The sequence below is a fragment of the Occallatibacter sp. genome, assembly GCF_036502485.1.
In the GTDB taxonomy this organism is placed as follows: domain Bacteria; phylum Acidobacteriota; class Terriglobia; order Terriglobales; family Acidobacteriaceae; genus Telmatobacter.
Genome location: NZ_DASXYM010000148.1, coordinates 1 through 57671, shown reverse-complemented (window position 1 = coordinate 57671; position 57671 = coordinate 1). Strand labels below are relative to the sequence as shown.

49 protein-coding genes (1 of these 49 running past the window's edge) are annotated in these 57671 nt (G+C 61.8%); 30 read left to right on the top strand and 19 right to left on the bottom strand.

All coding sequences use genetic code 11. From position 1 onward, the window contains the following. The 3 genes from VGL22_RS18850 to VGL22_RS18840 all read left to right on the top strand — a co-directional run. Positions 1-175 carry the end of a hypothetical protein gene (locus VGL22_RS18850; RefSeq protein ID WP_465268499.1) on the top strand. It extends 263 nt beyond the left edge of the window, so only the last 175 of its 438 coding nucleotides appear in the window; its start codon lies off the left edge, out of view; the stop codon is at positions 173-175. 19 nt (positions 176-194) lie between these two features. After that, a complete protein-coding gene (locus VGL22_RS18845; protein WP_465268498.1) occupies positions 195-725 on the top strand; it encodes a hypothetical protein in 531 nt (176 codons plus the stop codon). A 258-nt stretch (positions 726-983) separates the two neighbouring features. Beyond that, positions 984-3185: an alpha-ketoacid dehydrogenase subunit alpha/beta gene (locus tag VGL22_RS18840; RefSeq protein WP_465268497.1), complete on the top strand. Its 2202-nt coding sequence runs from the start codon at positions 984-986 to the stop codon at positions 3183-3185. 126 nt (positions 3186-3311) lie between these two features. On the opposite strand, the gene VGL22_RS18835 is transcribed toward VGL22_RS18840, so the two are convergent. From VGL22_RS18835 to VGL22_RS18825, 3 genes are all read right to left on the bottom strand, one after another. Beyond that, complete coding sequence (locus VGL22_RS18835; RefSeq protein ID WP_465268496.1) at positions 3312-3932, bottom strand: cytochrome P460 family protein; 621 nt, start codon at positions 3930-3932, stop codon at positions 3312-3314. 116 nt (positions 3933-4048) lie between these two features. Continuing rightward, entirely contained in the window at positions 4049-5125 is a 1077-nt protein-coding gene (locus VGL22_RS18830; RefSeq protein ID WP_465268495.1) for an MlaD family protein, read from the bottom strand. Between the two features lie 89 nt (positions 5126-5214). Next, a complete protein-coding gene (locus tag VGL22_RS18825) occupies positions 5215-5598 on the bottom strand; it encodes a holo-ACP synthase (protein WP_465268494.1) in 384 nt (127 codons plus the stop codon). A gap of 197 nt (positions 5599-5795) precedes the next feature. On the opposite strand from VGL22_RS18825, the gene VGL22_RS18820 reads away from it, so the two are divergent. Beyond that, entirely contained in the window at positions 5796-6230 is a 435-nt protein-coding gene (locus tag VGL22_RS18820; protein ID WP_465268493.1) for a hypothetical protein, read from the top strand. Between the two features lie 136 nt (positions 6231-6366). On the opposite strand, the gene recG is transcribed toward VGL22_RS18820, so the two are convergent. Both recG and VGL22_RS18810 read right to left on the bottom strand, forming a co-directional pair. After that, positions 6367-8643: an ATP-dependent DNA helicase RecG gene (gene recG / locus VGL22_RS18815; protein ID WP_465268492.1), complete on the bottom strand. Its 2277-nt coding sequence runs from the start codon at positions 8641-8643 to the stop codon at positions 6367-6369. An 80-nt stretch (positions 8644-8723) separates the two neighbouring features. Continuing rightward, positions 8724-10730: an amidohydrolase family protein gene (locus tag VGL22_RS18810; protein ID WP_465268491.1), complete on the bottom strand. Its 2007-nt coding sequence runs from the start codon at positions 10728-10730 to the stop codon at positions 8724-8726. Positions 10731-11442: 712 nt separating this feature from the next. On the opposite strand from VGL22_RS18810, the gene VGL22_RS18805 reads away from it, so the two are divergent. Further along, positions 11443-12411: a hypothetical protein gene (locus tag VGL22_RS18805; protein ID WP_465268490.1), complete on the top strand. Its 969-nt coding sequence runs from the start codon at positions 11443-11445 to the stop codon at positions 12409-12411. Positions 12412-12663: 252 nt separating this feature from the next. Here VGL22_RS18805 and VGL22_RS18800 read toward each other — a convergent pair whose 3' ends face one another. The 3 genes from VGL22_RS18800 to rpmE all read right to left on the bottom strand — a co-directional run bounded on the left by VGL22_RS18800 (position 12664) and on the right by rpmE (position 14864). Next, entirely contained in the window at positions 12664-13122 is a 459-nt protein-coding gene (locus VGL22_RS18800; protein WP_465268489.1) for a Crp/Fnr family transcriptional regulator, read from the bottom strand. Positions 13123-13218: 96 nt separating this feature from the next. Beyond that, positions 13219-14442, bottom strand: coding sequence for a tRNA dihydrouridine synthase DusB (dusB, locus tag VGL22_RS18795; RefSeq protein WP_465268506.1), 1224 nt, complete (start codon positions 14440-14442; stop codon positions 13219-13221). Positions 14443-14648: 206 nt separating this feature from the next. Then, a complete protein-coding gene (gene rpmE / locus VGL22_RS18790; RefSeq protein WP_465268488.1) occupies positions 14649-14864 on the bottom strand; it encodes a 50S ribosomal protein L31 in 216 nt (71 codons plus the stop codon). Positions 14865-15035: 171 nt separating this feature from the next. On the opposite strand from rpmE, the gene VGL22_RS18785 reads away from it, so the two are divergent. Continuing rightward, positions 15036-15488, top strand: coding sequence for a c-type cytochrome (locus VGL22_RS18785; RefSeq protein WP_465268487.1), 453 nt, complete (start codon positions 15036-15038; stop codon positions 15486-15488). Between the two features lie 68 nt (positions 15489-15556). On the opposite strand, the gene VGL22_RS18780 is transcribed toward VGL22_RS18785, so the two are convergent. Next, positions 15557-16372, bottom strand: coding sequence for an SGNH/GDSL hydrolase family protein (locus VGL22_RS18780; RefSeq protein WP_465268486.1), 816 nt, complete (start codon positions 16370-16372; stop codon positions 15557-15559). A 195-nt stretch (positions 16373-16567) separates the two neighbouring features. Between VGL22_RS18780 and VGL22_RS18775 the strand changes: the two genes are divergently transcribed. The 3 genes from VGL22_RS18775 (at position 16568) to VGL22_RS18765 (ending at position 18738) form a co-directional block, all read left to right on the top strand. Next, positions 16568-17071 carry a hypothetical protein gene (locus tag VGL22_RS18775; protein ID WP_465268485.1) on the top strand — a complete coding sequence of 168 codons (504 nt, stop codon included), beginning with the start codon at positions 16568-16570 and terminating at the stop codon, positions 17069-17071. A 91-nt stretch (positions 17072-17162) separates the two neighbouring features. Then, positions 17163-17918 carry an ATP-binding protein gene (locus tag VGL22_RS18770; RefSeq protein WP_465268484.1) on the top strand — a complete coding sequence of 252 codons (756 nt, stop codon included), beginning with the start codon at positions 17163-17165 and terminating at the stop codon, positions 17916-17918. 85 nt (positions 17919-18003) lie between these two features. Next, positions 18004-18738: a YwaF family protein gene (locus VGL22_RS18765; RefSeq protein ID WP_465268483.1), complete on the top strand. Its 735-nt coding sequence runs from the start codon at positions 18004-18006 to the stop codon at positions 18736-18738. Here the strand turns inward: VGL22_RS18765 and VGL22_RS18760 are convergent. Then, a complete protein-coding gene (locus VGL22_RS18760) occupies positions 18723-19736 on the bottom strand; it encodes a hypothetical protein (protein ID WP_465268482.1) in 1014 nt (337 codons plus the stop codon). The genes VGL22_RS18765 and VGL22_RS18760 overlap by 16 nt on opposite strands. Before the next feature lie 238 nt (positions 19737-19974). Then, the gene (locus tag VGL22_RS18755; protein WP_465268481.1) at positions 19975-22119 is read right to left on the bottom strand and encodes a prolyl oligopeptidase family serine peptidase; all 2145 of its coding nucleotides are present in this window, start codon (positions 22117-22119) and stop codon (positions 19975-19977) included. 159 nt (positions 22120-22278) lie between these two features. On the opposite strand from VGL22_RS18755, the gene VGL22_RS18750 reads away from it, so the two are divergent. From VGL22_RS18750 to VGL22_RS18715, 8 genes are all read left to right on the top strand, one after another. Further along, entirely contained in the window at positions 22279-22776 is a 498-nt protein-coding gene (locus VGL22_RS18750) for a DUF1648 domain-containing protein (protein ID WP_465268480.1), read from the top strand. Positions 22777-23244: 468 nt separating this feature from the next. Next, positions 23245-23766, top strand: a complete 522-nt coding sequence (locus tag VGL22_RS18745; RefSeq protein WP_465268479.1) for a DUF2393 family protein — start codon at positions 23245-23247, stop codon at positions 23764-23766. A 369-nt stretch (positions 23767-24135) separates the two neighbouring features. Beyond that, complete coding sequence (locus tag VGL22_RS18740; protein ID WP_465268478.1) at positions 24136-24750, top strand: hypothetical protein; 615 nt, start codon at positions 24136-24138, stop codon at positions 24748-24750. Continuing rightward, the gene (locus VGL22_RS18735) at positions 24740-25123 is read left to right on the top strand and encodes a transcriptional regulator (RefSeq protein ID WP_465268477.1); all 384 of its coding nucleotides are present in this window, start codon (positions 24740-24742) and stop codon (positions 25121-25123) included. Before VGL22_RS18740 ends, VGL22_RS18735 begins: the two co-directional genes overlap by 11 nt. Before the next feature lie 52 nt (positions 25124-25175). Then, positions 25176-26558 carry a cell envelope integrity protein CreD gene (creD, locus tag VGL22_RS18730; protein WP_465268476.1) on the top strand — a complete coding sequence of 461 codons (1383 nt, stop codon included), beginning with the start codon at positions 25176-25178 and terminating at the stop codon, positions 26556-26558. A gap of 68 nt (positions 26559-26626) precedes the next feature. Continuing rightward, entirely contained in the window at positions 26627-27382 is a 756-nt protein-coding gene (locus tag VGL22_RS18725) for a di-trans,poly-cis-decaprenylcistransferase (protein WP_465268475.1), read from the top strand. Then, the gene (locus VGL22_RS18720) at positions 27379-27540 is read left to right on the top strand and encodes a hypothetical protein (protein ID WP_465268474.1); all 162 of its coding nucleotides are present in this window, start codon (positions 27379-27381) and stop codon (positions 27538-27540) included. Before VGL22_RS18725 ends, VGL22_RS18720 begins: the two co-directional genes overlap by 4 nt. Positions 27541-28102: 562 nt before the next feature. After that, positions 28103-29047 carry an OmpA family protein gene (locus VGL22_RS18715; RefSeq protein WP_465268473.1) on the top strand — a complete coding sequence of 315 codons (945 nt, stop codon included), beginning with the start codon at positions 28103-28105 and terminating at the stop codon, positions 29045-29047. A gap of 157 nt (positions 29048-29204) precedes the next feature. Here the strand turns inward: VGL22_RS18715 and VGL22_RS18710 are convergent, their stop codons facing one another. Further along, complete coding sequence (locus tag VGL22_RS18710) at positions 29205-30035, bottom strand: hypothetical protein (RefSeq protein ID WP_465268472.1); 831 nt, start codon at positions 30033-30035, stop codon at positions 29205-29207. 264 nt (positions 30036-30299) lie between these two features. Between VGL22_RS18710 and VGL22_RS18705 the strand changes: the two genes are divergently transcribed. The 5 genes from VGL22_RS18705 to VGL22_RS18685 all read left to right on the top strand — a co-directional run bounded on the left by VGL22_RS18705 (position 30300) and on the right by VGL22_RS18685 (position 37415). After that, positions 30300-31229: an alkaline phosphatase family protein gene (locus VGL22_RS18705; protein ID WP_465268471.1), complete on the top strand. Its 930-nt coding sequence runs from the start codon at positions 30300-30302 to the stop codon at positions 31227-31229. 167 nt (positions 31230-31396) lie between these two features. Then, the gene (locus VGL22_RS18700; RefSeq protein ID WP_465268470.1) at positions 31397-31774 is read left to right on the top strand and encodes a response regulator; all 378 of its coding nucleotides are present in this window, start codon (positions 31397-31399) and stop codon (positions 31772-31774) included. Between the two features lie 152 nt (positions 31775-31926). After that, positions 31927-34689 (top strand): PAS domain-containing sensor histidine kinase, encoded by a 2763-nt coding sequence (locus VGL22_RS18695; RefSeq protein WP_465268469.1) that lies wholly within the window; start codon positions 31927-31929, stop codon positions 34687-34689. A gap of 228 nt (positions 34690-34917) precedes the next feature. Continuing rightward, positions 34918-36669, top strand: a complete 1752-nt coding sequence (locus VGL22_RS18690) for a hypothetical protein (protein WP_465268468.1) — start codon at positions 34918-34920, stop codon at positions 36667-36669. Continuing rightward, entirely contained in the window at positions 36666-37415 is a 750-nt protein-coding gene (locus tag VGL22_RS18685; RefSeq protein ID WP_465268467.1) for a tetratricopeptide repeat protein, read from the top strand. The genes VGL22_RS18690 and VGL22_RS18685 overlap by 4 nt, the downstream gene beginning before the upstream one ends. Positions 37416-37493: 78 nt before the next feature. On the opposite strand, the gene VGL22_RS18680 is transcribed toward VGL22_RS18685, so the two are convergent. Next, on the bottom strand, positions 37494-37913 hold the full coding sequence (locus VGL22_RS18680; protein WP_465268466.1) for a type 2 periplasmic-binding domain-containing protein: 420 nt from the start codon (positions 37911-37913) through the stop codon (positions 37494-37496). Between the two features lie 26 nt (positions 37914-37939). Then, positions 37940-39079, bottom strand: coding sequence for a hypothetical protein (locus VGL22_RS18675; RefSeq protein WP_465268465.1), 1140 nt, complete (start codon positions 39077-39079; stop codon positions 37940-37942). A gap of 174 nt (positions 39080-39253) precedes the next feature. Between VGL22_RS18675 and hemE the strand changes: the two genes are divergently transcribed. From hemE to VGL22_RS18655, 4 genes are all read left to right on the top strand, one after another. After that, positions 39254-40336, top strand: coding sequence for a uroporphyrinogen decarboxylase (hemE, locus tag VGL22_RS18670; RefSeq protein WP_465268464.1), 1083 nt, complete (start codon positions 39254-39256; stop codon positions 40334-40336). Positions 40337-40469: 133 nt separating this feature from the next. Then, positions 40470-41438 carry a ferrochelatase gene (gene hemH / locus VGL22_RS18665; RefSeq protein ID WP_465268463.1) on the top strand — a complete coding sequence of 323 codons (969 nt, stop codon included), beginning with the start codon at positions 40470-40472 and terminating at the stop codon, positions 41436-41438. 489 nt (positions 41439-41927) lie between these two features. Beyond that, positions 41928-43280, top strand: coding sequence for a Xaa-Pro dipeptidase (locus VGL22_RS18660; protein WP_465268462.1), 1353 nt, complete (start codon positions 41928-41930; stop codon positions 43278-43280). A 102-nt stretch (positions 43281-43382) separates the two neighbouring features. Next, on the top strand, positions 43383-44768 hold the full coding sequence (locus VGL22_RS18655) for a glycoside hydrolase family 27 protein (RefSeq protein ID WP_465268461.1): 1386 nt from the start codon (positions 43383-43385) through the stop codon (positions 44766-44768). A 43-nt stretch (positions 44769-44811) separates the two neighbouring features. Here the strand turns inward: VGL22_RS18655 and VGL22_RS18650 are convergent, their stop codons facing one another. Further along, on the bottom strand, positions 44812-45738 hold the full coding sequence (locus VGL22_RS18650; RefSeq protein WP_465268460.1) for a proline dehydrogenase family protein: 927 nt from the start codon (positions 45736-45738) through the stop codon (positions 44812-44814). Between the two features lie 227 nt (positions 45739-45965). Between VGL22_RS18650 and VGL22_RS18645 the strand changes: the two genes are divergently transcribed. Then, on the top strand, positions 45966-47360 hold the full coding sequence (locus tag VGL22_RS18645) for an MFS transporter (RefSeq protein ID WP_465268459.1): 1395 nt from the start codon (positions 45966-45968) through the stop codon (positions 47358-47360). A gap of 137 nt (positions 47361-47497) precedes the next feature. On the opposite strand, the gene VGL22_RS18640 is transcribed toward VGL22_RS18645, so the two are convergent. The 3 genes from VGL22_RS18640 to VGL22_RS18630 form a co-directional block, all read right to left on the bottom strand. Then, on the bottom strand, positions 47498-49498 hold the full coding sequence (locus tag VGL22_RS18640; RefSeq protein WP_465268458.1) for a M56 family metallopeptidase: 2001 nt from the start codon (positions 49496-49498) through the stop codon (positions 47498-47500). Beyond that, the gene (locus tag VGL22_RS18635) at positions 49495-49905 is read right to left on the bottom strand and encodes a BlaI/MecI/CopY family transcriptional regulator (RefSeq protein ID WP_465268457.1); all 411 of its coding nucleotides are present in this window, start codon (positions 49903-49905) and stop codon (positions 49495-49497) included. Before VGL22_RS18635 ends, VGL22_RS18640 begins: the two co-directional genes overlap by 4 nt. A 91-nt stretch (positions 49906-49996) precedes the next feature. Continuing rightward, positions 49997-51847, bottom strand: a complete 1851-nt coding sequence (locus VGL22_RS18630) for an AI-2E family transporter (RefSeq protein ID WP_465268456.1) — start codon at positions 51845-51847, stop codon at positions 49997-49999. Positions 51848-52086: 239 nt separating this feature from the next. On the opposite strand from VGL22_RS18630, the gene VGL22_RS18625 reads away from it, so the two are divergent. The 3 genes from VGL22_RS18625 (at position 52087) to VGL22_RS18615 (ending at position 57297) form a co-directional block, all read left to right on the top strand. Beyond that, positions 52087-53463, top strand: a complete 1377-nt coding sequence (locus tag VGL22_RS18625) for an alkaline phosphatase family protein (protein ID WP_465268455.1) — start codon at positions 52087-52089, stop codon at positions 53461-53463. Positions 53464-53478: 15 nt separating this feature from the next. After that, positions 53479-54423, top strand: coding sequence for an N-acetylglucosamine kinase (locus VGL22_RS18620; RefSeq protein WP_465268454.1), 945 nt, complete (start codon positions 53479-53481; stop codon positions 54421-54423). Between the two features lie 540 nt (positions 54424-54963). Next, on the top strand, positions 54964-57297 hold the full coding sequence (locus VGL22_RS18615) for a sigma 54-interacting transcriptional regulator (RefSeq protein ID WP_465268453.1): 2334 nt from the start codon (positions 54964-54966) through the stop codon (positions 57295-57297). Positions 57298-57381: 84 nt separating this feature from the next. Here the strand turns inward: VGL22_RS18615 and VGL22_RS18610 are convergent. Beyond that, on the bottom strand, positions 57382-57671 hold a 290-nt coding region (locus VGL22_RS18610), incomplete at its 5' end, for a hypothetical protein (protein WP_465268452.1).

The window sequence follows — 57671 nt, the reverse complement described above, 5'->3', positions numbered from 1 at the left end:
CCAGATTGCGAGCGACTCGGCTAAATTGCTCGAACTTGCCACCGATTTGAAGAAAGAGGTGGACAAGACCGACAAGGACACGCTGTCGATCAATGTGATCCGCAAGGCCGAGATGATTGAGAAGCTGGCGAAGGGTGTGAAGGAAAAGATGAAGCTCACGGCGGCGGCCAGCTAGGCCCCGCTGTGAACAAAGGATGCAGGAGCGCGCCAGGCGCTGCAGCGGGTCGGTGCCAGGTAAAGGTATCGTTATGCCGAACCTATCTATCTTCGAGAGCGATCGGGCAACGGCGGATCCCAATTTAGATCAGGCCGTGCAGGCAAGCCGGCGCGGGGGCGAGCGGCGGCTTGCGTTGTGGTCGGCCGTGCTGCTGGTGTTGCCTCTGGCGGCGCAGACCGCCGCGGTCCCTTTTGGGCATTCCGGCGGGCAACCGGGGAACGTTGAGGATGCCGCGAGCGGCATTGAGACTGCCATGCAGGCAAAGCGGATCACCCAGCTCAACCAGATCCGTCAGAAATCGATAGTCAGCGATGCCGAGAAGCTGGTCCGCCTGGCGCAGGAGCTGAACGACGACGCGAACGCGGACGGCGCCAACCTGTCGCAAGCAGAGCGGATGCGCAAGGCCAGCGAGATTGAAAAACTGGCGAAGTCCGTGAAAGAAAAAATGACCTACGCGATTGGCGAGCCCACCGAAATCAGCCTGCCTTTCAGCACTTCGGCGCGGTGAGCGGAGCAGCCGAGCTTCAGTTGCGGGTTTGTCCCGGGCCGATTCCCGAGAGTGGCCGGACCCTGCCCTTGACCCCCTGCCGGGTTGTACAATCACGGATGGACTTCCGGGTCATCGCACGACCGGAGACACGGCTTCCCGAAGCCACTGAAAGTTGAGCCGAGAGGATCTCAGGAGACTCTCGGGCGTGACGGAGCGCTGGGAAAGTGCGGTACTCCGGGGCAGGGAATTGAATGCCGGAATAGGGAGTTTACGGCGATGAATCTGGCAGTATTCAGCCCGCGGGGCCTTGGGGAGGAAGCATTGAACGGCACCCTGAGCCCGCAGGCAATGATCGATATGTACCGGCTGATGTATCTCTCTCGCCGGATCGACGACCGCGAAATTCTCCTCAAGCGGCAGAACAAGATTTTCTTTCAGGTGTCTGGCGCCGGGCATGAGGCGTTGCAGGTGGGTGCGGCGCTGGCTCTGAGGCCAGGCTACGACTGGTTTCTTCCGTACTACCGCGACCGCGCGCTGTGCCTGGCCTTGGGAATCTCACCGAGCGACATGTTTTTGCAGGCTGTGGGAGCGGGGACCGATCCGCAGAGCGGGGGGCGGCAGATGCCGTGCCACTGGAGCAGCAAGCCGCTGCACGTGGTGAGCACGTCTTCCTCCACGGCCACGCAGATGCTGCACGCCATTGGCTGTGCCGAGGCGGGGCGCTACTACAGTGCGAGGCCCGAGTCTGCGAAGAAAGCGGAAGGCGACTACCGCCAGTTCGAGGATGTGGAGTTTCATGGCGACGAGGTGGTGCTGGCCTGCATTGGCGAAGGCTCCACGTCGGAAGGGGAATTCTGGGAGGCGCTGAACACGGCTTCTAATCAGAAGCTGCCCGTCATCTTCATGATCGAAGACAACGGCTATGCGATCAGCGTGCCGGTGGAGGTGAACACGCCGGGCGGAAACATTTCGCGCCTGGTGGCGAACTTCCCCCATTTTCAGTTCCAGGAGATTGACGGGACCGATGTAGAGACGTGCCTGCGCGCGTTTCAGAAGGCGGCTGCGTGGTGCCGCGCGGGGAACGGGCCGGCGTTTGTGCACGGGCACTGCATCCGGCCGTATTCGCACTCGCTGTCAGATGACGACAAGCTTTATCGCTCGGCTGCGGAGCGCGAAGCCGACGCCATGCGCGATCCGATCCATTGCATGCAGATGCGGCTGCTGCGCGAAAACATTGTCACGACGGAGCAGATCACCGAGCTCGAGCATAAGTGGGACAAGGAAGTGATTGAGGCTGCCGATGCGGCGCTGACGGCACCGCTGCCGCCGGTTGACAGCATTATGAAGCACGTCTACTCCGAGCAACTCGACATTACGAATCCGCCGTTTGCGGATGAGCGGGCGGCCGAGGCGGGATCCGCGCCGGGCAAGTCGAAGAGCTCGCAGGGAAGCGCGCCGCGGACCATGGCCGATCTGATCAACGCCTGCCTGCACGACGAGATGCGACGCGATGAGCGGATCGTGGTGTACGGCGAAGACGTGGCCGATGCCAGCCGCGAAGCGGTTCTGGGAGAGGCGAAGGGCAAAGGCGGCGTGTTCAAGCTGACCGCGGGGCTGCAGGCGGAATTTGGCGGGGAGCGGGTTTTCAATTCGCCTCTGGCGGAAGCCAACATTGTGGGGCGGGCGATTGGGTATGCCGTGCGCGGGATGAAGCCCATTGTGGAGATTCAGTTTTTCGACTACATCTGGCCGGCCATGCACCAGATTCGCAATGAACTGGCGCTGATGCGCTGGCGGTCGAACGGGGTATGGGGTTCGCCTGTCGTCATTCGCGTGCCGATTGGAGGCTATCTCACCGGCGGCGCCATTTATCACTCGCAGTGCGGGGAGAGTATCTTCACGCACATTCCGGGGCTGCGCATTGCCATGCCGTCGAATGCGCTGGATGCGAATGGGCTTCTGCGTACGGCGATCCGCGGCGCTGACCCGGTGATGTTTCTCGAGCACAAGCGGCTCTATCGCGAGACGTACGGCCGTGCACCGTATCCAGGGCCGGACTTTGCGATCCCGTTTGGCAAGGCGCGGACGGTACGCGAAGGAACGGATGTCACGCTGGTGACCTACGGAGCGGTGGTGCCGCGCGCGCTGCAAGCTGCGCAGATGGCGGAGCGGAAGCACAACATCGCGGTGGAGATTATCGATCTGCGGACGCTGAACCCCTATGACTGGGAGGCCATCGCGGAATCAGTGCGGAAGACCAGCCGGGTGGTCATCGCGCACGAGGACATGCTGAGCTGGGGCTACGGCGCGGAGTTGGCGGCGCGCATTGCCGATGAGCTTTTCGAAGATCTGGATGCGCCGGTGAAGCGCGTGGCGGGCATGGACACATTTGTGGCGTATCAGCCGGTGCTGGAGGATGCGATCCTGCCGCAGCCGGAGAAGATACTGCAGGCGATTGTCGATCTGAAGGCCTGGTGAAGCGACAGGGGATCGAGTGACCAGGCGGTCAGGTGATCAAGTGGTCAAGTACCCAGGTGCTCAAGTACCCAGGCGCTCAGGTGGTCGAGTTGTCAGGAAACCATAGACCCGGAACCCCTGCGTGCTTTACTTGGCGCCCGCATCTTCCCTGGCGAACTCCGCACTGAGGGAATGCTTCTCGCGTGCCACCGGCAGGAGCGTGGGATAGAACTGGACGAAGGTCGTGTCTACCGCGGCGTGCTGCGCGTGGCAGGTGTAGCAGGGGGCCTTCTCCGGGATCAGGGTGCCGTTCTTCGTGGGTGAGTCGAAGTCGAAGAAGGCCCATTTGCCGGGGAAGCGCGCCTCGTCTTTCACGTGCACCTCAAAGCCCATGACCCTTTCGCCCTGGAAGTGTCCGCGGGAGTTGATGGAGCCTTTATCGCGGGCCTCGCGCACCTCAAGAATCATGACCGTTTTGTCCGGCCAGGTTCCGGTGGCCAGAAAGCTGCGGTAGGCTTCGGGGTTCACGAAGACGTTGTCGAACATGGAGTGGTCCGCGGCCAGGGCTTTGGGGTTATAGCTCATGTCGATGCCGGTGGTCAGGTAGACGTACTCGCGGTAATTGGCAATGGGGAGCATGTCGCCCTTTGGGGTATAGGCCGGACCAGCCTGCGCCGCGTGGGCGATGTGGGTTGTGCGGGAGAGCAGGAGCAGGGAAGCAGTAGCAGCCAGCAGGCACACGCCGCCGGCGAGAAATTTCAAGCGCACGGAGACCTCCGATGGATGTAGTTACGCGGGGCAGGGGATGGCGGTTCCGGGAGGGCAGTGATTAATGGGCAGTGATCAGGTGGTCAGGTGATCACCTGACCACCTGACCACCTGCCTCAAAACACCTTGAGCTTGATGGAGAGGTACTTCTTCGGGTTTTCGCGGATGCCCTTCAGCAACTGCGCGGCCTGGTCCATTGCCTGATCGGCGTGGTCATAGGCGGCGCGGTTCTGCATGAGCTGGCCGAGAGTGCCCTTGCCTTCGTTCAGGCCTTTGAGGATGTTGTCGAGGTTGCCGACGGTGTCGTCCAGTTTCTGCGCGAAGGCGGGGTCCTGAGTCAGCTTGCCGAGCGCGCCTCTGCCGTTGCTGACGCCTTCCACCAGCTTGTTGGTATTGGCGACGGCAGCGTTCAGGTTGTTATAGAGCGACTCGTCGTGGAGCAGCTTGCCGGCCGACCCATGCCCCGCGGCCAGCGATTCCGAGATCATGTCGAGCCGGTTCACGGTGGCATTGAGCTTGGTGTAGAGAGTGTCATCGGTCAGGAGCTTGCCGAGGGTTCCTTTACCCTGGCTGACCTGTTGAGTGACGTTCTGCAGATTGGCCGCGACGGCAGTGAGCCGCTGGTAGAAGCCGGGATCGTTGAGGAACAGGCCCATGCTGCCGCGCTTCGAATTCATTGTGTCCAGCAGGGCGTTGAGCTTGGTCATCACCTCGCTGGCTTTTTGCAGCGCCTGCTGGCTGGTGTCGACCACCTGCTGGATGCTGGGCACATCGCGCGCCTTCAACTCTGAGTTGTTTGCGGGCTCCGGTCCGTGCGCGCCTTCGGATGTGATGTCGACATAGCTGTCGCCCAGCACGCCGGCCGACTGGATGGAGGTCAGAGAGTCAGCGTGGATTCCGTAAGCCGACGACTCGCCCACCTGCATGGTGACCTCAACCGGGGTTGGGTTGCGCGCCGGCACGACGCGGATCCGCTGCACGTTGCCGATGGTAACGCCCTCGAGGGTGACGGGAGCGCCCTTCTTCAGGCCCTCGGCGTTGTGATAGTACGAGCGCAGCAGGAGCTTTTTGGCAAACAGCCCGCCTGTCGATCCTGACATGAGGAAGATGAGCACAACCAGTACGCCCACGCCCACCAGCACGAGGGCGCCGACCTTCAGCTGAGACCACTGAATTTCCTTCCGGCTTGGCACTCCACTCCCCTCGAGGCTTTGATGTGAACAGCTGGTAACTTATGCGACTTGTGATGCTTGCCTAAAGAGGATAGCAGAAAGCGCGGCGATCATCGGGCGTCTTCGAGGACTACGCTGGCCATGGCCAAGGCGGCGGTGTGGGTGAGAGACAGCGCCGCGTTCCTCATTCCGAGGTGCTGAGCCCGCTCGGCTGCGCGGCCATGAAAGGCGAGGCTTGGCCGGCCGCCCGGCTCACGCACCACCTCTATCTCAAGCCAGCTCACGCCGTGGCTGATGCCGGTTCCGAGGGCCTTGGCTCCGGCCTCTTTGGCGGCGAAGCGGGCGGCGAGGCTCTCCGCCGCGTTGCGCTTGCGCAGGCAGTAGGTTTTTTCCGCGTGGGTGAAAACGCGATCGAGAAATCGTGGCCCGTAGCGGCTCATCGAGTGTTGGATGCGCGCAATCTCTACCAGATCAATACCCGAGCCGATGATCATTCTGACTACGAAGTTACATCATCTCTGTGGGCTGGCCTACACCCCTGAAACGAATTGCGCAGACCGCCAAGCAATCCATTTGGTTAAAACTGCTTCAAATTACCAATGCATTTGGGATGCGCAGCAGCGGGTTGCGCACGCCGTCACGGGCCTGTTCCAAAGCTGGTCAGCGACCGTTCGAGTCCTGAACAGCCGTGATGCTGGCCCGTGCCGCTCCGATATATGCGGAAGTGAGGTTCATCGTGTTGCAGCGCAACCTGGCAAGTTTGACCACTCCGTGGGCCCTTGAGATGAAGGCAATCTCGCAGGTTGAGCCGTCGCGACTGGTGTGCGCCCTCACGGGAGCCATTCTGGGGTGCGGCGGCTGGGTGTTGAGCCGCGGGGCGAGCGACAGCGGCACCATCAATATGCTGTTTGAATTTGAGCGCCAGTCGTGCGTGGATATTTATAGTGTGCTGATTGCGGCGGGGATTGAGCTCAGCCAGTCAGGCCATCTGCGCTTTACGGAACTCTGCCAATGCACGCGCAATCAGGCCTCCGCTTGCGGGCAGGAGATTGCGAGCGTCGATTTGGAGGTCCAGACGTTTCCGGGGGAGGCCAACACGCGGAGGGCTGTGGGGCAGGCGATGTAGAAGCGCGGACAGCTTTCCGCCGTCAGCGATTCAGCTGTCATCGAGCGTTTCCGCAATCCATTAGCGGCAACTCAGATTTCTTTCAACATGGGAGACGGTTGATGGTCGAACACGAAGCTGATAGTGAAGGCTGTCACTACCCCGCTTCGACCAATCCGTATCGCCGCTGCCAGGCGATTTTGAGGCGCTCGCGGAGGCGGGTGCGTTCGGCGTCAGAGACATCGGGCCCGGGGTCGGCTACGAAGCGGGCGGCTTCGTGCTTTGCGAGCTCCAGTACCTGGCGATCGCGGATGAGATTGGCGACGCGGAAGTCGGGCAGGCCGGCTTGCCTGGTACCGAAGAACTCGCCGGGGCCGCGCATCTGCAGATCGAGTTCGGCGAGCTCAAAGCCGTCCTGAGTACGGACCATCGCGCTGAGCCGCTCTTCGGCTTGTTCGCTGACGCGCTCCCCGGTCATGAGAATGCAGTAGCTTTTGGCGGCGCCGCGGCCTACGCGCCCGCGCAACTGGTGTAACTGCGCGAGGCCGAAGCGCTCCGCGTGCTCGACGATCATGACGGTGGCGTTGGGGACGTCGACGCCGACTTCGATAACGGTGGTTGCGACCAGCACATCGATTTCGCCGCGCTGGAAGCGCCGCATGGTGACTTCCTTGTCGTCGGGGTCAAGACGGCCGTGCAGCAGGCCCAGGCGCAAGCCGGCGAGCGGGCCGGTGCGCAGCTTTTCGTGCATCTCAATGGCGGACTTCAGGCCGGCCTTTGCGGACGGATTTGCTTCTTTGACGAGTTTGGGAAAGAGCGCGGCGGTCTTGCCTTTGCGCACAGTCTTTGGGGTTGGCTCCGCGGGAGGCGCCGGTGTGTCATTGGAGAAATCGAGCTCTGGCCGATCGTCCTTCGAGCCTTCGATGACGGGGTAGACCACGTACGCCTGCCGACCCTGCTTCACCTGCTTGCGCACGAAATCCCAGACGTCGCCGGCGCGTTCGTCGGGAACACGGCGCGTGAGAATGGGGGTGCGGCCGGGCGGGAGCTCATCGAGCACGCTGACGTCGAGGTCGCCATAGAGGCTCAGCGCCAGGGTTCGCGGGATGGGGGTGGCGGTCATGACGAGCACGTCGGGCTCGGCCATCTCCGTCCCATCGGGCCGGGGCTTTTTCATCAGCTTGAACCTCTGCAGCACGCCGAAGCGGTGCTGCTCGTCGACGACGACGAGGCCGAGTCGATCGAACTCGACTTTCTCTTCGATGAGAGCGTGCGTGCCGATAACGAGGTGGGCTTCGCCGCGGTTGATGAGGCCGCGGCTGGTGCGCTTGCGTTCTTCGTCGAGCGAACCGGTCAGCAGCACGATGCGATATTTGCGCGAGGACTTTTCGAGCAGCTTGCGGGCGGCGAGGAAATGCTGGGTGGCAAGGATTTCAGTGGGCGCCATGAGGGCGGCCTGGTAGCCGTTCTCCATCGCGACGAGCATGGCCTGCAGCGCGACGATGGTCTTGCCGGAGCCCACATCGCCCTGCAGCAGACGGCGCATGGGCGAGGGCCCGCGCATGTCGCTGACGATCTCGCCCAGTGTTCGCTTCTGCGCCTTGGTGGGATGAAACGGCAGGACTTCGCGGATGGCTTCGCGCACCTTGTCGGTGGTTGCGAAGCTGATACCGGAGCGCTCGCGCATGCGGCGGCGTTTGAGTTCCAGGCCCAGCTCGAGAAAAAACAGCTCTTCAAAGATGAGGCGGCGATGGGGGGGAGTGGCCCAGGCCTGCAGGGCGTCCATGGGCGTGCCCTCGGGCGGGAAGTGCACCTGGCAGAGGGCTGTTTCGCGATCGGGCAGGGCGAGGCGGTCAAGCATGGTGCGCGGGAGGCACTCGGGGATTGCGCCTCGGAGGCCTTCGAGAAGATGGAAGATCACCTTGCGCTGCCATCGCGAGGCCAGGCGAGCGCCGCCGAGCGACTCGTAGACGGGCGTGATGCGGCCTACTTCAAGCATGCGGGTTTCCGCATCTTCGCTGGCGTCGGGCAGGATCTCGAACTGCGGATTGATCATTTTGAAGCTGGAGGTGGTGCGCGAGGGCTCGACCTTGCCGAATACCGCGACGGTCTGGCCGGCGTGGAACTTGTCTTCAAGGTAGCCGCCGTGGAACCACATGCACTTCATGGCGAGCCGGCCCTGGCCTACGGTGAGTTCGAAGATGGGGGCCTTGCGCGTTTTGAGGAGGGAGAAGCCGCGGACTTCTCCGATGACGGAGGCCATTTCGCCCACCTTCAATTCATCGAGCGAGCGGGGATTCTGGCGGTCTTCGTAGCGAAAGGGGAGATGGTAGAGCAGGTCTTCGGCGGTGCGGATGTTTTTTTGAGCCAGCAGCTCCGCCACGCGCGGTCCGACGCCGCGCACCCACTTCACTTCCTCATCGAGTCCGGGCACATTCTGGATGGTAAATGGTGAGTCAGGTGATCAGGTGCTTGCTGGTCTATAGCTTTGCAGGCGTTGCCTGACGCACGGCATCAGTTACCGATCTTCGGCCTGCCTGAGAATCCGCTGGCGGTGCGGAGTTCGTCGGCGTCCATGAGCTTGCCGTCCATCATGACTACGCGGGTGTTGCGCAAGTCGCCGATGTGGTGGGAAGGATCGCCCTCTACCAGCACCAGATCGGCGGCCTTGCCGGCGGCGATGGAGCCGGTGGTCTTGTCTGCGTGCACCAGCTGCGCCGGCATGATGGTCGCGGCCGCGAGCGCCTCCTCGGGCGTGAAGCCGGCGGTTACGTAGAGCTCCAGCTCGCGCACAAGTTCCATGCCGGAGCCGTCGGTGCCTGCCACGATGGAGATGCCGTCTTTATGCATCAGGGCGACCAGGTCGCTGAGTTTGGCAAAGCTCTTGCGGAAGTCATCGCGGGTCAGATCCTTGGGCACGGCAAACCCGCCGGTGCGGAAGCCGCGCTCCGTGGCTGGCGGTAGCGTGCCCACATAAGGGGCGTAGGCCGGCGAGAGATCGCCGTTCTCCGGCACATACAGCGACTCGACCACGACCAGCGTGGGGTCGGCGTAGATGTGTTTCGCAACCATGGTGTCGAGCAGGGGCTTGATGGGAGCTGCGTCGAGGTTCAGATCCTTGGCATAGCGGCCGGTGCCGTTGAAGCGGTTGATGCCGTTGGACGTGTCCACCACGTCCTTCGGCATGGCTTCCATCGACACGAAGTAGATGTGCGTCAACTCGTCATAGCCGGCGGCAATTGCCTCCGAGGGGCGCATGCCCGCGGGCACGTGGCCGTGGACGTGCAGGCCGAGCTTGTGTGCCTCGGCAGCAGCGGGCGCTACCCAGGCGGGATTGTAGGTGCCGTAAAACTTGATGCCGGTGAATCCTTCCGATTTGGCCTTGCGTACCGCAGCCACCGCTTCTTCTGGCGAGGTCACGATGGTCCCGAGTTGGGCCGAGTTCGGCCCTTTGCCGTCGATGAGCAGGGACGGGTAGACGTGCGGCATCAGCAGATCGCCACTGGCCCGGCGCTTGGCGCGCGCGATGGTGAGGTCGTTGTTGTTACCGGGATCGCGCGCCGAGGTGATGCCCAGCGAGAGGAGGAACGGCCCGGCGAAGTCGTCGCTTACGTGCTGGTGCGAGTCCCATAGGCCGGGCACAAGGGTTTTGCCGGCGCCATCGAAGACCTGCGCGCCGCTGGGCACGGAGGCGGCGCTGGATGGACCTACGCTGGAGATGAGTCCGTTTTCCACCACGACAGTCTGGTCCTCGACAAAACGCGTGCCATCGACAAATGCGCGCACGTGCGTGAAGGCGACCGGCCCAGCCGGAGTTTTAACCAGACGTTTTGCCAGTGCGGGACTCTGTGCGGCCAGAGCCTCGTCCTGGGCATTCATCATGGGGGTCAGGGCAGTCTCATACCCGGCCGGCAACACGCCAAGGCCGCCCACGGCTCCGAAAAACTTGCCGTCCTCTGTAGCCCAGATCGGGCTGGGGGAGGGGCCGAGGCCGCTGATGGCCCATGCCACAACCTTTTTCTTCCGGGCGCCTTCGCCTACGGTGAGTTCAGTCAGCCGGTCGGCATGTGCTTTTCCGCCGGGCAGCAGAGCCAGGGAGTGATTGGGCGCGGCGAGCAGCGTCTCCACGAATGAACCATCAGAGAACGTGCCGCCCACCGCGACATAGAACGCCGAGCCAACAGCCGAGCCTGGGTAATCGGCGTCTCCGTGATCCACGGGGGTTTGCCACTTGGCGCGTTTGGCCGTGATGCTGAACGTCTCGGCCGCATCGCCGGTGGGCGTAGATCCCCTGATCTCGATGACTGAGGGCATGTGGTCGGGCCCCATGCGCATGCGCTGATCCACGTCCCATGCCATGCCGCGCAGTTGGACGGTGGAGCGGGACATGAGGCTGCCGTCGGGAGCGGTCCAGTTGTACGACTTGCCGTTTGTGCCCGATGTGGACAGGACAGTGAACTCCTGCGCGCCCGCCGGGGGTTTGGCCAGTTGATCCGCGGGCGTCTGCGCGAACAGGTGCATTCCCGGCCCCGACAGCCACACAAAGACACACGCACCAGCAAAAGACCGCCACGAGCGGCACAACCTGCCCAACAGGTTCATCGAGAGACCTCGCACAAGGAAGGTAGGGGCCCGGCCCCGGGGTGTCAATGGCATGGTAATTCATTGAGAAAACAAGTGGAGTACTTAATGACGACTGGTCAGGGGATCGGTAGCGAGTTCCTGGGGGGGGGTGCGTGCACTCACTGTCCTCTGGTTTCTCGAATCAATGATGAATACGTAGTTATATGCAAGGAGTGGCCGAGTTATCACGGGGGATAGCTTTGATCCCGCAGGGCATTGTTCCTAGATAGCGTCCTATCGAGCAAACTAGATCGCTAGCCTGATCGAGTTAATCGGCTCCCCCCAGGAATTTGTCACAGACCAGTTTTTCAGAGTCAATGCGGTAAAACGGTGGTAGACTTATCCGGCTCCAGTAGAAGTTCAAATAGAGATAACAAACTCGCGACGGCGATGTTTGTTTCTTCAGTTCTGCAGATTTTCCCTGGTCCGGTTGATTCGGGCTCCTTCGAGTTATCACAGTTAGTGTTAGATCCTTGCACCCCCGAAAGGGGCTCAAGGATGCTCGCATCTCTGCGTCTGCGCGTGGGTTAAGTCACCGCTCTCGCAATGCTTGCGGCGAGCGTATTCACGCGCAAAAAATCATGCACACGACCACGAAAGGAAGCTAAACATGTTCAGCTTGTCAATGCGTCAGTTAGCGGCAGGATCGGTGCTCGCGCTCGGGTTGAGCGGGGCCGCTTACTGTCAGTCCAGCCTTGTGTTTCCGACACCTGTTTCTACACTCGTAACCACCGCTGCCGCTCAAAGCACCGGGGTTTCCCCGGTCACGTTCAACGGCGACGTCATTTGGTTCTTTCAGGGATATAACTCGGGAGTCTGTTTCCAGCACGATGGGAGTTATGACACCTGCCCCGCTGGCCTTCCCTTGGTGGATGGGGTGCCTCAGGCCACTGTGTGGAACGGTACGCTGTACCTGGCCTATGCGCTGCACGGCAGCCATCAACTGGTCATTGCCACTACCTCAGACGTGCACTTGCAAACCTGGGGGTATTCGGAACCCGCTGGATTGTTCGTTGGCGTCAGCCCGGCGATCGCCGTTCTGAACAACAAGCTGTTCATCGCATATCAGGAGAACCAGCAAGACCATTACCTTGGTATGGCCAGCACGTTTGACGGCGTCAACTGGACCAGTCAGTTATCGAGTGTGTACAAGATCGGCCATGCGCCCGGGATGACGTATTTCAACGGACAACTCGTGATTGCGGCCTTCTGCCAGTGTGACTCTCACTACCTTGATGTCTACACATCTACCGGCAGTCTTTCGCCGACTTTCGCGACGGAGGATCGATCGAAAACCCTGGCGAACGCCTCAAATCCGAGTCTGGCCGTGTATAACAACGTGCTTATGCTGGGCTACATGCAAAACGGCCAGCGATATTTCCAAACCACCACCTCGTATAACGCTGTCACCTGGACTCCAGCGGTGCGGCAGACAAGTCTGACAAATGGATGGAATGGCCTCGGTCTTGCGGTCGTAGGTTCCACTATTTATGGAGTGTACGAGTCTCAGAGCGCGATTCCCGGCCAGCCATCCGGTTCCAATCAGTTCGCTATCAGCACAACGAGCGGCGTCCATTGACACTAGCTCTTCGTAGGTTCCTAAACCGAAGCAGGGCTGGAACCGATGAAGCGGCGCACCTGGGTTAACAAAGCGTTCTGGCTCGTTTAAAGCGAGCCAGAACGCTTGCTGCGATGTTTTCCTCGCGCGCTGAGGGGCGCGAGCACAGGATCCCTGCGCGGAAATCTGGGTTGAATTTCTTCCCCGGGCGGTTTCCCCGGAATCGTAGCAGAGGAGTCAGCTAAGGTGTTGCCTGACCACGGACCAATCGCGTCAGCCCTTGCATGCGGCGATGCGTGCGGTGCGCACTTCTGCCGCGAGCACCTTCAGAATCAGGATGGCGAGGCCGGGTTCGGTCAGCATCATGTTCGAGAACTGCTCGCGGGGCACAAAGCTGACTTCAGCGCCAGATCTGGCCTTAGCCGAAAGCGAATAGCTGGTGTTGCTCACGACGGCGGGAAGGCCCAGCAGCGACTTGGGCTCGGCGTTCATATCGAGCACTGTCTCGCCGTCCGGGGAGCGCATGGTAAGGGCAACCGCTCCGGCGCACACGATATACACCCCTGCGGGGTTTTCGCCCTGACAGAAAAGCACACGGTCCTCGGAGCAGTCGACCGGCCTGGCGCGTTCGTTCAGGGCTCGGATCAGTTCCGTATCGCCGACAAAAGCTGAAGGATCGAAGTTCACAGGCCCATTCTGGCACGCCGCCAATGCGGAAAAAGTGATCCCCATCACATTTCAATGTTTATCGAGCGGAACGAATCCATTCTCGCGGGCGGCCGTGCTTGTTGATTCGCGCCGAGAGGGGCGTCAGCCGCACCGCTGGTGCTAGTCGCACACCAGGGCAGCGCCTTCAGGGAAGCCAGCGGTTGCGTCGGCATCGAGGTCGGCGGGCTCGCCGGCAGCAAACTGGGAGGTGAAGAAGGTATCCACCTGCTCCAGGACGGCTGCGCCGGTTTTCGCCTGGTAGATGGAGGCTCGCAGCCTGGCCCCGCCGGGCACGCCGTGCGTGAACCACGAGGCGAACTGTTTCATTTTGCCGGCCACCTCGCGCACGGCGGCGTTCTTGTCGCCGGCAGACGCTTCGGACTCGTCGAGGAGCATCTGGAAGTAGGCGCGGATCATGCGATAGCGATCTTCCACGGTGGGCAGGTCGTAGCGGCCGGTGGCGGTGTACTGGGCGATCTGGCGGAAGATCCACGGATTGGCCGGCGCGGCGCGGCCGATCATCACGGCGTCACAGCCGGTCTTGGCAATCATGGCTGCCGCGTCCTCGGGCGTTCGGATATCGCCGTTGCCGATTACGGGAATTGAGACGGACTGCTTGATGGCGGCGATCCATTCCCAGCGCGCCTGGCCGGTGTAGGCCTGCTCGCGGGTGCGGGCGTGGAGAGCGATCGCGTTGAGGCCTTCGCTTTCGGCCATGCGGGCCAGTTCCACGCAGACGATGTTGGCGTCGTTCCAGCCGAGGCGGAACTTGACCGTGAAAGGGATGGTGACTGCCTTTCGCACGGTGTGGAAGATCTCGCCGATTTTGGGCAGGTCGCGCAGCAGGCCGGAGCCGCCGTTGCAGCCGACGACGCGCTTGGCAGGGCAGCCGAGGTTCAGGTCGACGCTGTCGAAACCGGTGTCTTGAATGATGCGCGCGGCCTCGGAGAGGGTCTCGGGGTTGGATCCGAAGATCTGGGCGGAGATGGGGTGCTCATCCTCATAAAAGGTGAGGTAACGCTTGCGCTTGGTCTCGCGCATGCGCGAGAGACCGTCGGCGGAGGTGAACTCGGTCATCAGCAGTCCGCAGCCGGACTGGGTATTGGTAATGTCCGCGTCGATTTCGGCTTCCGTGGCGTCCTGGTCGCTGGCAGCTGGCGCCTGGTGGCTGGTGAATGCGCTGGCGTGGCGAATGAAGCGCCGGAATACCGTGTCGGTGACGCCCGCCATGGGCGCCAGCACGGTGGCAGGAGCCACCTGGACGTTGCCGATGCGCATTTCCGCGGGGACGCGCGCATTGGCAGGCATCTCGTGCTCGATCGGGTTATCCCAGTGCTTTTTCACCGTAAAGCCTCTACCTGGCATGGTGCCCGAGCTCCTAGCCTCTAGCTACTAGCCTCTAGCTGTTCCGGTTGCGCGTCAATCTCCCGGAGCTGAAAAGCCGGCGGCGTGAATGGGGGGCGGCGTTCTTTCTCCAGTTCCTGCCCAAACACGCTGAGGCCTCCGCCGCGGCGGAGGCCTTTTAAGCCAAATCGCTGATCCGGCCGGGGTTACTTGGGGTCGGCCTTGGCGTACTTGCGGCGGAAACGCTCCACGCGGCCGGCCGTGTCTACCAGGCGCTGTTTGCCGGTGAAGAACGGGTGGCACGCTGAGCAAATTTCCACGTGAATGTCGCCCTTGTGGGTCGAACGTGTCTCGAAGTTGTTGCCACAGGCGCAAACAACCCGCGTCGCGGCGTAATTGGGATGAATCTTTTCCTTGGGCATCGCTCGTGAAAATACCTTTCCTGCAGTCTTTTTATTGTAGAGCGAATGAGAAGGGTTGGCAATTCCATGGATCACGTAGCAACGTGACAATTCTGGCCTATAATGATGCCGCAATTGAAAACCAGCTACCGATGCCGATTCCCCGACACCGGCAACTGAGGAGAGATCACCATGTTGAAGCCTCTGCTCCTTTTGCCTGCAGTGCTTGTAATGGCGTACGCGGGCTCGCCAGCTCCGCAAAAGACCACCAACCCCGCCGGGGCGATTGAGAAGGTTCCGGTCGCCAGCGCGCGTGTCAAGGATATCTATAAGTTCGATTGCGCGATGTGCCACGGCGAGACCGGCGATGGCAAGACCGACCTGGGCCAGAGCCTGGGCGTGACCAGCAACTTCGCTGATCCGAAGGCGTTCGAAGGCAAGACCGATCAGCAGATCTTCGAGGCCATCCGCAAGGGCAAGGACAAGATGCCGCCCGAGGATGCCCCGCGCGCCAACGACGACCAGGTGAAGGGGCTTGTGCTGTACCTCCGTAGCCTGTCGAAGGACAAGCCGGCCGTGACGCCGGCGTCGCAACCCGCGGCTGAGCCGGCTGCGGCGCCCTCGTCTTCACCGACGGGGCACTGAGGCTGCCATTCTGAGTGGCCGATCCCCCAGCGCAGAATCGCGCCAGGGATCGGGTACGGCAGACTGTCTTACTGGGCCAGGGCCTGGGCGATCCCTTTCTCCACCAGCGGCGCCATGATGGCATAGCCGGCTGGCGTAGGGTGTACTCCATCTTTGCTCAGGCCGGCGGGGAGCCCGTCGCGCTGGTCTTTCATGGCGGAGTGATAGTCCACATAGACATAGCCTTTTTGGGCTGCATAGTCCCGCATCCAGGCGTTCACCCGGTCGATTTTGGGGGCGGGCTCCAATCCAGGCTTCCACGGGAAGTCATAGGCCGGCAGCACCGAACACAGCACAACCTTGATGTGATTTGCCGTGGCCAGATCCGCCATGGACTGGATATTGCCCTCGGTCTGCTCCAGCGTCATGGGCCCGGTGTTCCCGGCGATGTCGTTGGTGCCGGCCAGGATGACGACCGCCTTGGGCTGCAGATCGATGACGTCCTGGCGGAAGCGCACCAGCATCTGCGGCGAGGTCTGGCCGCTGATGCCGCGATTGATGTAGGGCTTGGCCGCGAACTCGCCGCCGGGCTTGTCGAAATGCCAGCCCTCGGTGATGGAGTCGCCCATGAAGACGACGCGGTTTTCGCCGGCAGCGGGAGGGCCCAGCTTTTCGTCGGCGTCGTGGAACCGCGCCAGCCAGCCGAAATCGCTTAGCAACTGCTTGTCGTGCGCGGTCCAGTAGGCATCGGCTGGATGCCCCGAAGCGGTTGTCTGTGGGACATCCCTGGCGGGCGCGGGCGCCGTTGTCTCCGGCTTGGTGGGCGCTGCCGGTGTGGTGCTCGAAGGCGTGGTGGGCTGTTGCTGCGCAGCAGCCCACGCAGCCGAAGTCAGAACAAATGCCAAACCTGCCGTGCAAGTCACAAATCGTTTCACTTGAACCCCCAAAGAACTGCGCTTCCGATTGTAAGCAAAGGGGCTGCTGCGTCTCCTGAAGCCGCTGACGAGCGGCTGGATGAGGACGCGTCCGGCGAACAGATTCGCGTGTATAAGGGGAGGATGCGGCGAGCCTGGCTTCAAATTGGGCTTCGAATTTGGGGCGTGAGCCTGCTCATGGCGGGGTGCGCGATTTTCTCGGCGGGGCAGAAACCTTCGTCCGATCCAGTGAAATTGCTTGACCATCTGGCTGGCAGCTGGGTTCTCAAGGGCGCCATTGGCGGCAAACAGACCGTTCACGATGTGGAGGCACGCTGGGTTCTGCGTCGCGAATACCTCGAACTGCACGAGATATCCCGCGAGAAGGTTGCGGACGGCGATTCCGCTTACGAGGCCATCATCCTGGTTAGCTGGGATCCAAAGGCGGGCCAATACGCTTGTCTCTGGATGGACTCAACAGCCGGCGGCGCTCTGACCTCGCCGGTGACCTGCCGGGCGACGCCCGCAGCCGAATCGATTCCGTTCGTGTTCACCCTCTCGCCGTCAGAGTCGATCCATACGACCTTCTCTTACCGCAAAGCCACAGATACCTGGCAGTGGATTATCGACGATGAAAAGAATGGGAAGACGGATCGATTTGCGGACGTGGAGCTTTCAAGGAAAAGGTGAACGCTTTGGTATGTGAGCCGATTTTCCACAAACCTGCGGATTCCTGCACCGGCTCCATGGGGCGGCATGTGCGATAGCCTTGAAGCAGATTATGAGTACCTGCCTTATCTGCGACGGCGTTGGCCTGGTCCGCGTCATGGCTCACGACGGCCGCTGGGTTTCGCGGCCCTGCGAGTGCCAGGAACAACAACGGGAAGACCGCCGTTTCGCCTCCGCCAGAATTCCGGAGCGCTACCGCGACTACGACCTGGACGGCTACGACTTCTTCCCGGGGCTCGATCCTTCGCTGCGCCGGGCCCACCAGACTGCCCGCCACTTCGTCGATGCTTATCCGGTAGACACAGCCGGCAAAGGGCTGCTCTTCACCGGGTCCATCGGGGTAGGGAAGACGCATCTCGCCGTGGGTGTGCTGCGGCGCCTCATCCGCGATCGTGGCGCAAAGGGCCTGTTCTGCGATTACCGCGAGCTGCTCAAGAACATCCAGAACAGCTACAACCCGCAGGTGAGCGTGACGGAACTGGAGTTGCTGCAGCCGGTGTTCAACGCGGAAGTGCTGGTGCTTGACGACCTGGGTGCGCAGAAGCCCAACGAGTGGGTGTGGGACACGGTGTCGCTCATCCTGAACACGCGCTACAACGACAAGCAGACGACCATTATCACGACGAACTATCCGGATGCGCCTCCCGGCGGCGGAGCGCAGACCGATGCGGAGCGTGCGGCCCGCGAGCAGACCCTGGGCGACCGCATCGGTGAGCGCATGCGCTCGCGCATCGCCGAGATGTGCATCTGCGTGGAGATGAAAGGTAAGGATTTCCGGCAGACAGTGAAGCGGGCGAGCTTCGCATAGTTTGTCCGCAAGGTCTGGTGTGGTCGTCAGGGCGTATTGCGTTGACGGTCGGCCGTGATCTAATGCCAGCGAATCCTGCTTGCCTATGGACGTGTTCTTCCATGCATTCGGCCCGGCACACCTGGCAGTGCTTGCCTCGGTACCCATTGTGGCCGCGCTGCTGGCCAGAGTGCATCGAGCAGCCCCGCAGCGGAGCGGCCTGATCCGCCGACTTCTTGGCGTTGTGCTGCTGGCGAATTGCGCCGCCTACTACGTCAGCTTCGTCGCCACAGGCGAGCAACTCTTTCCTGGGCATGTTCCGCTCGAACTCTGCGATGTCTCCGTGTTTTTGGTCGCGGCGGTTCTGCTGACGCGCGAGGCCAGGCTATTTGATGTCGCCTACTATTGGGCGCTGGCCGGGGCAGGGAATGCGCTGTTCACGCCCAACTTCACGCACGCCTCGTGGTTTATCTGGGTGCAATACTTTGTCTCGCATGGAGTGATCGTCGCGGCGACGCTGTATCTGGTCCTGTCGCGGCAGGCGCGACCGCGGCCGGGATCGATCGGCCGTGTTTTTCTGATCACCAATGGGTATGCGTTGCTGGTGGGACTATTCGACTGGGCGTTCAAGACCAACTACATGTATCTGCGGCACAAGCCTCCGGCCCCCACACTGCTGGATGTGCTTGGACCCTGGCCGTGGTACATCGTGGTGGGTGAGGGGCTAGCTTTTGGCCTGTTCCTGCTGCTGTACCTGCCCTTTCGCAGGGCCGGATTTGAACCAGTCCCTGAGCGAGGGGACGCCGCACGTATGCCCGAGGAACCTCAGTTGTTCCAGTAGCTGATGGTGCGCCAGTCCTCTTCGAGGAGCGTGCGCCCGGTCTGCTCCGGAGAGACGACCCATACCTTGCGGTGTGTCCAGTTGTGGGCGCTGTCGAACTCGTAATCATAGTAGGCCGCCCACTGCAGGTTCCCGCCGGCATCGCGCCATTCCGCGCTGGTGGGGTTCAGCTTGCCTGGCCCTGCGTACTCGTAGTGCACCCGGGACACTGCGCAACCCGTTGCGCGATGACAGGCGCGCACCTCCATGTCGCCGTTGCCGCGATCAACGACGAATGACTGTCCAAACCGGTCTGGACTGTCTGACGCTTCCCAGAACGAGGCGGGGCTGCCGTGGAGGGCGGCGCGCCGCAGTGCCGGTGCGCCGGACTGTTCGTTCACCGCCATTTCATCCCGATCCGAAGCGGGATCGTAGGTGTGCCGCCACATCAGGGTGCCGTCGCCTGCCCAGGAGGAGTTCTCCAACTCCGTCCCGTCTTTCGACCAAACCCAGGTGTCTCGGCCGGTCGATGTTCCGGTTCCATTCCATGTGAGCCATTCCGAGGGCTTGCCGTTCTCGTCGTAGCGGAAAACCTGGTGGGTGATGAGCGCGCCGTTTTGGTAGGCGTCGAGCTCGGTGCGGCCGTAGGGGCCGAAGCGCTCTTCGCGGATGACCTTGCCCGTGGCCGCATCCACGGCGTGCCGGGAGATCAGGTTGCCGCTCGGATCGCGATCGAGGGTAATGGACTCGCCGATGAACTTGCCGTCCACCACGTCGCCGGAGCGGGTGCGGTAACCGCTCTGGTCGTAGTCGCACGCGTGGCACCACGCAGGCATCACCAACGTGGGGCCAGCCGGCTGCTGCCATTGCACTCGGGGTGTCTGCCGCAGGGTGGTCACGGACTTCACTGCGCCGCCCAGACCGTCCTGTTGAGCTTCAGTCTGATTCCGTATCTGAGCCGCCGACAGGGAGGCGGTCAGGCTGATCACGCCAAGAAGGGTGCAGGAAAGGATTCGCACGCTTACTCCTCCACAAGGTGAAGTCGAGAACAGATCAGTACGATGAGCGGCCTGAGACAAGCTGCTGCCTCTGTGTGCTTGGACGCTCGGCAACCGTGCCGGTTTGTGCGGGAACGCGGTAAAAACGCTGCTTTGAATGCTTGCTGGGGTTGAGGGTGGGCTTGTGGGCTCGCATCCTGAACGCAGCATTCGCGTTCAGGATGGGCACCCGGGTTCGTGGCAGGCCAGGACGGGACGGCTAATCTTTCAGCTTCATGGTGAAGTAAGTGAATACCTCGGCGCGCGTGCGGGCCTCCTGGCGGGCATCGGCGCCGGCGCCATGGCCGCCTTCGGTGATCTCGTCATAGAGGAAGGGGTAGTGGAACTCCTCCATCCGCGCGGCAAACTTGCGCGCATGCGCCGGTCCCACGCGGTCGTCTTTGGTGGTGGTGAAGATCAGCGGCTCCGGGTACTTCATCCTTGGCTTGAGCTGATTGTAGGGCGAAATGGAGGCCAGGAACTTGCGCTCTTCCGGCAGCGAGACCGACCCGTACTCGCCCACCCACGAGGCTCCGGCGGAGAGGTGCTCATAGGCCAGCATGTCCAGGAGCGGTACCTGGATGACCACCGCCTGCCACATCTCCGGATGCTGGGTGAATTCGACGCCCATCAAAAGGCCGCCATTCGATCCGCCCATGATGCCCAGCCGCCGCGAGGAGGTGATTTTGCGCGTGACCAGGTCCTGGGCGACGGCGTAGAAGTCGTCGTAGATACGCTGCCGCTTTGTTTTCAATCCGGCTTCGTGCCAGGCCGGGCCAAACTCCCCACCGCCGCGGATATTGGCGAGGACGAAGACGCCGCCGCGATCCAGCCAGAGCTTGCCGGTGGGCGCCGTGTAATAGGGCGTCTCGGAAACCAGAAAGCCCCCGTACGCGGTCAGGATGGCGGGGTTATTTCCGTCGTAAGACATTGTTTTACGGTGTACGACAAAGTAGGGAACGCGGGTGCCGTCCTTCGACGTTGCTTCCCGTTGGTCCACTGTCAGTCCGCTCGCGTCGAAAAGCGGCTTTTGGGCCTTGGCCGGCTTGAGAGTTCCGCCGGCCCCATCGCCCAGCATGAGCGAGGGCGGGTTGAGAAAGCCGGTGAGGCCAATGAAGAAGTGGTCATCGGTGCGGCTGGTGGCGGCAATCTCCACCGTCTGGTTGGGAGGAACATCGAGCTGTTTCCGCGTCCACTGGCCGTCTTCCCCGTGCGTGTACACATAGGCGCGGCCCTGCACGTGGTTGAGCGTCGTCATGAGGAGATAGTTCCTGGTGGTCTGCATCTCCTGCGCGAACTCCTGCGCGGTGGGAGAGAAGATGATGGACGGCTTCAGGTGGACCGGGTCCTGCTGCAGGTCTTTGAGATCCAGGGAGACGACCGTGCCGGCCGGATACTTTTGGGTTGCGCCCTGCGGAGTCCAGTCCTCATTGAGCGCGACGATCAGCTGACCATCCACCAGCCCGTTCACATCGGATTTCTCCGGGACGTCCAGTTGCTTCGCCTCGTTCTCGACCAGAACGTAGTACCGGCGGGTCTGAATATCCGGGCCGATAGAGATAACGCCGAGCCGGTTGCCGCGGCCATCGCGGAAGACGTCCAGCGCTAGCCCGCCGTTGTCACCGGGCTTCCCGCGGAAGATCTCCTTGGCCTGGTCGAGGCTCTGGCCGCGTTTGAGCATGCGCATGGTGATCGGATAGCCGGAATCGCTCATGGTACCGGCGCCCCAGTCGCGCGAAACCAGCAGCGTGTCCTTATCCATCCACGCCACCTCCTGCTTGCCGCGCGCGAGCTCGATGCCGCCTTGAACGAACTTGCCGGATTTCAGGTCGAATTCGCGCAGGGTCACCGCATCTTCACCGCCGGCGGACAAGGCGACGAGGCACTGGGATTCCTCCGGGCGAAGGCAGTTGAGCCCATGTGCCACCCAGCTCTGATTTTCCTGTTTTGAGAGCTCGTCATAGTCAATGACGGTCTGCCATTTGGGATCAGGATTCAGATAGTCATCCAGAGTGGTGCGCCGCAGGATGCCGCGCAGATGCTGGGAATCGCGCCACAGGTTGTAAATCATTCCGCCGTGAAACTGCGGGTCCGGAAGCCGCTCGGGCGACTGCAACACCTTCAGCGCGTCGGCCTGGAGTTCGGCGAAGTACGGATTCTTTTCGATGATCGCGGCGGTACGTTCATTCTCCGCTTTCACCCACGCCATGGGCTTTTCGCCGTGAATGTCTTCAAGCCACGTGTAGTTATCGGGCTGTTCGGTGGAGGGTCCCTGGGCAGCGCCGGCTGGTGAACCCGACGTCAGCACAGCGGCGGTCATGAAGAAGGCAATCGCAGTTCTTGCGGGGGCAAAAAGGACTTTCAAAGCACACCTTCCTTGGCGAATCGTTGCTGTTGGAAATAGATACTAAAACGGGATAATCAGGCCAAAGAAGCGCAGGCCCGGGGAGAAGGGCTCAATTCTATTCGAGAGCCCCGGGCGCGGTATATCGTGAACATAAGGATCGCGTCAGGAAGGAACTTCTTGCGAAAGCCTTTGGCCTTTATCGCCGCGGCCGCGCTTGCTGCGCTGTGGACACTGACGTTCCAGGCAATCTACGGCGCACACGCGCTGCCGGCGCGCATTCCCACGCATTTTGACGGCTCGGGAAACGTGAACGGCTGGGGCGAGCCCCGCATGCTGTGGCTGTTTCCCATCATCGCCACCGTTGTGTTTGCGCTGATGGCGCTGGTCAGCCGATATCCGGAGTCGTTCAACTACCCTATGCGCGTGACCCCGCTTACCCGGCCGCGGCTTCAGGCGATCACGCTGGGCATGATCGCCTGGCTGCGTTTTGAGATTGTGGGCTTGTTCCTCTGGATACAGTTCGAAATTGTTCGCTCGGCGCGCCGCGGCCATAACACCCTGCCGCCATTTCTGCTGCTGATGACAATCGGTGTGGTGTTTGCGACGATCCTCGCACATTTCGTCGCCATGGGGCGCGCAGCAGGACAAATGCCGGCGGCGCCTCGCATCCGTTGAAGCTGGTCAGTTGTGTCGAGAAGCAGGAACTAGAACGCCCAGAGACTGCCCAGGACCAGAAGAATCGCTCCGACGGTCACCGCTTTATACATGGCGTCTTCGGCCGCTGTGGGGCGAGCGCGCAAGCTGTCCGAACTCGGTGGTGTGGGGATTGTATGTATGTTTTGCGTCGCGGACTGCATGGTGCGCCAGCCTTTCTTCGCCCGATGGGCGAGGAGTTGCGGATTACGGCCTAAAGTACTTCAAACCGATACGGAGGGGACGGAATTTGGTTCCCTGCTTACTGCCTTAGACGCCCGGCGTTTGCGCGGGATGCCATAAATTGCAGGTTCTTTTTCCCCCGGGTATCCGCTGTTTCTCTATCGGCCGGTCAGGTCTTATCTATAGGCCGGCCACTGCATTGTGCGTCTGATTCCCCCAAATGTGAAGCGGAAGTGCCCCTATGCTAAACAGGTGTAAAATTCCGCCGTGAACACTGGCCCTGAACTCATTCGTCCTGCTGAAGCCCGCGAGCGCAATTGGAAGCCGGTTGCCATCGCTGCGGGTGTCGTCCTTATCGTGGTCGCTGTCCTTGTGTTTGTGACAAGAGGCAGCCACAATGATTCGAATGTGGCCCCGGTTACGGCTGCAGCCGACCCCTACGCAGCCAATATGCCCGTCACCAACGTGGCCATGAGCGAGTCGTCCAACCTGACCGGTGGCAAAGTGACCTATGTCGACGGCCACATCGCCAACAAGGGCAACAAGACCGTCACCGGAATCACCACCCAGGTACTCTTCAGGAACTTTGCTCATGAGGTTGCTCAGAACGAGACGCAGCCCATGATGGTGATTCGTACCCGCGATCCCTACGTCGATACCCAGCCGGTGGCCGCCGCTCCTTTGAAGCCCGGAGATGAGCGGGATTTCCGCCTGAGCTTTGACACTGTTACGCCGAACTGGGATGGCGCCTACCCCGAAATCCGCATCCTGCGAGTCCAGACCCAATAAGGGCTGTTGACCACTCCCCTGGCCAACCCCTGATCAAGTCCATACGGGCAAGGCATTTCATTGCGTGCCCTGGATCGGCGCCAGCTTTTATCGTGAAGAGAGTGCGCTTGCCGTTCCACTGTCAGATGTGACAGAAAGCAGTGACACAAAGCGAACGCCGGTTTTTCCGGCGGAGCGGCCGTCTTACAGGCTGGTTTACCCGCCGACGCCGCTTCCCGGAATGTCCTGCGTTGTAAGACACAGTAGGACCTTCACAACTCGGCTGCGTTGCGTCAAAGCAAGCAATCGATATAAAAATCCACAACGGCCCTGTTGACAGCTCATTTCGGTTCGCGGTACTTTGCAATGTAAAGTGAAGCGAGGGGCCCGATGAACGATCTCCACAAAGCGCTTGGGGATATCAGCAGCATCCGCCGGCAGATGGCGCGCAGCACGGAGTTCCGCGGCTACGGTCCGGCGACGCTGGCCTCGACGGGGCTGATTGCAGTTCTTGCCACTGTGGCTCAGCAGATCTGGCTGCCCGATCCAACCGGCCACATCTTTGTGTATCTGGGGATCTGGATCACCACCGCCGCTCTCTCCGCAGGCATCATTGGCACGCAGATGGTAATGCGGGCCCACCGCGTCCACTCGGGAATTGCCGACGAGATGATCCGCATGGCGGTCGAGCAGTTTCTTCCCTCGGCGGGAGCGGGCGCTTTGGTCACGGTCGTTCTGGTGGAACGCGCACCCGGCGTGGTGTGGATGCTGCCCGGACTCTGGCTGGTTACCTTCAGCCTGGGTGTATTTTCGTCGTGCCGCTTTCTTCCGCGGCTGATGCTGGTGGCGGGTGCGTGGTACCTCGCCATGGGGCTGGCCACGCTGAGCCTGGGGGATGCCCGTGCGTTGGCGCCCTGGACCATGGGCCTGGCCTACGGAGCGGGGCAGGTGCTGATGGCTGCCATTCTCGCTCTCAGCTCGAAGGAGAGTCGTGATGTCTGCTAAGCCGAATGAGGGCCGTTTCGCCTACGAGGGCCTTGATCGCACCATTCATGAGCGAGCGCGCCTGAGTGTGCTCACGTCGCTCATCACCAATCCGAAAGGCCTTACGTTCAATGACCTCAAGGAGCTTTGCGCACTCACCGACGGCAACCTGAGCCGCCATCTGCGCGTGCTGGAGAGCTCGAACCTGGTGGAGATTGTCAAAGGCGTCGACAAGAACCGCTCCCTCACCGTGTGCCGCATCACGGCGAACGGGCGCAAGCGCTACCTTGAATACCTGGAGACGCTCGAGCAGGTGGTACGCGACGCCGCGCAGGTGGCCGAAAAAGAGCAGCAGAAGGAAATGGGAAACGGTCTTGCGCCCTCGCGGGCGTGACTTTTTTTGTGTGGTTACTTTGCATTGCAAAGTCAATTCAGGGGAGGACACAGTGAATCAATTCGGGCTCTCACAGAGCGAGCATGGAACACAGGACATACTTCGCCGTTCGATGGGCGTCAAACTGCTGGTTGTCTGCGGCCTCGCGCTGGTCATGACCATTCCGTCGTTCTTCGTCGAGTCGCTGCTCAGCGAACGCACCGCCCGTGCGGCGGATGTGGTGAAGGAGATCAGCGCGCACGTGGGCGGCCAGCAGACGTTTCTGGGGCCGACACTCGCGATTCCTTACACGCTTGCGGCTGACTCCAAGCATGGGGTCTACTTGGTGTTCCCCGCGCGTGCCACCGCGGCCGTGCAGACCCGGACCGAAGAGCGCCGGCGCTCGCTCTTCAAAGTGCCTGTGTTTCAGGCAGACCTGAAGATGAACGCCTCCTTCGACCTCGCCGGAGTTCCGGCAGCCGCTCCTGAGGGCGCGCAACTGGACTGGAATCGCGCCGAACTGATTCTCGGTGTGAGCGATGCTCGTGGCGCGCAGTCCGATGCCATAGCCACCATCGATGGGAAATCCGTCACGCTGGCGCCGGCCCGGATTTCCGCCGAAATGCCCATGAATCCGGAGGAGGGCCAGCTTTCCACGCTCACTCTGTTTGGGACCGGAGTGCAGGACATCGCCAGACCGGGAGCGCAGTTTGCTGTGACTGCGGCGCTGCGGTTCACCGGGGCACAGCGGCTCGCGCTTCTGTCTTACGGCAAGACGACCCGTCTTACAATGCAAGGCGACTGGCCCAGCCCTGGATTCGACGGCGGGTTCCTTCCCGTTACGCGCAACGTGTCGAAGAACGGCTTCTCCGCCGAATGGTCCGTGCCGTTCATCGCGCGCGGCGTGGGCGCGGAAGGGACGGCCGGAGCGATGCGGTCCCTGGATGCCACTGCGCTGGGTGTGTCGTTCATCGAAATGGCCGATCCGTACCAGTCAGTCACGCGCTCGCTCAAGTACCTGCTGCTGTTTCTAGGGCTGGTCTTTCTCTCCTACTTCGTGTTCGAAGTCACGACCGGTAAGCGCGTGCATCCGGCGCAATATGTGCTGGTGGGGATCGCGCAGGTGATTTTTTACCTGCTGTTGCTTTCGTTCGCGGAGCGCATGGGCTTCGATTGGGGATTCCTGCTGGCGGGAGGCGCCACCGTGATTCTGCTGGCATCGAACGCGGGCTGGATCTTTGGCAGCCGCCTGCAGGGATTCCGTTCCCTGGGTGTTTTCGGTCTGCTGTACACGCTGATTTACCTGCTGCTGCGGCTCGAAGACAATGCGCTGCTGGTAGGCACGGTGGCCAGTTTTCTAGCTGTTGCGGCCGTGATGTACTTCACGCGCCGTATCGACTGGTACAGCTCGCTGCCGGGTTCCTCTCTCTCAAAACCCTCAGACGAGGCCGCGTAATAGCCCCACCGCGCAAGGTCGCAGCGGGCCCTTCTGCAACAGGCCAGATCTCGATTGTGGAGATTCCAGTGAGCAATAACCTAACATCGCAAAGCAAAAAATCAGATGGCCTGCATGTGGCCGTCATCATGGACGGCAACGGCCGCTGGGCCGCGCGGCGGGGCTTGCCGCGCGTTGCCGGCCATCGCGCGGGAGTGGCCGCCCTCAAGCGCATCGTGGAGCACGCGCCCGACGTGGGCGTTTGCGTTCTTACCGTCTACGCTTTCTCCTGCGACAACTGGGCGCGGCCTGCCGCTGAGGTGCAAAGCCTCTTCTGGCTGATGCGCGCGTTTCTGCGGCTCGAGACAGAACGTCTGCGCCGGAAGAGCGTGCGCGTGCAGATCATCGGGCGGCGCGATCGCGTTCCGGCGGCGGTGCTGCGCGAGGTGAATCGCACGGAGTTCGTCACCGCCGCGGGTCGGCGGCTCCTGCTGCGCGTGGCTATCGACTACTCTGCCCGCGAGGCGATCGCCCGCGCGGCATCTCTGATACCTGAACGAGCAGAGATGGGGGATGCGCGCGGCGCGCTGCAGTACGAGCTCACGCGTGAGGCCGGAGAAGTGGATCTGCTGATTCGAACGGGAGGTGAGAAGCGGCTATCGGATTTCCTTCTGTGGGAGTCCGCCTATGCCGAGCTCTACTTCACCGACTGCATGTGGCCGGAGTTCGGCCCCGCCCAACTGGACGCGGCACTGGCCGAATTCCGCCACCGTGAACGCCGCTTCGGCGCCGTGCCTGACGCTGCCGTGCCGCGCTCTGCCATTGCGGTTGGCGGTGCCCGATGAGCCTTGTTGCCGGCCTCCACGAACGTATGTTACAGGCCGGGCGTATGCAGTCGAGCAACTGGGATGTCTTTGATGCCAAGCCTTTTGTTTATCAGCCGGCGCGCCTGACGCCGGCCCGGCTCACGGCTGGATACGATTGGGCTTATCGGGAATTCTAACGCTGGTCATCCATCGCGCGCGGCCATTGTTTCATGGGACGGTGAAGCACCAGGCCAAGCACTTTTTCTATGCCGCCGGTGGAAGAAATTCGAGCCGCTGTGGGACCTTATGATCCGGGCGAAACAAGTTATCTGGATGACGCCTTTGCGGGGTGCTGTCGCGGCGAGTGGAGGCACCCCGCGGCGGTTTTGCGGCTCCCGCCGATCTGTTTTCCATTCCGCCGGAGCAATCCGTTCCCACTGGGCGGAAGTTCGAGGCGGGGCCCGTAAGACGCCGTAAGACGGGCAGTTTACGGCTGTAACACGGATCGAGGTGACTGCTGCTCCACCGGTAGAAACTACCGCGATGAGTAAAAAGTACGTTACGTGCACCGCGCAAATCTTTCCACTGCACCCCCCGGGTGCCGGCGCAGGTTCAATTCCTCTCTGATTCCAAAGCACTTAAGAAAGAATGGTGTCACGGAGCACTTTGGCATGCGGGTTGCTCTATACAGGGCGAGCAAGCAGACCGCTCTACCCGCGACTCCATGCGGAGATTCACAAAAAGAATAGAGGAGATTAAATGAAGGCGCGTATTTTGATTCCCGGCCGATTGGCCATTGTAGCTTTGGCATCTGCGATCGCGATTCCGGCAGGCGCGCAACAGGCGCAACCTGCTTCCCCTCAGGACAACCCTCCTTCGGCAGCTCAGACGCAGCCTGCTGCGACCACCCCCCAGCAAGACCCCAATGCAGCCCAGTCGCAGCAGCAGCCCTCCCCCGATGCAAGCCAGCGGCGTCTGAACAACAAGTCGAAGGAGGGGTTCTGGGGTCATGTGCAGCCCTTTGCCCGCAAGAAGTGGGTGAAGCGGCAGACTGACCCAATCAATGATCGGCTTACGGAACTCGATGAACTGAACGCCAAAAATGCGAAGGACATCCAGGATGTTGATTCCCGCGCTCAGGCCGGGATCAAGCAGGCGCAGTCCACGGCCGATACGGCTAACCAGACTGCCACGCAGGCCAGCACTCAGGCCCAGAACGCCAATACTGTTGCCCAGGGTGCGTCGGGCCGCGTAGACCAGATCAACACCAAAGTCAGCGGGCTGGATCAGTATCGTCCCGTGACCGAAGTCGATGTGCCGTTCCGCTCGGGCAGCACGATGCTGTCGAAAGAATCGAAGGAACAGCTCGATCAGCTCATCCAGAACGTGAATGGCCGTCAGGGCTACATCATCGAACTTGAAGCGCACTCGCCGAGCCACGGCACGGTGGGTATCCAGAATTCACAGCGGCTGGCCGCAGTGGTCAATCGCTATCTTGTTGAACACGACATTCCCGTCTACCGCTTGCATGCAGTGGCGCTGGGCAATGCCCAGGTGGCCACTAACAACGCCAACACCGATGAGGCGGCAACGCCAATTCGCAAGTCGAGCGTACACGTGCGGTTGATGGAAAACAGCTTGGCGGCCCAGGGCGCCGCATCACCCCAGGGTGCAGCGTCCTCGACAGGTGCGGAGCGGCCCTAAAACCGCGCAGCCACTCCCCCGAGGCTATTACCGCGCCTATCGGCCCCCCCGCCGAAGGCCGCCAAACAAGCTCTCGTAACAGAGAGAACCAAGGCAACTTGGCCCCCGCCAACCACGGGGGCCGATTTTTTTGTGGGGAGAAATAGCCGTTGCGGCCTCACCCTTCCAAAATCTCGTCCTCATCCTCGTATTCGTCTTCGCGGTTCCCGCGGACGGCCAGCCACGCCGCCGCTGCCACGAACGCAATGAGAGAAACCCAGACGATTCTGGCTGCAGCCCGGTTCTTCAATTCGAACTGGTTCCTCACGCCGATTCCAATGAGTCCCCATGCGACAGTAGCCGCGAAAAACAGATTTCCTCCCGAGCGACGCAGGACGACGAGGATCAGCAGGGTGGCGCTCAGGAGGAGCGCGACGGAGCCGGGCGGCTGCCCGAGGACCAGACGGAAATTGCGCGCGGCAAGGGCGGATATGGCGACACTCAGACAACCTGCGTAGATGCTGATGGGCGCGACCACGCACCAGCGAAAGCAAGGTGCGACGCCGCGCAGCTTCCACAGCGGCATAAAGGCGAAAAACAGGCAAGCCGCGGTCCAGCAGAGCGCGGGAATCGCGAACGCCGGCCGGCCGATGCCAGCCGCCAGCAGCCAGGCACAGCACCCCAGAAAGCCCGCTGCAGTGAAGGATCCCACGCGGCGCAGTACGGCATCGGCCCGGCGCGCTGCCCCAAATTGATAGAAGGCGTAAACGATGCAGCCGACGGCGATGACCATCCACACGGCAAGTTCGTAAAACGCGGGAACAATGGGCGGATCCCGCCGGAATCCGGCTGCATTCCTGGACCAGACGCCGAAGATGAAGGCAAGCGCCAACGTCCCTTGCGCGATCGCGAGCAGCAGATTCGCCCATCGGCGCGTGCCGTCGAGGACCCGCGTGGTCTTCGGGACGGCAACGCGTCTGGGGAACTCGAGTGGAACTCGGGAGTACATTCGTCGGCGTCCTGTGCGCGGTAGCGCTGCTTTCCGTGACGCAGCGATAGGTTGTACTCGTCTTGCGCGCTTCAGAGGCAGCACGGGCGGCGCCCTGCGCACAGTTGGGTAGGTTCTATAGTTCAGGCGTTTCCTGCAGAAAGGCTTTGTTCCCGGTCAAGGTCCCTGGCGAAACAAACACGGATCGCCTCGAAAGCCATCCTCGAACCCGGAGTTTCCATCTCAATTACAGGTTCGTACAGGCTCAGCCTCTGGAGTGGTTCCATGGACTGCAAGTCAAAGATGGCGGCGCTGGTCCTCATCGGAGCGATTTCGGGCTGCGGCGGCTCCAATTCGAGTTCCACATCCGGCGGCAGCCCCACTCCAACTGGAGGCTCATCCGTCCCTTCCAGCCATCATGTCGTCATGGTGATGGAAGAGAACCAGGCGTATGCGAGCGTAGTGGGAGCGACAGCCGTCTGGCCGAATCTGAACAAGCTCATGACCCAGGGTGCGGCGCCCGCCAATTACTACGCGGACGCCCATCCGTCCATCGGCAACTACTTTATGCTGACCACGGGTCAGACCCTCACCGGTAATGACAGCTCGAAGACAGTGTGGAATGTCGATAACCTCGCCCGGCAGATGATTTCGGCCGGCGTTTCGTTCCGGGTCTATGCGGAGGGCATTACCCAGGGATATGTGGGCGGCGACACCGGACAGTACCTGATCCGCCACAATCCATTCGCCATGCTGAGCGACGTCGCTGCCACCCCGCAGACGGCGAGCAAGTACATCTGGCCATTCAGTCAGTTCGCCTCCGACGCGGCGAACAATGCGCTGACGCAGTTTTCGTTCATCGTGCCCAACATCATGCACGATGCGCACACCGGAACTCCGCTGGCGGCCGATGCATGGCTGCAGGCGCAGGTGGCCGGGCCTGTTTCCGCCACCACGGCATTCAAGTCGGGTGGAGACGGCATTCTGATCGTGGATTTCGATGAGAGCGTGAATTCCGATACGACAAATGGCGGCGGCCACGTTGCGGTGGTTTTCTGGGGGCCTATGGTCAAAGCCGGTTACAAGCAGACTTCCACAACGGTCTACCAGCACCAGAGCATGCTGGCCACGGTCGCGGCCGCGCTCAACCTGTCCGGCCGTCCGGGAGCCGCGTCCAGCGCGCCCCTCATGAGCGAGTTTTTCATCCAAAAGTAGCCAGTCTCGCCGCGTCCTCTTCCAAGCGATTTCGTCAAAAGTGTGAGCGCCGCACCCGCGTAAGCTGCGTGCCGCCGATCGCGCTGCCTTCTGTTTTCGTTGTTTACTTGGCACCGCAACGGGCATAAGATTGAGCGCAATTCTCTAAACCACCCTGGAGCGGGGAAATGACTGACCATCCACTGAGGGTGCTTGTCGTTGACGATGAGAGAAATATCGCGGACACGCTCGCCCAGATTTTCCAGTTGCAGGGTTTCGACTCGCGTGCCGCATACGATGGCTCGGCTGCTCTGATTGCGGCCCAGACGTTCGCCCCCGAAGTGCTCATCACCGACGTCGTGATGCCCGGCATGAGCGGCTGGGACGTAGCAATGGAATATGCCAGGCTGCTCCCCACCTGCCGAGTGATCCTCTTTTCCGGCTATGTGGAGATGAACGGATCCGCGGATGCCGAGAATATCGGAAATTTTGAGGTATACACGAAGCCCGTACCGCCTCGCGTGTTCATCAGCAGGCTGAGAGCCGAAAGCGAACTGCTGCATTAGGAAGGCGCTGCGATTCGCGGGGTTCCCCCATTCCGTTCGGTGCTGCGCGTGGCCAACTTTCTGTTAAACTTCGGCATCAAAATTGACCAGCAGTCCTCCACGCGTCAGCGTCCGGGCCGGGGCCTCCGAATTCACCTGAATTGATTGGGTTCATGCAGAACGACACCGCAGAGGTTGGCGAATTCTCCGTCCATTCTGGAGTGGAACGAATCTACGGCTCTGGCGAAACGGCCGAACTGATTCGCGCCAACGACTGGTCTCAGACGCCGGTCGGTCGCATGCCCGAATGGCCCGACGCCCTGGTTGTTCTGGTCAACATGATGCTGCCCAACCAGAATCCCATGCTGCTGTTCTGGGGCGATGAGTTTACCCAGTTCTACAACGACGCAGCGATCCCGATCCTCGGTTACGATAAACATCCTTCCGCCATAGGGCAGCCGGCTCGCCAATGCTGGGCGGAGGTGTGGCACGTCGTCGGCACCCAGATTGAGCACGCAGCGCGCGGCACATCCGTCTGGCAAGAGGATCAGCTGGTCCCCATCTTCCGCAACGGCCGCATCCAGGATGCGTGGTTCACTTACAGCTACAGCCCAGTCCGCGACTCTGCCGGACAGCCAGCCGGTGTTCTCGTCACCTGTCTTGAAACCACGGGGCGTGTCCTTGCCGAGCGCTCCACCCGCCTGGAGCAGCAGCGCATGCACGCACTCTTCCAGCAGGCGCCTGTGTTTTTCGCTGTGCTCCGCGGACCGAATCACGTATTTGAGATGACCAATCCGCAGTATGACCGCGTGGTCGGCGGCCGTAGTCTTCTCGGCAGGCCGGTGGCCGAAGCTCTGCCAGACGTGATCGGTCAGGGCTACCTGGAGATACTCGATCGGGTTTACCTGACCGGTGAGCCGTTCGTGGGCAACGATCTCGAGTTCGGGCTGGCCAGCACAGACTCCTTGCCGGAGGAGAACCGCGTCGTCGACTTCGTGTTTCAGCCACTGCGCGAGCCGGACGGCTCCATTTCGGGAATTTTGGTGCTCGGCGTGGACATGACCGAGCGCCGCCAGGCCACACAGGCATTGATCGATGCACAACAGAATCGCGCCAGCGTGATCGAGTCCATGAGCGACGGTTTTGTGTCTATTGATGCGGACGGGCGGTTCCGCAGCTTCAACAAGACAGCCGCGGACGCTTATCGAGCCCGGGGAGTGGATTGCAACACCCTCATCGGCAAGCCTCTGCTGGAGGTCTTTCCCGACCTGGAAGAAAGCGAGACTGGCGCGGCTCTCATCCGCTGCTTGCGCGAGCAGAAACCCACCACCGCCGAGGGCTGTTTCAAGACCTGGAATCGCTGGTTCCTGGTCCGAAACTACCCGACGCCCGATGGCGGCATCGCCAACCTGTTCCAGGACATTACGGAGCGCGTGCAGGCAGAGCAGCAACTGCACGAGCAGCGCGAGCGGTTCGAGTTTGCCACCCGCGCCGCCCAGATCGGCTACTGGTTCTGCAATCTCCCGTTCGACCGCCTCGATTGGGACGTGACGGTGAAAGAGCACTTCTTCCTGGCACCCGATGCGGAGGTCACGATCGAGCTTTTCTACGACCTGCTGCACCCGGAAGACCGCGAGCGCACCCGCCATGCTATTGAAGAGTCGATCGGTTCGCATGGACCCTACGACATCGAGTATCGGGCGGTGGCTCCAGACGGCCGGCAGAAGTGGATCCGCGCCATTGGCCGCACTGCATACGGTGAGGATGGAAAGCCGCTTCGTTTCGACGGAGTCACCCAGGACATTACCGCCCTCAAGCAGGCGCGCGAAGCCCTGGATGCCGAGCGGGCCCGCTTGAGCGCGGTGTTCGAAAACGTGCCCATTGGGCTGCTGTTCACGCTGGCGGACGGGCGCATCATCAGCACCAATCGTCAGGCGGAGCGCATCCTTGGCCATGCCTTCAGTGCAGGCGAAACCTATCGGGACATTCCCATTTTGCACGCCGACGGTTCGCGCGTGGAGGTGGAAGATCGTCCAGTCACGCTGGCGCTGGCGCTGGGCGGAATTCATCGCGGCGAGTACAGGTACGTGCGGCCGGACGGGTCTTCCATCTGGCTAGAGATGATCGGCGCGCCCATTCTCGACGCGCAGGGAAAGATCGTGGGTGCAGTGGACGCCATCGGGGATATCGACGTGCGCAAGCGTGCCGAACTAGCCCTGATCCGCAGTGAGAAGCTGGCTCTGGTCGGGCGTCTGGCCGCATCCATCTCGCATGAGATCAACAACCCCCTGGAGGCCGTCACCAACCTGCTCTACCTGATCGAGCACAATTCCCAGGACGCCAACGCGCGCAACTTCAGCCGCATGGCACAGGACGAGCTTGCACGCGTATCGCACATCGTCACGCACACCCTGCGATTCAATCGCCAGTCCGTTGCGCTGGCCGACCAGATGATGTCGGGGCTGCTCGAGTCGTCAGTCGCCATCTATGAAGGCCGTCTGAAAAATTCAGGCGTATCGCTGGACCGCGACTACGCGGATACGTCGCGAGTTTACTGCTCCGGCAACGAGATTCGACAGGTGTTCGCGAACCTCATCGGCAACTCGTTTGACGCGACCAAGACCGGCGGTCGCCTTGTCCTGCGCACGCGCGACCAGCGCAACTGGCACACCGGGCAGCCCGGCGTCCGCGTCACCGTGGCCGATACAGGGCATGGCATGCGCGACGAGGTGCGGCGTCGCCTGTTTGAGCCGTTTTTCACCACCAAAGGCGACAACGGAACCGGCCTGGGGCTCTGGGTGACCCGCGAGATTGTTGCCAAGCACCACGCCCGGATGCGGGTTAAGTCGCGCCAGGGCGATCGAAGTGGAACCGCATTCTCCATTTGGTTCCCAGTCGATGCCGCCGCGCATCAGAGCGCTGTTCCGCGGACCTGAACCAGCACCTGGGCGTTACGGCCGGGTGCCGATACGGCGCCTCTTTGTCACAGGCAGCAGGCGGCACACTCATGTGACGAAGCGCACTCAGCTCCCCTTTGATGGGACTAGCGAGCGTCTTTCCACACACACTCTGCGTTAATCTGGATAAGTCACCTGATTCATTCTGGTTCGAGCCCTGAGGCACTCTTCGGTCCTGCCTTTGAGGGCTGACGCTGTGGAGGGCCCGTGTTGCGGCTGCCGCAATTCCGAAGACCGCCGAATTTAGCGATCCTCACTGCTGCCGGACTGTTTCTAGCGTTCCTCGCGTTCGGCGTCTCTTCCCATCCATCTTTTACAGTTCACGCCGCCGCTAGCTCCACGCCGCTCCTTCCCATCTCCATCGACTATCCCGAGGCCGGATCGATCTTCCCTCCGGGCATTCCCGCGCCTACATTCCTGTGGCGCGACGCTGCCGGAAAGTCATGGGTGATTGACGTGGTGTTCGAGGATGGCGCTTCGCCTCTGCATCTCGCCATACAGGCCGGGCACATGCAGATGGGCGAAATCGATCCCGACACCGTGAGCGAATCGAACGAGATGCCGAAGCTGACACCGCAGGAGGCGGCCACATTTACGTGGAAGCCTGATGCCGGGACCTGGACAAAGATCCAGGCGCACTCCATCGCAGGCCCCGCCACGTTCGCCATCACAGGTTATCGCGAGGGCAAGCCTTGGTCTGCGTCGCGCGTTGCGTTCACTACTTCGAAAGACGAAGTCGCCGCGCCTATCTTCTATCGCGATGTACCACTCATGCCTACGGCCAATACCAGCGGCCACGTCTCGCCGCTGGCCAGCGCCTCCGTTCCGCTGATCCACTGGCGGCTGCGCGACATTCGCAAGTCGGAAAGCCACACGGTGCTCAAAGACATGCCCACCTGCGCCAACTGCCATTCGTTCTCCGCGGACGGCAAAACGTTCGGCATGGATATCGACGGGCCTGCGAATGACAAGGGACTCTATGCGGTTGTGCCGGTGCAGAAACAGATGACGATCGACAGCAAAGACATGCTGCACTGGAAAAGCGACGGAGCGCTTGGCACGGCGCGCGTGGGTTTCATGTCCCAGCTCTCGCCGGACGGCAGGTATGTGCTGAGCACGTTCGCGGGACCCTCAGTCAAGTCGATGATCGACAGCTACTACGTCACCAATTTCCTGGACTATCGGTTCCTGCAGGTCTTCTATCCCACCAAAGGGATTCTTGAGTTTTACGACCGTAAGGATGGCCTGCGCCATCCGCTGCCCGGCGCAGACGATCCCAAATATGTGCAGACCGATGGCGTGTGGAGCCGCGACGGCAAGTGGATCGTGTTTGCCCGGGCGGCTGCACGCGAGCCGCGCACTCGCGGTCAGCGCCCTGCTCTGTACAGCATGGATGAGAATGAGACGCAGATTCAGTACGACCTCTATCGCATTCCCTTCAACGATGGCAGAGGCGGCACACCCGAGCGCATTGCAGGCGCCAGCGAGAACGGGATGAGCAACAACTTCCCCAAGATCTCGCCAGACGGCAAATGGATTGTCTTCGTGCAGTGCAGGAGCGGCCAGCTTATGCGCCCTGACAGCCAGCTCTACATTGTGCCGTTTGCCGGCGGCACTGCTCGCCGCATGCGCGCCAACACGCGCCTGATGAATTCGTGGCACAGCTTCAGCCCAAACGGCCGCTGGCTGGTGTTTTCGTCGAAAGCGCGCTCGCCCTACACCCAGATGTATCTCACTCACATTGATGCGAACGGCAACGACAGTCCGGCGATTCTGATCGACAACGCCACGGCCGCTAATCGCGCCGTCAACATTCCTGAATTCGTCAACATTGCCGGCGACGGAATTGAGGAGATCAAGGTAAAGGTTGCCGACGAGGCGACCCGTGTCGCCAACGCCAAAGAGAAGGGCATGCCGAAATCGAAGAGCAGTATAGCGAACGGGGAGTTCAAGCGGTGAGAGCCCTTCGCATTTGCGCCTTCATCGTGCTGCTTGGGTTGTGCGCTCCGCACCTGAGGGCGGAGTTTTGCGCTCCGCCGGATGCCATGAAGCAGCAGCTCTCGGGTACGCCGTCGGCCGAAGCGCTGAACGAACTGGGCGTGTGGTTTGCGCGGCAGAACAGCTTTGCGTGTGCGGCGCGGGCCTTTGCCACGTCGATTGAACGCGATTCGCAACAGAAAGATCTGCCGCGCGTGGTGTTCGAGTTCGGCGCCGCCCTCTACTACTCCGGCGACACCGCAACCACCGTCACGGCTCTTCAGCAGGCGGAGAGCCTCGGCTATCGCAATGTGAAGCTCAATGTGTTGCTGGCCAGCGCGCTCGATGCCCAGCACTCCACTGCCGGGGCGATTGAGGAGTGGCGCAAGGCGCTGGAGTTTGACCCCGAAGCCGCGCTCGAGTTGGACGCACTGTCCTCGGATCTGAATATGGCCTCCATGTATCAGGAGGCTGTAGACCTGCTGGAACAGCCGCGCGTGCGCCCCCATCGCACCGTCAACCAGTTCATGAATCTGGCCGCCGCTCTGGTTCAGCTCGGACGCTCTGAAGAGGCCACCACCGTGCTGGAAGACGGATGGAACACCTATCCTGCTTCCGCGGAGGTCGCCCGCCAACTCGCCACGTTGCTTACCTGTCTTCACCGCGATGCGCAAGCCGCCATGGTGCTTCGGCTGGCAGCCGAGGAGCAGGCGGGGATTGCCAATTGAACAGCCGCCTGCTCTCGGTCTTGAGAAAAGAGAACGGTCGGCAGACCCCTCCCGCTTTTCCGATGTAAGGTCTCCCGATCAGTTCACAGTAAGGACTTTGACCGAGTCGTGCGGTGCAGATTTGCTCACATACCCGATCGCCCCCGGAGTCCGCGAGACATAGTCCACCAGTGCCGCCTCCGTATCGAAGGTTCTGGGCATCGTCGCCTGACCTGAGAGCACGAGCCCTCGCCAGGACATGATAAAGGTGACAGGCGAACGTCCCACATAGTTGGTAAGGAATTCCGAGTGAGCCGGTCCTTCCTTGAGCAGGGCCGGCTTGACGCGCGCGCCGTGGACGCTGGTGGATGCGCCCGTGAAGACATCGCGCAATTCGGCCTTGGAGATGGAGCCAGCACTTACGGCCGGGTTGGCGACCACGATGACCTGGGCGTGCGTGCGGATGCAGAACCCAACGGCCAGGACCAGAGAGATTGAGGCATACAGAAGTTTTTTCATGGCTTTGTCTTTCCTCGTCATTTGCCTCAGAAGCTCACGCCGATTTTCATGGCGGTTAGCAGGTAATCAGGGTGCGGGCTGGGATTACGGAAGCTGTCAAGGGAGAGTGCGGTTCCCTTGACGAAGTGTTGATCCGCCTTGAGGTAGATGAACTGGTTGAAGTCGTAACGCATGGAAGCGGTCCAGTCCTTGGTGTAGCGGTCCGGTCCCAGCTCAGCCTGCTTTTCGAAGTAGTCGCTGCGGTAGGCGCCGAGCGAAAGCTTGTCATTCCACTTATAGGAAGCCATGACGAACCACCCGCGCGCGTCGGAGTTTTCCGGCGAAGACGGTTGGCCATCGAGGGAGAGCGTGGATGCGCTTGCCTGGCGATTCCATTCGGCGCCGGCCATCCACTTCTTGTGATCGAAGCGTCCGAACCAGGAGACATTGTTCCAGGGGGCGAAGTGTTGCGATCCGCCGTGCAACTCGACGCTGCCTGCATTCTCCTTCCCATCCGAGGCGCCAAGCATGAGGCCGGGCAGCGGAGTGCGCCAATGAAGGGCGCCGCCGATGGTGGTGAAGTTCAGCGGACTGGTGGGGCCGGTTCCGGCATTGTTCAGGTCGTCAAACTGGCCGTCGTCCGCGGGAACCACCTGTTCGCCGCCCCAGATGTAGTAATCGAACTTGCCGGCCTTTGTGCCAGGCTCGATGGCGCCGTAGGCGAGCCCGCCATAGTGTGAGAGGTCGGCATTGCGCGTGGTGATGTCATAGACACTCTGTGGAAGGAGAGTCCAGATGTAGGAGGGATCGATATCCTGGGTCTCATTCATCAGTCCCCAGGGCGTTTTCACTTTGCCAACACGCACGCCGAAGGAATCATTCACCTTGAAGTCGGCGGCTGCCCAGTCAAGTGTGATGCTGTTGCCCGACGCACCCAGCAACTGGTAACGCGCCTGGACGCCGATCGACAGACCCGACTTCGGTTGGGCGGTCATGTTTACCACCGCCTCGGTCCACGCCGGGCTGCCGTTGGTTGTCATGGCATAGAAGGTATTGTTGTAGTTCGTGTACAGGAATCCCTGGGTGGCATAGCCGTAAATCTGGATATTCAGGTCTTCAATGCTCTGCGCGGAACCGGGGCGAATCAAAGCGAATGCCAGCGTCGCGCCAGTCAGTAAGCGTCTCATGCTCTCTCCTTGAGGACGGGGCCTAGCCTTGCCGGCATGACGGTTCGATTGCATGAATTTGTAAGGCTGCGTTGACTGGATATTTCGCCGCGCCCGGTTCAACGAGTGACGAAACGCACACGGGTTTGGCGCGAAGCGCCGCATTGCGCCTCAAGCCTTCTAGAATTGCGATATATGGACACGAAACCAGAGATCAACGCCGTCGAAAATTCCATCCTTGACGGCAGCCGGTTTGTGCGCGCCTGTCTGCGCAAGCCAGTCGACCGCACGCCCGTATGGTTCCTGCGCCAGGCCGGCCGCTACATGCAGGAGTATCGCGACGTCCGCAAGCACCACACCTTGGTGGAAATCTGCAAGCAGCCCGACCTCGCGGCCGAAGTAACCATTACCGCCGCCGAGAAGCTGGGCGTGGACGCGGCCATCATCTTCGCCGACCTCCTGCTGCCGCTCGAGCCGATGGGCCTCGATTTCGAGTTCCTGGCCGGCGAGGGTCCCGTGGTGCATCACCCGGTTCGAACTGCCGAGGACGTGAAGGCGCTGCGTGTTGACCGCGCCGCAGACCTCGACTACGTTGCCAAGGCCATCAGCAAGGTCGCCGCTCACTTTAAGGATCGGCTTGGCATCATCGGCTTCTGCGGCGCCCCGTACACGCTGGCCAGCTACATGATCGAAGGCGGCGGCTCGCGCAATTACATCGAAACCAAGAAGCTGATGTACGGCAACACCAGCGCATGGCAATCACTGCTCGACAAGATCGTGGCCGTCCTCACCGAATACTGCCTGCAGCAGGTGCAGGCCGGGGCCGATGTCATCCAGATCTTCGATAGCTGGGTTGGCTCGCTCTCCCTCTCTGACTACCGCCAATATGCCTTTGAAGCCTCCAAGCGCCTGGTGCGCGCGGTGCAGGCCATGGGTGTGCCGGTAATCTATTTTGGCGTGGAGACCGCGGGGCTGCTGAACGATATGGCCGGCACCGGTGCGGACGTGATCGGCCTCGACTGGCACCAGCCGCTCGACGAAGGCTGGCGCTCCGTGGGTTACAACCATGCGGTGCAGGGCAACCTCGATCCCATCACCCTGTTTGCGCCGGTGGAGATCCTGGAGCAGCGCGTGAAAGAAGTGCTGCGCGCTGCCAACGGGCGCCCCGGCCATATCTTCAACCTCGGCCACGGCATCGTGCCCGGCACACCTGTCGAAAATGTTCAGGCCGTGGTAAAGATGGTGCGCGAATTCCGTCTGCAGGAAGCGAGCTTGTAGCCAGCAGGAAGAGTGCTTGTAGCCTGTCGCTCGTAGGCCGTAGCCTGTAGCTTCTTACCGGCTACGCGCTACCCAGGCACCGGAACCCCTGACTTCTGATCCCCGACCAACCCGATTCCAAAGGATTTCGCCGATGTCGAAACAAGCGGTGCTTTTGCTGGCCCATGGAACGCCGGAAACCGTGGAGCAGATTCCCGAGTATCTCCGCAATGTGGTGAGCGGGCGCCCGCTTCCTCAGCATGTCGTCGAAGAGATCCAGCACCGCTATGGACTGATCGGACGCAGTCCGCTCACTGAACTCACCATGGAGCAGGCACGGCTCACGGAAGCGGAGCTTGCCTCAAGCGGCAACGCCGTCCCCGTCTACGTGGGCATGCGCAACTGGCGGCCCTACATTCCCGACGTGGTGAAGCAGATGCGTGCTGACGGAATTGCAGAAGCAGCCGTCATCTGTCTCGCTCCGCAGAACTCGCGCACCAGCGTGGGCCTCTATCGCCGCGCCGTGCAGGCGGAGGCGGGACCTCTCGCTATCGACTTCACTGACTCCTGGCCGCGCCACCCGCTTCTCATTCAGGCCTTTGCAGAGCGGCTCCGGCCGGCACTGACGAGGCTCACCGCGGAAACCGGCCGTCCCGTACCCGTGCTCTTTACCGCGCACAGCGTCCCCACGCGAACCGTGCAGCCGCCGGCGCCGGGCGAAGGCGGCCCGAAGCTCTGGCCGGGCGAGGGCGCCGATCCCTACGCCGACGAAGCTCGTCATACGGCAGAACTGGTCGCAGCGGCTGTTCCTGAAATCGCGGAATGGCATTTCGCGTTCCAGAGCCAGGGCGCCAGCGGCGGACCGTGGATTGGCCCCACTGTGGAGGAGACCATCGACAAGCTCGCCGAAGCCGGCCATAACGCCATGATGCTTCAGCCCATCGGCTTCCTCTGCGATCACGTCGAGATCCTCTACGACGTGGACATTGCCTTCAAGGGCTACGCCCGGGCAAAGGGAATTCGCCTGGAGCGTCCAGAATCCCTCAACGGCTCCGTCACCCTCTGCCGCGCCATCGCCGATCTGGCTAGCGAGGGGCTGGGCCGCCTCGCCGTCCGCGGCTGACTTGGGCCTTGGCGGCGACCCCCTCCAAGGCCGGCAAGCAAGCATTCCACTCCGCTGCCCGTGCGACATTAAACCGTTCTGCGTGCTAGACTGACCCTTCCCCCGGGGTCATCCAGTTGCCTTTTTACAGGGGACCGATGGGCTCATCTTCTAGTTTTCTTGGTGTCAACGACTCGGCTGTGGACGAACAGGACCTTCAAAGCACTTCTTTTCGGCAAAGCGGTTCCGCTCTGACTTGCCCCACGTGCGGCAAGCAGATGCTGAAGCGTACCTCGCGCAAGGGGTTCATGCAGCGGGTTGTGTTTGTCCGCTTTGGCTACTATCCGTGGAAATGCGGTTCCTGCAGAAGCGTGCGGCTGCTGAAGAATCGCGGGATGCGGACCCGCCGTAAGTCCGAAGATTGAAATGCGGCGCTGAAGCTTCGGCTGGTTCTCTACCATCCGGTTCTCTATAATCCGAAGGAATCCCTATCTTCTGACGGAGCCAGCCTTGTCTCAGATCCAGTCTGTTGTTGTTCGCGCCGCCGCGGCCGCGTGTGCCTTCGCCGTGTTGCATCCTGTTGCCCAGTCCCAGCCCAAAGCGCCAGCCCCGTTGCCGGTGGTGTATGTCAAAGCCGGGCACCTCTTCGATGCCACCAGCGACAACCTCCGCGACAACGTGGTTTTGGTGATCGAAGGCGAGCGCATCAGCAAGGTGGCCCCCGCCGGCGAAGTGAAGATTCCTGCGGACGCCAAAGTGGTCGATCTTTCCAAAAGCTACGTCCTTCCGGGCCTCATCGACTGCCACACCCATCTCGAAGCGCGCTCCGACAAGTACGACCCCATCAATGAAGTCAAGCAAACTCCCTTCATGGGCGGCTTCAACGGAGTGGTGAACGCCGCGCACACACTGCAGGCCGGTTTCACCAGCGTGCGCGATGTAGGCTCCAGTCCATTCTTCGCGGTCGATCTGCGCCGCTACATCGACGAAGGCTTTATTCCCGGGCCGCGCGTTGTGGCCTCGGGCCCGGCGCTCTCCATCACCGGCGGCCACGGCGATATGAACGGCTTTGCGCCTTCCGTGTCCAACATGATGTACCCCGCGGAAAAAGACTTCGCCATCGTCGACGGCCCTGACGAAATCCGTCACGCCATTCGCGCGCAGGTGAAGTACGGCGTAGACGTGATCAAGATTCTCGCCACCGGCGGCGTACTCTCCCAGGGCGACAAGCCCGGCGCCGAGCAGTTCACTTACGAGGAGATGAAGGTAGCCGTCGAAACCGCTCACGCCGCCGGCCGCAAAGTGGCTGCGCATGCCCACGGCACCCAGGGCATCAAGGACGCGGTCCGCGCTGGCGTCGACTCCATCGAGCACGGCAGCCTAGTGGACGCCGAGGGCATACAGCTTATGAAGCAGCACGGCACCTATCTGGTGGCGGACATCTACAACGACGACTACATTCTCGGCAAAGCCGTCGAGTTCGGGCTGCCGCAGGAGAACGTCGACAAGGAACGCATGGTGGGCCGCTTGCAGCGCGAGAACTTCCAGAAAGCTGTCGAAGCCGGCGTGAAGATTGCGTTCGGCACGGACGCCGGTGTTTATCCGCATGGCGACAACGCCAAGCAGTTCCATTACATGGTCAAGTTCGGCATGACGCCTGCCGGCGCGATCCGCGCGGCGACGCAATCCGCTGCCGACCTCATCGACCGCTCCAAAGACGTGGGCACGCTCGAGCCCGGCAAGTACGCTGACCTGATTGCCGTCACCGCCAACCCGCTCGCCAAGGTGGAGACCCTGGAGCATGTGAGCTTCGTGATGAAGGGCGGCAAGGTGTACAAGGACGAGGCCGGCGCCGCGAAATAGCTATCGACGCGGGTATCCCAGGTCTCGATTCTGAGACCTGGGGCTTGCGAAGCTTGCTCCGCTCCATTGGCTGCCATCGCCGCATGTGGTATACGTTTCCTCATGTCTCGCGCAAGGCTGTTCCGCGTTTTCTATTTTCTGGCTATTTTTTCCTTCCTGATCGGACTGCTGTCGGTTACGGCGCAATCGGCCAAGGTGGCTCCCACTCCGCCGATGGGCTGGAATAGCTGGGACGCATACGGCCTCACCATCGATGAGGCCCAGTTCCGCGACAACGTGAAGGTCCTCGCGGGCATGAAGCAGTACGGCTGGCAGTATGCCGTCGTCGACGAAGGCTGGTACATGCGCGACCCCTTCGCCGCGACCACCGCGGAGCAGAAGTATTTGTATGACCCGCACGGCCTGCTGCTGCCTGTTGAGGCGCGCTTTCCGTCGTCTGCCGGTAACGCCGGTTTCAAGCCGCTGTCCGACTGGGTTCATTCGCTCGGCCTCAAGTTCGGCATCCACATCGTGCGCGGAATTCCCAAAGAAGTGGTGGAGCAGAATCTGCCCATCGCCGGCTCCAGTTTCCATGCAGCTGATGCGGCGGACCGCGACGCGACCTGCCCGTGGAACGACGCCAATTACGGCGTGTCCGACAACGCTGCCGGCCAGGCTTATTACGACTCCATGCTGAAGCGCTACGCGGACTGGGGCGTCGATTACATCAAGGTGGACTGCATCAGCGACCATCCCTATCGCCCCACCGAGATCCGCCAGGTCGCGGAGGCGATCCGCAAGACAGGCCGCCCCATGGTGCTGAGCCTCTCGCCTGGCCCGACCAGCTTGTCGCATGCCGAGGAGGTCGCGAAGTACTCGCAGATGTGGCGCATCACCGACGACCACTGGGATGTGTGGATGGAGCAGAACAAAGGGAAGGGAAGCGAGTTCCCCTTCGGCCTGAAAGAGGAGTTCGACCGCATCGCCCAATGGAACAAGTACGTCAAGCCGGGCTCGTGGCCCGATCCCGACATGTTGCCCGAAGGCTCGCTGACCCCGCATCCCGGATTGGGCGATGCGCGGCAGTCGCGCTATACGCAGGACGAGGAGCGCACCGAGTTTACGTTGTGGGCAATCAGCCGCAGCCCTCTGATCTTTGGTGGCAATCTGACGAAGCTGGATGACTTCACGCGCGGGCTGATGACGAACAGGGAAGTGACGGATCTAAATCAAAAAGCCGCCGTGAGCGGCCCGGCCCTGATGCCGAAGAACGATGAAGCGCCTCTGGATTGGAGAGCGTGGTACGCGCACAAGGACGGGAAGACCTATGCGGCGGTGTTCAACCTTGCCGATGAGCCAAAGACTCTGGACGTGCCGTGGTTGAGCTTCCACCTTGCCGACAAGCTGCATGCCGCCTTCGATGTGTGGAGCGCCAAACCGATTCCGTCCGCGAAGATGCTGCACGTCGAGCTCCCGCCCCACGGCAGCGCGTTGTTCCGCGTGGAGTGATTAGGCACGTTAGTTTGCTGCGTGTCCTTCTCTCGGCTCCGGCCTAATTCCTGATCAGGTTCTTTGCCAGGAAAAACACATTGGCCGGACGCTCGGCGAGCCGCCGCATGAAGTAGGGATACCACTCGCTGCCGAACGGAACGTAGACGCGCATCCCGTGCCCTTCGCGAACCAACTCGCGCTGCAGGTCGCGGCGGACTCCGTAGAGCATCTGGAACTCATAATGATCTCTGGCGATGCCGCGCTCGCGTACGTGCGCCTTGGCGGCGGCGATCATCTTTTCATCGTGCGTGGCCAGGCCGTGGTAGACAGCGCTGTCGAGAAGAATCTTGCTCAGCTTCACGTAGTTCGCGTCCACATCCGCTTTGCGCGGGAACGCCACCTCGGGTGGTTCTTTGTAGGCGCCTTTGCACAGTCGTACGCGAATGCCGTCAGCCAGGAGCTGCTGGATGTCGGCTTCAGATCGATAGAGGTAAGACTGAATCACGATGCCGATAGCGCCGCGCAGGCCCGGCTGCGCGTGAATGCGGCGCACAATGTCGAGCGTGACCTGGGTGAGGGATGAGTCCTCCATGTCGATGCGCACGAAGTTGCCCAGCGCCGCCGCGTGTTTTGCCAGCTCAAGAGCGATGTTCTCGGCGAGCCCGTGATTGACTTCAAGCCCCATCTGCGTGAGCTTTACGCTGACATTGGCATTCAGCTTGCCGGCGGCGATGACGTCGAGCAGGCTGTGATAGACATCCGCGGCGCGGTGAGCCGCGGCGTCGTCACCGACGCTCTCGCCCAGAGCGTCCAGGGTGACAGCCATTCCCTGCCCGTTGACCGACTGGCAGGCGCGGACGGCGTCTTCGATGGTCATGCCGGCGACAAAGCGGGAACTCAGCTTGCCTCCCATGCGGGAGCGCTCCATGAAGCTGCGGAGTGTGCGGTTTTTAGAGAGTGCGATGAAACCGGAACGCAGAAGGGCCATGTTTGACTCTGCCGCCGGAGGTCACGGGGAGCGCACTCCCGGCGGAAAGATGATTGTCGCACATTGCAGTGGAGTTAGTGATGGGGTACCGGGGACGCCGAGCGAACCAGCAGTAAGGGATTCCGGCACCGAGCCGCCCGCTTGGTCAGCCACATTTCATTTCTCTGTAATGATCGCGGAACAGCTTGCCGGAACCGGCCTCGCATCTCCTGTGGAAGAGGGGTTTCATGTCCACAAACCGTCCGTTTGTCGCTGCTTCCAATCCCGATTTCTCAGAGATGGATAACGCTTCGATCTCAGGCCGCCACTGGAAGCTCATGTTCATCTCCGGGATGGGCTTCTTCACAGACGCGTATGACCTGTTCATCATCGGCGTCGTGATGACCCTGCTGAAGCCCATGTGGCACGTCAAGCCGCTGGAGGAGAGCCTGGTGGAGTCCACCGCGCTGCTGGCCGCCGCCCTGGGCGCTCTGCTGTTCGGTCGCGTCGCCGACATGCTTGGACGCAAGCGCATCTACGGGTTCGAAGTGCTGGTGCTCGCGGCGGGCGCAATCGCCTGCGCGTTTGCTCCCAATATCATTTGGCTGATCGGGCTGCGGTTCATCCTGGGCATCGGCATCGGCGGCGACTATCCGGTCAGCGCTACCATCATGAGCGAGTACTCCGGCAAGGCGCACCGCGGGATGATGGTGACCCTGGTTTTCGCCATGCAGGCAGCGGGGCTGATTGTGGGCCCCCTGTTTGCCGCGGCGTTGCTTTCCACTTCGCTCTCGCACGACATCGTCTGGCGCATCCTCATTGGCTTTGGCGCCGTGCCCGCCATGGCGGTTTTCTGGCAGCGCCGCAAGCTCAAAGAGACGCCCCGTTTCCTGCGCGCCAATGGATTTCAGGAGGATGAAGCCGGCAAGATCGTGCGCATCGACCAGGGGCAGACGCCAAGCCAGTCGATATCGTTCTGGGACGGTTTCCACCGGCTGGTCAATGATGAGAAGCTGCTGCTGCGGCTAGTCGGTGCGAGCGCAGCGTGGTTTCTGATGGACGCGGCGTACTACGGCAACACTGTGTCAAGCCCGCTGATCTTGTCGGCCCTGCAGGACCATCACACGCTGCTGCAGAAGACGCTCACCCAGCTTGGGATCTTCGCGGTGTTTGCGGTGCCCGGCTATGCTGTGGCCGCGCTCACGATGGATCGGCTTGGCCGCAAGACCATCCAGTGCCTCGGGTTTGCCATGATGACTGTGACCTTCGGACTGCTGGCGCTGATACCCGGGATCGAGAAGATGAGCATCCCGTTTGTGCTGATCTATGGCATCAGCTTCTTCTTTACCGAGTTCGGGCCCAACGCCACAACGTTTGTGTATCCGTCGGAGATCTTCCCGGTGCGCGTGCGCACGACGGCGCATGGCGTAGCAGCGGCACTCGGTAAAGTGGGCGGGTTCTTCGGAGTGTTCCTCTTTCCCTACCTGATGCACTGGCGCGGGCTGCCGGCGGCCGAGGCCGCGGCGGCCATCACCAGCGTCGTGGGACTGGTGGTGACGATGTGCATGCTGCCGGAGACCAAGGGAAAGAGCCTGGAGGAGCTCTCGGCGGAGCCGTCGACGCCGATGGAGCGGGCGGCGTAGGTGCAGGACCAAGGATCAGGGAGCAAGGATCAGGGATCAGGGATTGGAGACCGGGCGCCAGGCATTAGGCATCAACCGAAAGTACTCCGTATGGGTTGGAATCCCTGATGCCTCGTCCCTGTTCCCCGGTCCCTGCTTTACTCCACCGGTCGCGCCTTGCCGTTCTTGAGGCTCTCGTCGATGATGGACTTCACTTTCTTGTCGGCCTCCTGGGCGATGCGGCCCTGCTGTTCGCCCAGTTTGCCCTGCTGCTCTCCGAGCTTGCCCTGCAACTCGCCGAGTTCTCCCTGCCTTGAGCCCAGTTCGCCCTGTCGTTCGCCGATACTGCCCTGCAGTTCACCCAGCCGGCCTTGAAGCTCTGCCAGCCTTTCCTGCATATCGGCCACTTTGTCCTCTGTCAGCGTCTGACCCTTGGCGGCCTTCAATGCGGCTGTGGCCTTCTCCACCGCGGCAATCTGCGCGGCCATGTCGGGAGTGGGCATGCTGGCCTTTTCCATTTGCGCGCCCAGAGCTTCCTGTTTCTTCCCGAGTTCTTCCTGCTGGCGGCCCAGTTCTTCCTGCTGCTTCCCGAGCGCCTCCATCGGCGCATACATCTGCTTGATCCCCGCGACAAGCTGCGGGTCATCGACAACATACGATTTGCCGCCGCGCGTGAACCACAGGAAGTCGCCATGCGCCATGCTGCGCGCCTTCTTGATCTCCGCCGTTTGGCCTTGGTGCCAGTCGTCCGAATACGTCACCTCGTCCTTGCCGCTGATGACCGCATACGTTTCGCCATGGTCGTCGTACGCATAGTGGCTCTGCGAGTGCCAGGTGGAGTGGTAGCGTGGCGTGCCAGAGGATGCTTCTTGCGCCTCAGGCGGAACAGGAGCCGCCGCAGATTGTGCAGGAGCGGCACTTGGAGCCGCCTGAGCGATGGGTGGAGCGGCAGGGTTACCGGCGAGGCCATCGGCCGCTACCGCAGCGGCTGGTTCGGGTGCGCCTGGTGTCGGGGACAGCGCCGGGGCCGCGGGCGGCGCAGGCGGTGCAGCCTGAGCAGCCTCAACGCGAACCAGCGTTGCCGCCACCAGCGCGAAGGGAACCAGCACCACGGCGGCGGCAATGCGCGCACGCCCGCCGGCGAATGCCTGCGTGAAGCTGCTCTCGTTCAGCAGCCGTTCGATGCGAGAGATGACATTCCCATGATTTGCCATGGCGACTCCTGTGGAGATGGGGCGCGGCAGTGCCGCGAATTCAAGCAGAACCTGTGCGTAAATGGCGTGACTCGCGGCCCGATTTACGGCCGCCCGGTCGCTGATGGTTTCGCTCAGCTCTGACAGTTTTTGTTTGAGAAGCCAGCCCAGCGGGCTGACCCAGAACAGGGCGCTATAGAGCGCGGCGCACAACTGCAGATAAAAATCACCCTGGCGCACGTGTGACGCCTCATGCGCGAGCACGATATGCAGCTTCTCTTCGTCCCACTCGGCGAAGCCGGCGGGCAACACGATGCCGGATCCTACGGTGACCGGAGAAGCGACGCCGTCACTCACGCGTACATGAAGTTCTCGCGGAATATTGGGATGGATCACCGGCTCGGCCCTGATCCAGAGCCGGATGGCAGCCGCGATGCCCAGGCCGAGCCGTGCCAGGAGTGCGGCGCAAACCAGGCCGTAGAGCAGGAGCAGGATGTCCGCAAGCTGCAGGGACAGAGCGGGGTTTTCACGGGGCGCGGCATTGTGCGCCCTTATCGTGCCCGAGGAGATCGCGGGCGCGGGGAATCGGCTCAAGGAGGCGCTATCGGCCGCTTCCGGGACGGCCGAGTGCGGCACCGTGGCGAGTGCTGCGGAATCTGCGGAAGCCGGCCAGGAGTGGTTGAGCTGCGAGGGGGCCTGAACCGAAGCCGGTTCTGACTTGGCCAGCCACGACGCGCGCGGAAGGGGAATGGTTGCGCCCTTCGGAAGGCCGGGAATGTGTGCGGCCCACGGCGCCAACGCCGGCATGAGCAGCGCCGCTGCCAGCACCAGCGTCCACGCGGCCTTTTGCGCCACCACGTTGTGCGTGCGCGACAACATCAGTCCAGCGCCCACCACACCCGCCAGCAGCAGCGACCGTGCCGCGGAATCTACGATCAACCCGGGGAAGGAAGAGGACAGGATCATTTTGCCTCCCTGGAGCCAGCCCTTTTAACGGAATGCTGTTTCGACGTCGATTCCTTCTGCGCGGCAGCGATGCGGTCAGCAAGGCGTTGCAGCTCGTCGCGATCCAGAACCTTGGAGTCAACCATGCCGACCAGCAGCGCCTCCACGGAACCGTCGCAGAACCAGTCCACGATGCGCTTGACGGCCCGTCCGGCGACCCGCTGCCGCGACTCGGCCGGGCGGTAGATGAATGTGCGATTTTCCGTCTCGTGGCTGAGATAACCCTTTTCCTCGAGCCGGCGCAGAACGGTGCGAATGGTGGGATCCTTCAGCGGCCGGTCAAGCTCTTCACGCACCTGCTCGGCGGTGACCTTGCCCAGACGCCACACAATGGTCAGAATGTCGCGCTCAAGTTCGCCGAGCTCCACAGGATCATGAACGGATGCATTGTTACTCGCCATAACGTTACAGACGGTAACATATAGGTAAAGGTGAGCGCAAGAGCGAATTTTCCGGGCGTCAGGCTGCCGGGCGGCCCAGTTCTTCAGCAGCAGGTTCTGTAACCGGATCTTGCCCGGCGAGCGACCGGATCTCGGCGAGCGCCTCGGTGAGTCGCGTCCACATGCGGGCATCATCGCTGCCGCTGATCTTTTTCGCCGCCTCGGCGGAGTCGTCGGGGTAACTCCAGATTCCGATCACGATGCGCACTTTCGGGTAGCGCGCTCTTACGTTGCGATAGATGCGATGAGCGCGCGCCAGCCCGAACGGCGGCAGCGCGCAGAGCAGCACCATATCCGGCTTCTCTGCGTTGATCTCAGCCAGAATCTCGTCGATGCGGCGCGCCGGGATGGAACAGGCGTACACGTTGGCGCTTCCGAGCATCTGCTCCGCCATCATCGCTGCCAGTTCATCGGTTTCGTCGCGCACGGGCACACACATCACCTTGAGGGCCGGACTGGCGTTTGGCGTTAGCGGCTCGTGGTCCTGGGCGGCTTCTCCGCGGTTTTCGCGGAAGCCAAGCTCCTCAATGAATTCGCGGGAACGGTGCCGGATGTAGCGAATGGCGGACTCGTCCAGATCGCTGTCCTGGCGATCCTCCTCCGACTTGACCAGCGCAGGAATCAAAACCGAGTCGTAGACCTCCTCGAGCGGACGGTCTCGCACCGCGCTTTCAAGCACCTCGGCAGCCTCGCGGGCATCACGCGCCAGCAGACGCTGATAGAAGCAAGTCCACTGCGGGATGGCTGGCTTGTCGCCCAACATAACCGTGAGAAACTCCATGGCCGGTACGTGCCTGCCGATAACCACCAGGCACACAGTAAGCGGAACCGAGAGCACCAGGCCGATGGGGCCCCAGAGCAGCGTCCAGAAGGCCGCCGCCACAAGGATCGCTATGGAAGAGAGCCCCGTATGCTTGCCGTAGATGTGTGGCTCGACATAATTGCCAGTAACGATTTCGAGGAGCAGGAACGTGCCGACGATGATAAGTGACTTTTGCCAGCCGTGGAAGATAGCGAGCGACAGCACGGTGGGCACGGCGGCGGCGCCCATCCAGCCGATATAGGGAACAAACCGAAGTATCCCGGCAAGCGTACCGAACAGCAGTGAATGCGGCAGCCCCAGGGCGTAGAGAACCGCCGTCACTATGGTGCCGTAGATGGCGTTGACGAGCAGCTGCAGGGAGAAGTAGCGGCTGATGCGGGCGCTGGCGTCGCGCATGGCCTGGGTGATGGTGCTGACATTGCGTTCGCCGGTGAGGCGGATGACGCGGTTGCGCAGATCCTCGCGCTGCAGCAGCACAAAGAAGGTAAAGACGACGCTGAGCAGGGCCGTGGCGAGCGGCTCAAGGGCGCCTCCCAGTTCGTCGAGCCTGGCGGGGGGCCGCGAGACTTCTTTTACCTGAAGAGGATGCTCGGGCGAGGTGCCCAGCGGCTTGCCGTCGCTCTGCGAGTTGATGTGAGGAGAGGGGGTATTCGCGATCCCCAACTCGTCTCCCAGGCGTTCCACTTCCTGCATGGCGCGACTATACGCAGAGTTGCCGGGAGTGTGAAAGGCGTCCATTTTCTGGGCGATGTTGCCGCGGTACGTAGGCAGGTCGTTGGCGATGGCGACAAGCTGGCTGAAAAAGATCCAACCGGCGCAACTGAGCAGCGCGGCGAAGGCGAGGATCACGACGACGGCGGCCAGCGTGCGTGGAAGACGGAGTCGCTCCAGCCGCGCCACCAGCGGGGCCAGTAAAAATGCAAACAGGACCGCGAAGGCCAGAGGCAGGAATAAGACCTTGGCGAGATAAAGCACTGCGATGCTCACCACCAAGGCGATGAGCAGCCACAGCCTCGACAGGATGCGGGTGCCGGCGGTTCCGTTCATCGTTGAGCTCCGCGCGCCGCGCGCCGTTTGCTTGCCGCGGACTGCTGCCGCCGCGGAGAACCGGGCTGTGCAGGATTCCGGGATTGTTCCGCATGCCGCACGACGCTTGCTACCTCTGGGGTGAGCCTCATGGGAGGTTTAGATGCGGGCGCCCCGGTTGGCACGGGTATTCAGGCGGAAGGATTTGGCAGGCTGCCTGCTGGGGTAACCTGATGCAGGGGTGGTAGATGAGTTCAGGGATGCACCGGCGGCTTGGCTTTGCTCTGGTGGCGTGCTTCCTGACCGTGTCAGCGGGCGCGCAGCATCCGCGGCTCAGTCCCGCGCTTCCCCTGGAACACGCGGAGAACGGCGCCAATTCAGCCGTCGCGCAGAAAGCGCATTATGTGGTGCTGGTGTCGCTCGACGGGTTCCGCTGGGACTATGCGAGCAGGGATGGGGCGAGGCATCTGCTGGCACTGGGGAAAGCGGGAGCCTGGACCCCTGAAGGCATGTTGCCGAGCTATCCCTCGCTGACCTTTCCCAATCACTACACAATTGTGACGGGGCTCTATCCCGAACATCATGGGCTGGTCGCCAACAGCTTTTATGACGACGCGAAGAAGGCCCGCTACGGCATGAGCGACGCGGGCGCGGTGACGGATGGGTCCTGGTATGCCGGAACCCCGATATGGAGCCTGGCAGAAAGCGCCGGGATGCGCACAGCGGTCCTGTTCTGGCCGGGTTCGGAGGCAGAGATCGCCGGGCATCGGCCCACATGGTATGCCAGGTTCGATCAGAAGACGGAGGGTACGGAAGCTGTGCAGCAGGCACGGATCGACGATGCCCTCGCCCTCCTGAAGCTGCCCGAAGAACAGCGGCCGCACTTCATTGCCATGTACTTTTCTGAGCCGGATCACGAGGGGCATCAGTTTGGTCCGGATGCGCCGGAGACCAGGGCTGCGGTGCTGAAGATGGATGCCATCATCGGCAAACTCAAGGTGGCGCTGGACAAGACGAAGCTGCCGGTGGACCTGGTGGTGGTGAGCGACCATGGCATGGTCAAGGTGGAGGGCGGCTGGGTAAACCTGGACGAGTTCGCCGATCTGAGCGGCTTCGAAACAGTGGGGCCGCTGCTCTATGCCAGGACGGAGGAGGATCGCGCCAGGGCGTATAACGCGCTGAAGCATGCCTCGAGTCAGTTCTTTGTGTATCGGCGCAAGGATGTGCCGGCAGGGCTGCACTACAGCGAAAATCAACGGGAGGGAGATCCGGTGATCGTCGCCAGCGGCCCGTATGCAATTCGCGCCAGAAAGCCCGGGGAAGGGAAGCCAGACCAGCCGCCGCAGCCCGGGGCGCACGGGTTCGACCCGCGCACCGTGCCGCAGATGAAGGCGAGTTTTTTCGCGGCAGGGCCCGATATTGTCCCAGGTGTAAACCTAAAGCCCTTTGAGAACGTAAATCTGTATGTATGGATGGCGCACATGCTGGGGCTGAACGCGCCCAAGAGCGATGGAAATCTCAACATTCTGGCGCGAACTCTGCGTGACAACGGTGGGGAGATCCCGGAGCCGGCAGCGGCCGAAGGGCCGGCAGCGCCGATAGCGGCAAAGGAATCACCGGGGACGAACCCGCGGTAAGGGAGTCAATTAGGGATGAGCGTAGTCCTGGGGATTGATGGGGGAGGAACGCGCACGCGCGCCTCGATTGTGGAAGGCGAGCGGGTGTTGGCGTTTGCCGAGAATGGCTCGATTAAGCGGCTGCGCGTGGGTGCCAAGGCCGCGGAGCAAAACCTGCGGGAGCTGCTGGGCGAGGTGTTTCAGCAGGCCGGGGTGAAGGGTGTGGAGGCGGCGTCGGCGGGCGTGGCCAGCGCAACCATGCCGGGGGTTCCAGAGTGGATCACGGCGGTTTTCGCGGACTTTGGCGTGGAACGCTCGGAAGTGGTGGGCGATGAGGTCATCGCGCTCGATGCGGCGTTCAAGGGCGGCCCGGGAATTCTGCAGATTGCGGGGACAGGAACCAACTGCATCGGACGGGCGCCGGACGGTGGACGCGAGTGCGCGGGCGGATGGAGCTCGCGGCTGGGCGATGAGGGCTCGGGCTACTGGATCGGGCTGCACGGGGTGCGGCGGGCGCTCAATGCATACGATCGCGAGGAGCCTACGCGGGTTCTGGACGTGGTTGGGCAGATCTGGGGGACGAAGGGCATCGACGAGCTGGTGAACCTGGGCGATTCGACGCCGGGGCCGGACTTCTCCCAGCTCGCGCCGGCAATTTCCCGGCTGGCGGAAGAGGGCGACGCCGTGGCGCTGGGAGTGCTGGAGCAGGCGGCCAAAGATCTGGCAGGGTTTGTGCTGTTGGTGCGCGAAAAGCTGGGGCGCAAGCACGGGCGGACGGCAGAGGTTCCCGTGGCCTGGATCGGCAGCGTGCTGGGCAAGTCGCGGCTGGTGCGGGAGGGGTTCTTCGCGCGGCTGAAGGCCGCGGCGCCGGAGATGCCGGTGCTGGATCGCGAGGTAGTCGCCATCGAGGGCGCGGTGTGGCGGGCGCAGCGGATGGCGGAAAGCCCGGCCCCCGTGAGTGCAATTCGGTCTGCGGGGTGAGCGCGAGCTCAAACTCGGCCCGCCCCTCACCCGTGATCGTCATCACTGATCTAAAACCGGAATCTGTCACAATAGAACCGCCGCCCTCAAGGTTGCCGGCAGGGTTCGCAGAAGTCTGACTCGCTGCAAATAGAAAAGGCATTCAGCTCGAAGTTAACTGAAGAATTACCTAGTGCAGTTTTTTGGGGTTTGGTCGGGAATTTCAGGTATATAGCTGATTCAAAATACGATAGTATGATTGTCGATGTGACTTATATCACATTCCAAGCTCCAGATTACCCCCAACGCACCCGCAGAATCGGCGCAATGCCGCCCGGAAACTGAATCAACATGTTTGCCATGTAGTAAACACACCCCCCCTTCCCGGCCGCCGTGAGGGTCCTCCTGGTCGCCGGTTGCCGCCGCCGGCGCGAAGTAGAATCAGAGGCATCCCTTCGCTACTGAGGAACGCCTCCTTCAGGTGCGAGTCACTTTAACTGTTTGATTGATTGCCCGGTACGGCCGTGTAGCTGTATCTTGCAGGTCAGGTATCCCAAAGGCATGCGGCCCTCTAATCCCCCGGAGCAGGACGCGTCGGCGCGTACGCGCCAGCATCGTGCCGAGTTTGCTCAGATATTGATCGAGAATCACTTCGCGATCAGCCCGGACGCAATATTCATCGCGGATAACAAGGGGCTGATCCGCGAGGCGAACCCGCGCGCGCTTGAGATGTTTGGCTATGAACGCGGGGAGCTTGTGGGGATGGCGATTGAGGCGCTGGTGCCGGAGCGTTTCAGGGAGCGGCACCCGAGCCACCGCGACAATTTCAACGCGCATCCGCGGACACGGCAGATGGGCGCGGGGCTGAACCTGTTTGCCCGGCGCAAGGATGGGACCGAATTCCCGGTGGACATCATGCTGCGGCCGATTGGGACGGCGACCGGCCCGGTGGTGCTGAGCTTTGTGCGCGATGTGACTGAACAAAGGGCAGCGCAGGAGGAATTGCGGCGATACGACCAGCATCTGCGCTCAATTATCGAGAGCGTGCGCGACTATGCAATCTACATGCTCGATCGTGAAGGGTACATCGCGACCTGGAACGCGGGCGGAGACCGCATCCACGGTTACACCGCGGATGAAATTCTGGGCAAGCATTTCTCGCGTTTCTTTACGCAGGCGGACCTGGAGCGCGGGCACCCGGAAATGATGATGACGCAAGCGGCGGAGCGCGGGCGTTTTGAGGAAGAGGGCTGGCGCGTACGCGGGGACGGATCGCGTTTCTGGGCGCACAGCGTGTTGACGGCGATTCACGGGGCCACTGGCGAGGTCACGGGGTTCGCCAAGGTGACGGGAGACCGCACAGACCGGAAGCGTGCCGAAGAATCCGTGATGCTGCAGCTCAGTTCGGCGCTGCTGGAAAACATGGATGTGCGGAAGCTGCTGGAGGCGTTTTCGGCCAGCATTCGCGAGGTGATTCCGCACGATGCGGCGACGCTGGGATTGTATGACGCGGCATCCGACACCATACATGTTCAGTTCCTGGGCGCGGACACGCAGACGCATCGCAGCGAAATCCGGATTCCGGCGGTCGCGTCGCCGGCTGGCGAGGCGTTCAAAGCCCGCGAGCCGGTGATTCTGAGTGACATCAAGGACGGCAGATTTCCGAATGCCGGTATTCAGCACTTGCTGGACCTGGGGATGCAATCGGCGTGCTTTGTGCCGTTGATTCACCGCGGCGAGTCGATCGGCGCGATGGCGGTGTCAAGCAGGCGCGAGAACGCGTTCGGCACCAAGGAGGCGGACATTCTGGAGGAGTTCGCCGACAGGATGGCGATGGCCGTGAACAACGCGGTCGCGTTCAAGCAGATTACGGAGATCCGGGACCGCTTGAACCAGGAGAAGCAGTATCTCGAGGACGAAATCAATCTCGAGAACCGCTTCGAGGATATCGTTGGCGAGAGTACGGGCTTGAAGCAGGTGCTGCGGGAGATTGAAACAGTGGCTCCGACGGATGCGACGGTGCTGATCCAGGGGGAAACCGGCACGGGCAAGGAGCTGCTGGCGCGCGCCATTCACCGGCTGAGCCATCGGGCGGAGCGGACTTTCATCAAGCTGAATTGCGCGGCAATTCCGGCGGGATTGCTGGAGAGCGAGCTCTTCGGGCACGAGAAGGGCGCATTTACCGGGGCCATTGCGCGCAAGATGGGCCGGCTTGAACTGGCGCACGAGGGCACGCTATTTCTGGACGAGGTGGGCGAGATGCCGCTCGATCTGCAACCCAAGCTGTTGCGCGCGCTGCAGGAGCGGGAGATCGAGCGGATTGGCGGAACAAGGCCGATTGCGGTGAACGTGCGGCTGATTGCGGCCACCAATCGCGACCTGGCGAAGATGGTTCAGGAAAAAACGTTCCGGGCGGACCTGTTCTACCGGCTGAAGGTGTTTCCGATCTTTGCACCGCCACTCAGGGAGAGGCGGAGCGATATCCCGATGCTGGTGCGGCATTTTGTGGCCACGCATAGCCGGCGCATGGGCAAGATGATCGAGACGATTCCTGATGCCACCATGGATGCGCTGGTGAATTGGGGATGGCCGGGGAATATTCGCGAGCTTGAAAACATGCTCGAGCGGGCCGTGATCCTGACGCGCGGAGCGGTGCTGTATGTTCCGCTGGCGGAGCTTGAGACGCCGCTGGACGAGAATGAGGATGATGGCGAAGAGTCGGGCGAGCCAGCCACGCTGCACGCCGCGGAACGCGAACATATATTAAAGGTGCTGCGCGAGTGCAAAGGACTGATTGGCGGCGCCGAGGGCGCGGCCGCGCGACTGGGCCTGAAGAGGACCACGCTCAACTCGAAGCTGAAGAAGCTGCGGATCGAGCGGAAGGAATACATGTAAAGGCAGCGGCGGAGTTACAGAGGCAGACGAACGGTTCCGGCCCTTCTCTAAACCGTTAGCGTGACCGTCGCCTCCCACATCCAGTCAAGTGCAATTACTGAGATGATCGCCGCATTCGCCTGAATAGCGTTTTCCGCTCCCTCTGTCCCTCTTTCCCTCTTTCCCTCTTTCCCTCTGTCCCTCTGTCCCTCTTTCCCTCTTTCCCTCTGTCCCTCTGTCCCTCTTTCCCTCTGTCCCTCTTTCCCTCTGTCCCTTTTTCCCTCTGTCCCTTTCTCCCTCTGTCCCTTTCTCCCTCTTTCCCTTTGTCCCTCTTTCCCTCTTTCCCTTTGTCCCTCTTTCCCCGCATCTCACGTGACCGCGCTCACAGCCATCCC

Excerpts from the sequence above, each read along its gene's own strand:
- VGL22_RS18845 (WP_465268498.1), top strand. The coding sequence starts at position 195 with ATGCAGGAGCGCGCCAGGCGCTGCAGCGGGTCGGTGCCAGGTAAAGGT.
- VGL22_RS18840 (WP_465268497.1), top strand. The coding sequence starts at position 984 with ATGAATCTGGCAGTATTCAGCCCGCGGGGCCTTGGGGAGGAAGCATTG.
- VGL22_RS18825 (WP_465268494.1), bottom strand. The coding sequence starts at position 5,598 with ATGATCATCGGCTCGGGTATTGATCTGGTAGAGATTGCGCGCATCCAA.
- VGL22_RS18820 (WP_465268493.1), top strand. The coding sequence starts at position 5,796 with ATGCTGGCCCGTGCCGCTCCGATATATGCGGAAGTGAGGTTCATCGTG.
- VGL22_RS18810 (WP_465268491.1), bottom strand. The coding sequence starts at position 10,730 with ATGCACCTGTTCGCGCAGACGCCCGCGGATCAACTGGCCAAACCCCCG.
- VGL22_RS18805 (WP_465268490.1), top strand. The coding sequence starts at position 11,443 with ATGTTCAGCTTGTCAATGCGTCAGTTAGCGGCAGGATCGGTGCTCGCG.
- VGL22_RS18800 (WP_465268489.1), bottom strand. The coding sequence starts at position 13,122 with ATGGGGATCACTTTTTCCGCATTGGCGGCGTGCCAGAATGGGCCTGTG.
- rpmE (WP_465268488.1), bottom strand. The coding sequence starts at position 14,864 with ATGCCCAAGGAAAAGATTCATCCCAATTACGCCGCGACGCGGGTTGTT.
- VGL22_RS18785 (WP_465268487.1), top strand. The coding sequence starts at position 15,036 with ATGTTGAAGCCTCTGCTCCTTTTGCCTGCAGTGCTTGTAATGGCGTAC.
- VGL22_RS18770 (WP_465268484.1), top strand. The coding sequence starts at position 17,163 with ATGAGTACCTGCCTTATCTGCGACGGCGTTGGCCTGGTCCGCGTCATG.
- VGL22_RS18765 (WP_465268483.1), top strand. The coding sequence starts at position 18,004 with ATGGACGTGTTCTTCCATGCATTCGGCCCGGCACACCTGGCAGTGCTT.
- VGL22_RS18740 (WP_465268478.1), top strand. The coding sequence starts at position 24,136 with ATGAACGATCTCCACAAAGCGCTTGGGGATATCAGCAGCATCCGCCGG.
- VGL22_RS18735 (WP_465268477.1), top strand. The coding sequence starts at position 24,740 with ATGTCTGCTAAGCCGAATGAGGGCCGTTTCGCCTACGAGGGCCTTGAT.
- VGL22_RS18720 (WP_465268474.1), top strand. The coding sequence starts at position 27,379 with ATGAGCCTTGTTGCCGGCCTCCACGAACGTATGTTACAGGCCGGGCGT.
- VGL22_RS18715 (WP_465268473.1), top strand. The coding sequence starts at position 28,103 with ATGAAGGCGCGTATTTTGATTCCCGGCCGATTGGCCATTGTAGCTTTG.
- VGL22_RS18710 (WP_465268472.1), bottom strand. The coding sequence starts at position 30,035 with ATGTACTCCCGAGTTCCACTCGAGTTCCCCAGACGCGTTGCCGTCCCG.
- VGL22_RS18705 (WP_465268471.1), top strand. The coding sequence starts at position 30,300 with ATGGACTGCAAGTCAAAGATGGCGGCGCTGGTCCTCATCGGAGCGATT.
- VGL22_RS18700 (WP_465268470.1), top strand. The coding sequence starts at position 31,397 with ATGACTGACCATCCACTGAGGGTGCTTGTCGTTGACGATGAGAGAAAT.
- VGL22_RS18695 (WP_465268469.1), top strand. The coding sequence starts at position 31,927 with ATGCAGAACGACACCGCAGAGGTTGGCGAATTCTCCGTCCATTCTGGA.
- VGL22_RS18680 (WP_465268466.1), bottom strand. The coding sequence starts at position 37,913 with ATGAAAAAACTTCTGTATGCCTCAATCTCTCTGGTCCTGGCCGTTGGG.
- VGL22_RS18675 (WP_465268465.1), bottom strand. The coding sequence starts at position 39,079 with ATGAGACGCTTACTGACTGGCGCGACGCTGGCATTCGCTTTGATTCGC.
- hemE (WP_465268464.1), top strand. The coding sequence starts at position 39,254 with ATGGACACGAAACCAGAGATCAACGCCGTCGAAAATTCCATCCTTGAC.
- hemH (WP_465268463.1), top strand. The coding sequence starts at position 40,470 with ATGTCGAAACAAGCGGTGCTTTTGCTGGCCCATGGAACGCCGGAAACC.
- VGL22_RS18655 (WP_465268461.1), top strand. The coding sequence starts at position 43,383 with ATGTCTCGCGCAAGGCTGTTCCGCGTTTTCTATTTTCTGGCTATTTTT.
- VGL22_RS18650 (WP_465268460.1), bottom strand. The coding sequence starts at position 45,738 with ATGGCCCTTCTGCGTTCCGGTTTCATCGCACTCTCTAAAAACCGCACA.
- VGL22_RS18645 (WP_465268459.1), top strand. The coding sequence starts at position 45,966 with ATGTCCACAAACCGTCCGTTTGTCGCTGCTTCCAATCCCGATTTCTCA.
- VGL22_RS18640 (WP_465268458.1), bottom strand. The coding sequence starts at position 49,498 with ATGATCCTGTCCTCTTCCTTCCCCGGGTTGATCGTAGATTCCGCGGCA.
- VGL22_RS18630 (WP_465268456.1), bottom strand. The coding sequence starts at position 51,847 with ATGAACGGAACCGCCGGCACCCGCATCCTGTCGAGGCTGTGGCTGCTC.
- VGL22_RS18625 (WP_465268455.1), top strand. The coding sequence starts at position 52,087 with ATGCACCGGCGGCTTGGCTTTGCTCTGGTGGCGTGCTTCCTGACCGTG.
- VGL22_RS18620 (WP_465268454.1), top strand. The coding sequence starts at position 53,479 with ATGAGCGTAGTCCTGGGGATTGATGGGGGAGGAACGCGCACGCGCGCC.
- VGL22_RS18615 (WP_465268453.1), top strand. The coding sequence starts at position 54,964 with ATGCGGCCCTCTAATCCCCCGGAGCAGGACGCGTCGGCGCGTACGCGC.